We start from the raw sequence: 47,225 nt of genomic DNA on the forward strand, positions 1-47,225 counted from the left end.
TCAGAATGCTTTGCTCTCCTAATCAGGTACTGCCGTTCCAATTCCGTATGGGGGCGTGCCCCTACTCACAAGTGTCCCCGTCTTCGCGCGCCAGGGCGCACGAAGACGGGGAATGCGGGCAGTGCCGGGCGCTCCAGCGAACCTCCACGACCGCGGCCCTTGTTTATCGTCCTGACGGCGGCGTTCCTCGTTTCCCGTCTCAGCGCGCCCCAGCGCGCTGAGACGGGGATCTCGCGTGGATACTGATTGGCGTGTCTCAGAAGCCGCGGATCATGAACGACTACCGGGATCTGTTCTGGTCTCTGATTCCTCTGGTGCTGATCTGCGTGGTGTTCGCCGCGCTCGCCAGTCAGTGCAGTCTGTCGACCAGCGGGCCGACGCAGGGCAAGATCCCGAACTTCGATCTCTCCGCGGCCCTGAAGGACGACGCGCGCACGCTGCCGTTCCCGATCCGGGAGCCCAGCCTGCCCGCGGACTGGAAACCCAACTCCGGCAGTCGCGACACCGTGACCGGACACGGCGGGGGAGCGGTCAGCACGGTCGGCTTCATCACCCCGCAGGGCACCTACATGCAGCTGACCCAGTCCAACGCCACCATGGACGCCCTGGCCAACCATGTGGAGAACACCCGCTCACCCAGCGGCACCCAGAAGGTCGGCGACCGCACCTGGACGGTCTTCCACGTCCAGGGCACCGAACCGGCCTGGATCACCGACTTCGGCCCGGTTCGCGTCCTGATCAAGGGCGCAGGCAACCAGGGCGCCTACACGACCCTCGCGGCCGCAGTAGCTACCGCCCCTCCCCTCCAGCCCTGATTCGGGCCGAAGGCAGCCGCCGGAACGACGAGGTCGCGATTCCGGCCAAAAGAGTGCCGGAACCGCGAGGCGGCACATACGGTTGATCGGTGGATCGCGCGGACTTCGGTTGGCTCGAGGAAACATTGGGACAACCCGTCAGCGGTGTGGCGCCCGCCGAGTGGGGGTCCCAGAACCGCACCGACACGGTGACCCTCCGCGACCGCACCCGGGTGGTGGTGCAGCGCTTCCGCCGTCGCGCCGATGCCGAGCGCGGCGTGCGAGTACTGCAGGCACTGCGAGAACCCGCCGCCCACAAGCGGATCCCTATACCGCAGATCCGCCGCTTCGACCTCGACGCCGACCCGCCCTGGATCGTGTTCGAGGCACTCCCCGGCGTCCCCGTTCCCGCGAGCACCGAGGTGGGCCCGACCACCTCTCGCTTTCCCGCCCTGGCCCGTGCCGCGGGCCGACTGCTCGCCTCATTCTCCGAACTGCACTGCCCCGACCTGGAACTCGACGATGTCTGGGCCCGGCCGCGCTACCTGGCCGCGCGCGCCGACGCCTGGGCCGAATGCCTCGCACCCGGATTGACCGCCGCGCAGAGCGCCGCCCTCGAGGCCGTCCTGGACGATCTGCCCGACCTGTTCGAGGGGCGCCCGGTCGTACTCGCGCACGGCGATTTCGCGCCGGTGAACCTCCTCGTGGACGGCGGCATCATCACCGGCCTGGTCGATGTCGAATCGGTGCGCCTGGCCGACCCGCTCTTCGACGCCGCCTGGTGGGAGTGGTCGGTGAGTTTCGCCGGTCCCGAGGTGCCGCCCGCCGCCTGGCCGCAGTTCCTCACCGGCGCGGGTATGGACCCGTCGGATCCGGTTCTCATCCGGCGCATTCGATACCTGCAAGTGGTGCGCATGCTCGAAATGCTCGCCGAACACGAGCTGGCCCCGGACATCTGGCGCGCCGTGCACGATCGGCTGGTGCGCACCATCGCGTGACGGACGTGCCGGGCGGCGGATCTATGTCGCGAGTGCGTGCATGCGCAGGAATCCGTCGACGACATTGCGGACGTAGTCGGCCGTGACTTCCCGGTCGCCCAGCAGCCGCCGATAGAACAGCGGCCCCGCGAGCTGCCCGACGGCCAGATCCTCGTCGATATCGGTGTCCAGCTCGCCACGATCGGTCGCGGCGGTCAATATCTCGCGCAGGCGGGCCGACCCGGCGATGTACAGATGCTCCTTGGCCCTCGTGAACGCCGGATCGACACCGGATCGCTCGATGAACGTGCGCATCGCGCGTTCGCTGGCGGGCTGATGCAGCAGCGTCCGCAGGCTCTCGAGCAGGGCGATGAGGTCTGCTCGCAGTTCCCCGGTGGGCTCCGGCGCGGCGTTCACGACCAGTTCGCTGACGGCGTCCTGCAGCATCGCGGTGGTATCGGGCCAGTGCCGGTACAGCGTCGTGCGCCCGACACCGCTGCGGGCGGCCACCGCGGCGTGGGTCACGCCGGGCAGGCCCTGTTCGACGAGCAGTTCGCGCACGGCTCTCAGCGCGGCGGCGCGGCTGCGCACCGTTCGCGGGTCGGGACCGCGTTCGGTGAGCCCGCGGGCGCTCGGGCGGGGCATGAATCTCCGTTTCGGCTCGGATACTCGCGTGGCGGTTCGGTCTCCACCCGTCAGTGTGCCATCGGGTTTCGGAGCATCTTGCACCACAGTCTCATTATGGTGCAGTATGTTCCATAGATACGGAACAGTTTGTTCCGAACTTCTGTCCCGAAGCGGATTCGACCGGACCCGAAAGGCCTTCCCGTGGCGACAACCACCCAGCCGACCCTCGACCTGACGATGATGTACGCCGCGCACGACGCCTTCCGCCGTGACGTGCGCCGGATGTCGTCGACCACCGATCCGGCCGTCCTGTGCGATCGGTGGCGCACGTTCAGCGAGTACCTGACCGTCCATCACACCGCCGAGGACGAGGTGCTGTGGCCGGTGTTGCGAGCGAAGGTCATCGACGGCGCCGAGCTGGAACTGCTCGATGCCATGGAAGAAGAGCACGCCGCACTCGACCCGATCATGACCGCGATCACCGAAGCCGTCGGTGCGCAACGGCTCTCGGAGGCGCATGCGCTGCTGAAGGATCTCGAGCCGGTGCTGTGCGCACACCTCGACCACGAGGAACGCGCCGCGCTGCCGCTCATCGAACAGGTGCTGACACCGGACGAATGGGCCACCTTCGGGAAGGCGCAGCGCCGGCAGGTCGGTGCCGCGACATTCCTGCCCTGGCTGCTCGATGCGGCCGCCGAACCCCGGCGGCACGCGGTTCTCGGTGTCCTGCCACCGCCGGTCCGGCTGCTGTACCGCCTGGTCTGGAATCCCCGCTACCAGCGGCGCACCGCCCGCCGCTGAGCGCCCTCGCCTCGCCCTCTCGGATTCAGCAAGGAGTTGTGCAATGACCCTCGGCCCCACGACGGCCCCGCCGGACGGGACGGAAATCCGGTCGCATGTTTCGGCCTGGGCGATCCTGGCCTTCCTCTGTATCGGCCAGTTCATGGTCTTCACCGACGTATCGATCGTGAACCTCGCGCTGCCGTCGATCCAGCGCGATCTCGGCATGTCCGAGGTCAGCCTGAACTACATCGTCACCGCCTACGGCACCGTGCTCGGCGGATTCCTGCTGCTGAGCGAGCGTATCGCCGATCGGTACGGTCGCCGCCGGGTGCTGCGGGCCGGATTCGTCGTCTTCGCCCTGGCGTCGCTGACATCGGGGCTCGCGGTGAACGCGGCCATGCTCATCGTGTCGCGCGGATTCCAGGGCCTCGGGGCATCGCTCATCGCTCCGGCCGCCCTGTCGCTGCTGACCGACACCTTTCCCGAAGGGCCGCAACACAATAAGGCGCTCGGCATGTGGGGATCGCTGGCCGGCATCGCCTCGATCGCCGGGGTGATCCTCGGCGGCCTGCTCTCCGACGGGCCGGGCTGGGAGTGGATCTTCTGGATCAACGTGCCGCACGGGTCCTGATCGGTCGGCTGCTGGTCAGCGATGGCTCACGACGTTGACGATCGTGCCGTCCGGATCGCGAACGAAGAAGCGCCGCACGCCCCACGGCTCGTCCCGCAGGGTGTAGACGATCTCGGCGCCCGACTCGGCCATGGTCGCGTGCACGGCATCGACGTCGTCGACCTCGACACTCATATCCGGTTGCGGCTCATCGGCATTCGCGTCGAAGAGGATTACCTGGGCGGTCGGATTCGACGGCGAGGCCAGGGTGACCACCCAGCCGAGATCCATGACCTCCTCGAAACCCAGCCGCCGATAGAAGTCGCGGGCCCGCTCCATATCGGCGGTCCGATGGTCGGGCACCACGCGGCGAATGGTCACTGCTGCTCCCCGGCGTCGCGGCGAGACAGCGCGTCCTCCACGCGCTTGCGAGCCCCGGCGAGATGTTCCTCGCAGCGGTTGGCCAGGGCCTCGCCGCGCTCCCACAGCGCCAGCGAATCATCGAGATCCATACCGCCCTGCTCCAGCATCTTCACGACGTTGACCAGTTCGTCGCGGGCGCGTTCGTAGCCGAAGGTCGCGATCTCGGCGAGGTCATCGTCGGTCATCGTGGGACTCCTTCCCCGAAGCTCGCTCGGTGGGTGTGGTCGAGGATTCGCTGCCGAGGGCGGCGGCGGTGACCGCGCCGTCGGCGACCCGGATGCGCAGCTGGCTGCCGGGCGGTGCATCGGCCACGGTGCGGATCACGTGCCGCTCCTTGCCCGAAACCCGTTGCACCACCGCATAACCGCGGGCAAGGGTGGCGGCCGGGCCGACGGCGGTCAGCTTCTCGCGCAGGTGACGGGTGGCGGTGGACTGGGTGGTGAGGCAGTGGTCGACGGCACGACGGGCGGCGATTCGCAGCCGTTCCACCTCCTCGTGCCGCTGCTCCAGCCCGCGCAGCGGGTCGGCCAGCACGGGTCGGGAGCGCAGCTGCTCCAGGGCGCGCGCCTCGCGATCGACCCAACCCCGCAGCGCCGCGGCCGACCGATCCCGCAACTCGCCGATCAGCGCCAGTTCGGCGGCGGCGTCGGGGACGATGCGCTTGGCGGCGTCGGTGGGTGTGGCCGCGCGCAGGTCGGCGACGTAATCGGAGATCGGGTTGTCCGGCTCGTGCCCGATCGCGCTGACGATCGGGGTCGTCGCGGTCACGATCGCCCGGCACAGCGTCTCGTCGGAGAACGGCAGCAGGTCCTCGACGCTGCCGCCGCCACGGGCCAGCACGATGACCTCCACATCCGGATGCCGGTCCAGTTCGGCCAGCGCGTCCAGAATCTGCGGCACCGCCGTCGGGCCCTGCACCGCGGTGTTGCGGACCTCGAACCGGACCGCGGGCCAGCGCTGCCGGGCGACGGTCAGCACGTCATGTTCGGCCGCGCTCGCCCGGCCGGTGATCAGCCCGATCGTCTTGGGCAGGAACGGAATTGGGCGCTTGAGCCGGGGATCGAACAAGCCCTCGGCGGCCAGCAGGGCCTTCAACCGCTCGATCCGGGCCAGCAGTTCGCCGATGCCGACGGGACGGATCTCGGTGACTCGCAAGGAAATCGTTCCGCGGCCGGTGAAATAGGAGAGTTTGCCGAACACCACGACCCGGCTGCCCTCCTGCAGGGGCACCGCGGAGTTGCGGATCAGTTCCGATTCACACGTCACCGACAGCGACATGTCGGCGGCCGGATCGCGCAGCACCAGAAAGGCCGTCCGCGCACCCGGCCGCACATTGATCTGGGTGATCTGACCCTCCACCCAGATGCTGCCCAGCCGGTCGATCCACTGCGCCACCTTGATGGCGATGCTGCGCACCGGCCACGGATGCTCGGCCGAATTGGCGGGTCTGCCGCCGGTGTTTCCCGCAGCTCCACCTGCCGTATTTCCCGCAGCGCTACCTCCCGTATTTCCCGCCGCATCTGCGGTCGGGACGGCCGCCGCGCCGGGCGCATCGGCCCGGCCGGCCGGTGTCTGCGAACGGGGGTCGGTCACTTCGCCTGCACGGTGGCGATCCGGTTGGTCAACATCGTCACGAACGGGGCGCGGTCGCGGGTCTGCAGCTCGTACTCGAGCAGGGCGGCGAGATCGTCGAGGCTGAGCACGCGCAGGCGGGCACGCAGCTGGGCCAGCGTCATATTCGCGTAGTCGTAACGCTTGGCCACCTCGGGCACGACGACGGTCCCGGCACTGCGGCCGTTGGTGGAAGCTTTTGCGGCGGCCGGGGTTTCGGTGCCGGGTTCCGGCTCGGCGATCGCCTCGGTTTCGGCGGCGGGCTTCGGCTCCGGTGCGGTTTCGGCGACGGGCTCGGGTTCGATGATCGGTTCGGGTTCGGAATACAGATCGAAGCGGCTCGCCCGAACCGGTTCCGGGCCTATGCCGACGGTTTGCTCGGGGGCGATATCCTCATCGAAAGTCGCCCACTCCGGCTGCTCGACGGGGCGGTTGGCCAGGCGGTCGAAAACGGCGTCGCCCTTGAGCGCCAGGCTGGTCACGAACTGCTGTGCATGCATCGTCGTTTGCAACAGCTGGCTGATGGCGGTGATCGGGAAATTCATTGCGGCCGTGGGTAGCCGACGAGTTTCCTCAATGACATAGACGGCGGCCCCGGCGGCGACGCGGGCAATAAAAGGCGGTCGAAACATGGTCATAGGCTAGGCTCATCCGCCTCTCCGCGTCTTCAGGCCGTACAAGCCGAGTGCCAGTCGGCTTGGTCACAGGTCCTGCGTTGGGTGCATGGCTGGGTTCTGGGCGTACCCGGCGAGTTACCCATGTACTCGCGATATCAGTCGTTGCGGCCCCGACCGAGAATGGTTGCCGCTCCCGCGAGGATATCGAAGATGTCTCGGGAGGGTCGCACGCTCCCGGTGGTGGGTCTGCCCCGCGCACGTAAGCTGGGGGCCATGTCGTCGGCTATCCCCTTGAACGTCGGAATCGCGCGGTCGGCCGGGTCGGATGTGACCGGGGCCACCAAGCGGGTGCTGCTTGCCGAGCCGCGGGGCTACTGCGCCGGTGTCGATCGGGCGGTGGAGACCGTGGAGCGGACGCTGGACAAGCACGGTGCGCCGGTCTATGTCCGCAAGGAGATCGTGCACAACCGGCATGTGGTGGAGACCCTGCGCGAGCGTGGCGTGGTGTTCGTCGACGATACCGACGAGGTTCCGGAGGGTGCCGTCGTGGTCTTCTCCGCCCACGGGGTGTCTCCGGCGGTGCACGAGGCGGCCGCGGCCCGCAACCTGCACGCCATCGACGCCACCTGTCCGCTGGTGACCAAGGTGCACCAGGAGGCCAAGCGGTTCGCCCGCGACGATTACGACATCCTGCTCATCGGCCACGAGGGCCACGAGGAGGTGGAGGGCACCGCCGGCGAGGCGCCCGAGCACGTACAGCTGGTCGACGGTCCGGACGCGGTGGACGGTGTGTCCGTGCGCGACGAGAACAAGGTCATCTGGCTGTCGCAGACCACCCTGTCGGTCGACGAGACCATGGAGACCGTGCAGCGGCTGCGCCAGAAGTTCCCGAACCTGCAGGATCCGCCGAGCGACGACATCTGCTACGCCACCCAGAACCGCCAGACCGCGGTCAAGGCGATGGCCCCCGAATGCGATCTGGTGATCGTGGTCGGCTCCCGCAACTCCTCGAACTCCAAGCGCCTGGTCGAGGTCGCCCTCGGTGCCGGGGCCCGCGCCTCCTACCTGGTCGACTTCGCCCGCGAGGTGGATCCCGCCTGGTTCTCCGGCGTCCGGACCATCGGCGTCACCTCCGGCGCCTCGGTCCCCGAAATCCTCGTCCGCGGCGTCCTGGACCTCCTCGCCGACCACGGCTACGCCGACGTCCAGCCGGTCACCACAGCCAACGAAACCCTCGTCTTCGCCCTCCCCCGCGAACTCCGCCCCGCCCGCAGCTGACCCCCGCATACCCCGTCTTCGCACGCCTGGGGGCGTGCGAAGACGGGGATGTGTGCGTCGGCGGCTCGGAAGGGTGTGTGGCGTCGGCGACTCGGAAGGTTGTGTGGCGTCGGCGGCCCGGAAGGTTGTGTGGCCTCGGCGGCCCGGAAGGTTGTGTGCCCTCGGCGGCGCGAAAGGCTGTCTGCCTCGGCGGCCCGAAGGAATGTGCGGGCCTGACGACGTGAAGCGACGCGGGCCCGACGACGTGAAGCGACGCGCGGGCGCTGTAGCGCGAGTGTGGTAGCGCACGGGCAAAGCGTAAGTCCGGTAGTGCTGGCTGCCGCAGGGGTCGTTCGGGATGTGGTGCTGGGCGACTTCGTTGTGGGCGGGGTGAATTCGTGGGGCGTAACGGGGTTCGGGGGTGGGGCGATGGTCGGGTGTGGGACAAGGCAGGGCGTCGGTGGGGTGAGCCGGCGTCGAGATGCGCCGTCGCGTGGGGTGGGTGAGCGTGGCGGTGAGTCCGGGTGTGGGAGTGAGGGGTTCACCCGGCGCGGCGTACCGCCCGGCGGGCAGTGCCGGTGCGGTGCGTCAGCGCTCGATACGGCCCGCGTCGCGTTCGCGGTAGCGGACGTTCGGGCGCGGATGCGGGGGGACGTCGCCGCTGTATTGGGTCCGGCTGCGGCGCGGGGGCGGATCGCCCGCCGCGGCGCGTTCGGAGGCGCGGGGATATGCGGGGGAGACTCGCGGCGAGCGTTCGGCGGCCCGTCCGGTGGTGCGCCGCGTGGTCCGCGGCGTCGCGTCCGGGTCGGACTTGGATGATCCGGAAGCCTCGGAGCGGGGACGGCGACGCGGGGTATCGCCGGTGGCCGAGGAGCGGCTGCGGCGGGCACGGTTGGCCGCGGACGGCCGCGGCCCCCACGAATCACCCTTGCGGAAGCGTGCACCGGCCGGGCCCGAACCGGGCTCGCGGCGGTGCAGCACCACCCGGATGCCGCCGATGATCAGCACCAGCACGGTCGCGACGGCCATCGTCGGAAAGCGGTTCACCAGCGGGATGGCCAGATTCAGCAGGATGTCCTTCACCGAGGTCGAACTGCGGCCGATCAGTTGTTGATAGGCCAGGGGAACCGAGACGAACAGCAATAACGGCGGCGTCACCATGGCGGTGAACAGGCCGCGATAGCGCACCACGAGCGCCGCCAGCACACATCCCAGGATGTAGCACGCGGCGAACACATGGGTCAGCTCCTTGCCGCTGTTGCCGGCATCGATGAAGAACCCGATGAACGTGCACGCCACCGCGATCAGTACCGCCGCACCGGCCGGGACGCCGGGCACCGTCGGCATGATCGATCGGTGCGATGCGGGCACCTCGGATCGGTCGCGTTGGGTAGCTGCCACGTAAAGCACACTATCGGTCTCGGCCGAACCGTGTGTCGAGGCCGTGCGGAAGGGCAGGTCAGTCGCTGGTGTCGGTATCGGCGACGGCACGCGGCCACGCCTCCACGGGGCGGATCGTCGGCACCTCCCGATCCCCGATCTCGAGATCGTGCAGTCGGCGTGCGGTCACCATCACACGCGACTCCACCGCGGCCACGGTGTGGTTGAAGGCTTCGACGGCTTTGCCCAGCTGAGAGCCCAGCCGATCCAGATGGCGCCCGGTCGTACTCAGCCGCGCATACAACTCCCGACCCAATTGCTGAATCGTTGCCACATCGCGGGACAAGGCCTCCTGCCGCCAGCCGTAGGCGACCGTGCGCAGCAATGCGATCAGCGTCGTCGGCGTTGCGAGGATCACGTTGCGGCCGAATCCGTACTCCAGCAAACCGGTGTCCGCGGTCAGGGCGGCATCGAGGAACGGATCACCGGGGACGAACAGCACCACGAATTCCGGCGTCGGATCGAATGCCGTCCAGTACGCCTTGTCGGCCAGCTGGTCGATATGCGCGCGCAGATGTTTGGCGTGCCGGGTGAGGTGCTCGGAACGCAGCCGCGGATCGCTCTCGGCACTCGCGTCCAGGTAGGCAGTCAGCGGCACCTTCGCATCGACGACGATCTGCCGCCCACCGGCCAGCCGCACCACCAGATCCGGCCGGACCCCGCCGTCGCTTCCGGATCGGCTGACCTGGGTCGCGAAATCGCAGTGCCGCGACATACCGGCCAACTCCACCACGCGTTCCAACTGAATCTCGCCCCACCGGCCGCGCACCTGCGGGGCCCGCAGCGCCGAGACCAGCTGGCCGGTCTGGGTGGACAGCTGATGCGACACCCGCTGCATGCCCGCGACCTGTTCGCGCAATCCCGAATAGGCGTTGATCCGGCTGTGCTCGACCTGCTGGATGTGCTGATTCAGCGCACCCACCGCCTCCCGCAGCGGTTCCACCAGCGACCCGATCGCGTGCGAATTGCGCCGCGCCGCATCCTCGCTCGCCGCACTCAGCGACTGCCGCAGTAATCGTTCGTTATCCCGCAGCGCCGCCAGCCGCGCCTCCGCACTCGCCGCCCGCTGTCCCGCCCGCGCGGCATGGCCCAGCCACCCCAGCCCCACCCCGGCACAAAACACCAACAGCAGCGCAAACAGCATCGGTGCGGTCATGAAAGCAGATAGTGCCCCATCCCACCGACAAGTACCGGGAGGTCGCAATCACATAGCACGTGTTCGTCGCATCTGTCGGCGCCAACCGTCCCTGCGTACCTGTGGGCGCGAATCGTCCCGCGTACCTGTCGGCGCCAACCCCTCGCAAACCTGTCGGCGCATTTGCGACAGGTTCGGCCTGCCGGTTTCGGTTCTGTCGGTGCGATGGCCTACGGTTTCGCGGCATGCGGATGCTGCATACGTCGGACTGGCATATCGGGCGCACGTTCCACGGTGTCGATCTGCTTGCCGACCAGGCACGTTCGCTGGAATCCATTGCCGAGATCGTGGCCGCCGAGCGGGTCGACGCGGTGTTGCTGCCGGGAGACGTGTACGACCGCTCGATACCGAGTGCGGATGCGATCACGGTGTGCAACAGCGGGTTCGAGGCCATCCGCGCGGCCGGAGCCGTGATCGTCGCCACCTCCGGCAACCACGACTCGCCGACCCGACTCGGCGCGCTGGGGAGTTTCGCGGCCGCCGGTGGCCTCCATCTGCGCACAACGGTGGCCGAGGTGGATCGCCCGGTCCTGTTGTCCGACGAGCACGGCGAGATCGCCTGCTACGGCATCCCGTACCTGGAGCCCGAGATCACACGCGCCGAACTGGATGTACCGCAGGCCCGCTCGCATGCGGACATTCTCGACGCGGCCATGAGCCGCATCCGCACCGACCTCGAACGCCGCGGCGCCTCCCGGTCGGTGGTGCTGGCCCATGCCTTCGTGGTGGGCGGCGAGGCGACCGGCTCGGAGCGGTCGATTTCGGTGGGCGGGGTGGAGACGGTTCCGCTGCGCGCCTTCGACGGCATCGACTACGTGGCGCTCGGACATCTGCATTCACCCCAGACCCTGTCCGATTCGGTGCGCTATTCCGGCTCACCGCTACCGTATTCGTTCGCCGAACGCTCCCATCGCAAGGCGGTGTGGCTGCTCGATTTCGACGCCGACGGACTGGTCTCCGTCGAGCGCCGCGACCTGCCGCAGGTCCGTGGCCTGAGCCAGCTCACCGGAACGCTGGACCAGTTGCTGAGCGACCCGGCCCACGCCGACGCCGAGGGCCATTACGTGGCGGCCACGCTGACCGACCATGCCCGCCCCGTCGATGCCCTGCGCCGGCTGCGGGAGCGGTTCCCGCATGCCGTCCACGTGGAATGGGTTCGGCCGGAAGGCAATCCGGAGCTGCGCTACCGTGAGCGGGTGCACGGCCGCCGCGACACCGAAGTAGCGCACAGCTTCCTCAGCGACGTGCGTGGCGAACCCTCGCCGACAGAGATGCAGTGGGTCGAGCGCGCGCTGGCGGCGGCGGCCACCTCGGCTGCGGAGATACCCGCCACGACGCAGGTCGCCGAAGAGCTCACGGCATGAGGCTGCATCGGCTGGAGATGACCGCCTTCGGCCCGTTCGCCGAGACAGCGACCGTCGATTTCGACGAGCTGGGCGCCGATGGCCTGTTCCTGCTGCACGGCCAGACCGGCGCCGGGAAGACCACGGTGCTGGATGCGATCGCGTTCGCGCTGTACGGCCGGGTGCCCGGTGCGCGCGGCGAGAGCAAGCGGCTGCATTCCGATCACGCCGACCCGCAGACGCCGCCGCGGGTGGTATTGGAGGCGACGCTCGGCGGACGGCGACTGCGCTTGACCCGCTCGCCGGAGTTTCAGCGCCCGAAGAAGCGCGGCACCGGGTTCCGCATGGAGCAGGCCGCCGCCACCCTGGAATGGCTCGACGGGCGCGGCCGGAATCTGTCGCGCATCCCCGATATCGGCGACGAGGTGAACCGGCTGCTCGGGATGAGCGCCGATCAGTTCTTCCAGGTGGTGCTGCTGCCGCAGGGCGACTTCGCGCGATTCCTCCGCTCGGACAACGAGGATCGCGAAAAACTACTCGAAAAGCTTTTCGACACAGAGCGGTTCGGCACCGCCGAACAGTGGCTGGCCCAGCAGCGCCGCGACAGCGCCGCCGAGCTGGAGGTGCAGCGGCAGAGCATCGACCGGCTCGTCGCCCAGGTGGGCGTGGCCGCGGGCGTGGGCGCCACCGAAACCGTCGGCCCCCTGGAAGCGGTCGACTGGTCACAGCAGCTGCTCGCCACCGCCCGCACCCGCGCGACCGAGGCGGCGGCCGAACTGCAGCTGCGCCAACAGGATTCGACCCGCGCCCACGCCGCCGCCGAGGAACAGCGCCGACTGCACGACCTGCACCGCCGCTTGGCGGCGGCCCGCAGCCAACTCGCCGAATACGCCGCCACCGCAGACCGCCGCACCACCCTGCAATCCGAACTGGACCAGGCCCGCCGCGCCGAACCCGTGGCCGCGGCCCTGACCGAGGCCCGCGCCGCCGCGGTCACCCTCCGCCGCCGCACCGACCACACCCGCAGCCTCGCCGAACGGCTCGCCACCCGCCTGCTCGAGCCCGCCAGCACCGAGCTACCTGGAACTAGCTGGGCCGCAACCGATCTGGCCAATTCAGAGCTGGCCGACACCGACTGGTTCACAGACCTGCTGGCCATCCCGCGCACCGGATCCGGGGACCATCCCGATGCCGACGAGACGCAGCCCAGCGGACCGAAAACACCCGATGACGAGCCGCTGCACGGCACAACCGACTCGGCGGAAACCCGCACCGACGCAGCGGTAGACGAGCCCCTCGAACTCGAACTCTTCTCGATCGGTGCGTCGACCATTGCCGATCCGGGTTCGCGGCGGGCGGAGGATCGCCCAGTGCGGACCGGGGGCCCGGACTTCGGCAGCGGCCGCTCGCTCGATGTTGCAACGGCGAGTAGTAGTACCGAGTCCGGGCCGACGGAGGCGCTCGGAATCGAGGCGGCGGTGCAGCGGTGGACTGCGCAGATCGGGGCGTTGGATGAGGTGCGGGCAGATGCGGAGTCGGCGCGGCGGCTGACGGCCGATCTGGCCGGGATGCGGCGGGAGCAGGCCGAGTTGTCCGGGCGAGTGGAGAAGCTGTCCGCGCAGCGGGCGCGATTGCCGGAGTCGATCAGGGCGGCCGAGGTGCGGCTGCGCGAGGCGGCGAATGCGGTGGCCGAGTTGCCCGGATTGGCGGCCGAATGCGAGAGGTTGCGGGCGGCGGCGACCGCCGCGGTGGAATTGGTCCGGCACCGCACGGAATTGGCGCAGGCGACCACCGCCTACGAGACGGCCCGCGCTGCCCACACCGATGCCCGCGAACGCACGCTGGATGTGCGGGAGCGCCGATTGTCCGGTATGGCAGCGGAATTGGCGGGCGCGCTGGCCGAGGGACAGCCGTGCACCGTATGCGGCGCGACCGAGCATCCGGCTCCGGCTCGCCCGGTCGACGCCGCGGCCACCAAGGAGGACGAGGAGAAGGCGGTGGCGGCCGAACGCCTCGCCGAGGCCGCCCGCGATCGGGCGCTGACCCGCGTCAACGAACTGCAGCGCCGCATCGAGGTGCTCGTCGAACGCGGCGGCGACGGTGACAAGGCCGCACTGGCCGCCGCCCTGAACGCCGCCACCGCACGCTACGAAGCCGCCGACGCCGCCGCGACCCGCCACGACGACCTCACCGTCGAACTCGCCCGCCTGCGCACCGAGGAGACCGCCCTGCAGGAGGAACTGCGGGATCTGGACAGCCGGTGCAGCGCGGTCGCCGAACGCATCGTCGCCGCCGACCGCCGCCTGGCCGAACTCACCGAGCGGTTGCGGGCCGCCGCCGGTGCCGACGGTACGGTCGAACGCCGCCGTGCCCGGCTGGAGGCGCTGGTCGCCGACGCCACCGCAGTGCGCGACGCCCGAGCCGAAACCGCCTCGGCCCGGGCGCAAGTCACCGCCGCGGCCCGCCGCGTCGAACAGTCGGCGCTGTCGGCGGGCCTCGTCTCGGGCACGGATGTGGTCGTCGCCGAGGACGCCCGAGAACCCGACTACGCCGTGCTGGCGGCCTACGCGAAGGTGGTGGACGCCGCCGCCCGGACGCCACAGCAGCAGGCGGGGATCGAAGCCGAACTGGTATCCGCCGATCGGGCGCGCGCCCATGCCGAGGCCGTCCTCGCCGAACCGGAGATCCAGGCCGCGGCCGACGCCGAGCCCGGTAACCTCACCGAACTGGAAACCCTTGTCGCACAGGCGCGCTCTCGCCTGGACGCGGCCGTCGCCGGACATGCCGAGGCGATCCGCCGGGTGGGTCAGCTCGAGGAATTGACCGGCCAGCTGTGGGCCGCGGTCGACCGCATCGCTCCGATGCAGCGCGCCCACGAGGAACTGTCCGAACTGGCCGATGTGGTGGCGGGCCGCGGCGCGAACAACCGCAAGATGTCGCTACGCTCCTATGTGCTGGCGGCCCGGCTGGAGGAGGTCGCGGTCGCCGGTTCGGCGCGGCTGCGCCGAATGTCGGGTGGCCGTTACGAATTCGTGCACAGCGATGCGGCGGGCCCGCGCGGCCGCCGCGGTGGTCTCGGGCTGGACATCCGCGACGACTACACCGGCGCGGTTCGCCCGTCGAAAACCCTCTCCGGCGGTGAAACCTTCATGGCCTCACTGGCTTTGGCGCTCGGCCTGGCCGATGTGGTCTCCGCCGAATCCGGTGGCCGGGTGCTCGACACCCTGTTCATCGATGAGGGATTCGGCAGCCTGGACGCCGATACCCTGGACGCGGTCATGAGCGTGCTGGACGAATTGCGTTCCGGCGGCCGGGTGGTCGGCGTCGTCTCCCACGTCGACGAAATGCGCCAGCGCATCCCGAGCCGCCTGCACGTCATCCGCGAACCCACCGGCTCCCGCCTGCAAACCATCGTCGCCTGAGCGGGCCGAACCGGGCTCAGCCCACGACGATGAACCCCTGATACGAGCCACCGACACAGATGCCCCCATCGACGACCCCGCCGCCCTGAACACACAGCTCCACGGAAACCGTACTCTCCCAGGGAATATCGTCCGGATACTCGTCGGCCGCCGCCACGCCGATTCCGAGTCCTGCCACCGCTGCCACACCGGACAGCACGAGCATCAGCCTGGCGGTCCTGCGCATCATCGGCTCCTGGTTCCGTGCGTCGTCACTTACCGAATACGTCCGCGGCACAGCCTAATTGGCCGAGGCCCCGTGCGCGTGCCACCAAAACTATGGTGAGGCGGCGCGTAGTCATCGGTCGCGGTCAGGTCGGCGGCGAGGGCGGCATTTGAGAGCTGTGCCCTGAGGATCGGCGGCGGGACCCGACCCCGTTGTGTCCCTTCGCGTCGAGGCCATCGAAGATCAGGCGGTTGCCGCGGGCCGTGTCCACATATTCGCGGACTCGGTGGATGCGGCCGTCCCGGAGTTCGATGACGAAACAGTAGTCGTTGTCGTAGTGATTGCCGTTGGAGAGCGTGGCGGCCACGGTCGCCTCCACGGTCGCCCACTCGGCGTCGGCCCGGAGACTGTGGACGGTGACGGCGACGTCACGCACGAACAAACGGGGGAAGTCCTCGGCGAAGAAGCGCACGATCGCCTCGCGTCCGACCATGTGGTTGGTCCTCTCGAGCGCGACGGCGGTGGCGTTCCCGGGAGGCGACAGCCATTCGGCGTCCTCGGCGAGGACCGCTGAGATCTTGTCAGGGTCGTTGCTTACGAACGCCTGGAAGGCGTTCTCGACGATACTGCGGCTCATGAAACCACTGTCGCCGCCCGTGCACGCCGGTGTCTTGGACAAATATTCCGATCGATCCGTTCATGCCTCGACCTTGCTGTGCGCCCCTTAGTGGGCGAGCAGCCAGCTCTCGATCTCCAGCCCCAGCGGAGGCCGCCGAGGGTGCCAGCCGATGCCTACCGTCATGGTTGAGAGCGTGTCGCCAGAGCCTTGCGGATCAGCGCTCGTGCTGCTTCTCCGGGAACGGACTGTTTCGCCAGCACATCGAACGCCCGGCCGTACAGAGCTATCTCTCGAGGCTGGGTAATCGTCAGCTTGGCCGTGCTGCCCTCTTCTGCGACCAGCCGATTGTCGTACATGACGAAATTGTTGAACAACACACGAGCGTCAGCGGTCATCGGAATAATCCCGAATGCAACTCGGGGCAGGCTCCCAGCCGACAGCAGTCGATCGAGTTGTCCGATCATGACCTGGTCATCTCCCACGGTGGTATAAAGCGCTTGTTCTCCGATCAGGAAGTGGAAACGGTGATCCCTCCGATACAAGACTTGTTGCCGCTCCATCCGTACGGCTACGGCTTGTTCTACGTCGTCGGGTACCTTGTAGAACTCGGCCACCCATCTGATCATTGCTTCGGCGTATTCCGGAGTCTGAAGTAGTCCGGTCACGATGGCCGGCTGATAGTTGCGAATCAGCTTGGCCTCAGCCTCTAGTCTCAGCGTCTTTTGCTGTCCCGACTTGATGCCCGCCCCGAGGTGCCTACGCCATTCGACATACGCGGAGTCGATGTTATGGACAGTAGCCAGGAGGTCTTCTAGCTGATCTTCCGCGCGGCAATGCTTGCAGTACGCACGAACATCCGCGTCCGATGCCCGGAGTTTCCCGTATTCGATCTTGGAAACCTTGGACTCGTGCCAGCCTTCGCGGCGGGAGAGCTCTCGGCCCGTGATCCCGACGCGTCGGCGGATCTCGCGCAAGCGCTTGCCGAGAGCTTCCCGCGCCTCCTGAATCGAGCTGCTCACGAGCGGGATATTACCTGTGCGTACTCAGCGTATGGTGTTGCCAACCGCCAAAGTCTTTCTCTGACTTCTCGACAATAGGAGACGATATGGGAGTCGGCGGTCACTCCTACACCGCCGACCGCCCTACCCTGTTCGTCAGAGAGCGGATACGCAACTCGTTCGTTGTCGAGCAACCACCAATCGTCCGTAGGAATCTCCCCGGCATCGCGCCGGGGAAGATATCGGATATCTTCGCCCGCCTCAACGTTCAGCGCCGCAAGAGAGAACAGCCAACGCTGATAGTCAGTGTGAGGCACACTGACCACCCGCACGCGGCTCACAACGACGCCGCGTGCCACGAGTTCCTGTACGAAGTCGTACCAGTCTTGAAACCATGCCCGAAGGTCGAACGGCTCCTTGTTCAAGAACCGCTGTAGTGGCTCATTTTCGGAAGGCACACCGTAGGAGTCCCGAGTTTCCAGACGGAACGCCTCATCTCGACAATGTCGCAAGACCTCGCGAGTCTGCCGGAACTCCACCGAAGTACGTCCTCTCCGCTTTCGGCACCAGGATGGCCTCCTCGTAGTCTTCCATCTTTAGTTGCGCCAGGGTCTCAGGGGCGGTGACGGCACGACCGGACAGGGTGAAGGTGCCCCGGCCCGTGTCTGTCATTGGTGACCCGATGAACGTTCGAGACTCCACGAAGCCCAGCAAGAGATGCGGAATTTCGATCGTGCCGACATAGCCCGTCTGCCAGCCGATGATCAGATAACTCCCGTCGTCGGTGGCGTAGAGCGCTGGACAGTCATCTTTACCGGACCCACCTTTGCCGAGAAAACGCAAGCACATGGCTCTGCCTCCTGTACGCGCGTGTGCAACTGTTTGCCGCACTTCAACAATGGTGGCCCACCGCGTGACAGGCCACACCAGAACCGACCAATGTTGGCAAGTTCTTCCAAACTCCTCGACCGGCTCGTTCGTCGCTTCTTAGCGTTGGATGTGGCGCTCGGGGCTGGTTGAAGCTCCCGTAGGGACCGGGTTGCAGACGGCCCCTACGGTTCCGACCTGATCGGCTCCCGGCCCCGGGCCGCCTCACCAACGACCGAGTAGGGGCCGAACATGAATTGGTGTACAAGGCTTTTCGAGTTTCCCGGGGGCGTGTTGGAAATTTGGGACTACGGGGATCACTCCGACCCGGAGAGCGGTCCGGGCGTGTACCTGGAGCTTTTCAGGCGCGTCGGCAGTGCCTCCCCGATGCCTGATGCCCGTGACGACGAGACCGGTGCGGAGGCGTCGTGAACTTGCTCGGGTGGCCTGTCGGCCTGTTCATCGTGATCGGTATCCCGCTGGGAGCGTTAGTCGTGGCGACGTTCTGGCCTCAGCGCATCCCCAAGACAGGTCTATGCAAGCCATTCGGGAACGGATCGACCGGGAGGATGCCGAGGGTGACTGAGGGGATCCTGCGATCAGTACCGGGCAGAAGCCCGATCGTTCTCGTGTGCGAGCAGCCAGCTCTTGACCTCCAGCCCCCAGCGGAAGCCACCCAACGTCCCGTCGGTGCGCAGCACGCGGTGGCAGGGAACGAACAGGGCGGCGGCATTGCGGGCGCAGGCATTGGCGGCGGCGCGGATGGCTTCGGGGCGGCCGGACAGTTCGGCGTAGGCGGTGTAGGTGACGGGTTGTCCGGCCGGGATCTTGCGCAGGACCTCCCAGGCGTGGACGAGGAAGGGGCCCGATATCTGGCGGACGGCGATGTGGTCGATGGCGAGAAGATCACCGGCGTGGTAGGCCTCGATCGCCCGGGTGACCGGCCCGAGGGAAGCTCGCTCGCGCAGCTCGGTCGGGCGCAGACTCGGGTGGACCAAAAGGCGCAGACCCTCGGCGTCGGTGGTCCAGCCGGAGGCGAGGACCGCGCCGTCGGCGTCGACGAGTGCGGTGAACGGGCCGATCGGGGTGGCCACGGTGGCGTGGTCGGCGATGCTCATTGGGGCAGACCTACTTTCGCGTTCGACTTCGCCGAGCCATTGACCGAGCCGTTCACCGAGGCCCGTTCGGAGAGGGCCCGCTTCCACATATGCATCGACAGATAGGACCGCCACGGTGCCCACCGCGCGGTCTCGGCCAGATCGATGCCGAACAGGGCCGCGCCCTGTCGTACCACCAGATCGGTGTGCAGCAGGATGTCCGGGTCGGCGAGCAGCCGCATGGTCACGTAGTCGGCGGTCCACGGCCCGACGCCGTCTAGGGCCAGCAGATCGCGCCGCACATCGGCGGCGGTGCGCCCGGCGTGCAGCGACAATTCCCCGGAGGCCAGCGCCCGCGCGGCCGACAGGATCGAGGTGGTGCGCCGCGCCGGGCCGGTCAACACCTCGGCGCCGCGCTCGGCGATGACCTCCGCGGTCGGAAACAGCCGGGGCACCGGACCGTTGACGGTATCACCGAGCGCCTCGACCAACCGTGCGGTGTGGGTGGCCGCCGCCGAGACCGAGATCTGCTGTCCGATCATGGTGCGCAACAACAACTCCGGGCCGTCCAGGCAGCCGGGCACGCGGATGCCGGGGCTGAATGTCGGCTCGGCACTGCGGAAACCGGCCGCCAGCGATTCGTCGATGCCGACCGGATCGGCGTCCAGATCGAGTAGATGCCGCAGACGCGCCACCGTGGGCGCCAGATCGCGCATGTCGTGCAGCGCCAAACTTGCTCGCACATGGCCGATCTGGATGCTCAGGCGCACTGTCGCGTGTCCGTGCGGGGTGCGCAGGCTGCGGGTGTAGGTGCCGTCCTCCCACTGCTCGATGCCGGGCACGGCGTGCGACGACAGGAACCACTCCAGCCAGGACCTGTCCAGCGGTTCGCGGTAGGGCAGCCGCAGGGTGAGCATGCCGTTGGTGGCGGGCAGCGTGTCCCCGCGCAGGCGGCGGGCCTCCTCGCGCAGGACCGTCGGACTCACCGCGAACACCTCGCGCACGGTGTCGTTGAACTGTCGAATGCTGGCGAACCCGGCGGCGAACGCGATATCGGACATCGGCATCCGGGTGGTCTGGATGAGCAGCCGGGCGGTGTGTGCGCGATGGGCCCGGGCCAATGCGAGCGGGCCTGCGCCGAGTTCGGCGGTCAGCACCCGGGTCAGCTGGCGCTGCGAATATCCCAGGGAACCGGCGAGCGCCGGAACCCCGCCGCGCTCGATCACCCCGTCCGCGATCAGCCGCATCGCGCGTGCCGCCAGATCCGCCCGGGTGTTCCACAGCGGCGAGCCGGGCGCCGCATCGGGCAGACAGCGCCGGCAGGCGCGGAATCCGCTCTGCTGCGCGGCCGCGGCGGTCGGCAGGAACGTCACATTGGAGCGCTTCGGAGTGATAGCCGGACAGGATGGGCGGCAATAGATTCCGGTGGTGCGCACCGCGGTGACGAACTGCCCGTCGAAGCGGGAGTCGCGGGTCGCCACGGCACGGTAACAACGCTCGAAATCCAGACCGTTCGCACTCACGCAGTCCACCATGTCAGCCCGAGCGCTTCCGCGCTAGCGGAAATCAGACAGCTACCCCGCAGCATGAACGTTCGTTTGTGATGCATGAGGGCTATCGCCTGAATTGCTGTTGATGTGCTGCTTTGCGGAGCGCGAGGGTCTCGCATGGTCAGCAGCACCGGTTGGCGGGGTTGCGGTCGGCCGCCGCGTGCCGCTCCCGCCAGTACTCCCGCTCGGTCGGGATCGGCCGCTCCGGATGGTTGCGGCGCAGATGCTCGACATAGCGAGCGTAATCCTGGCCCCCCAGAATCGAATTCATATACCAGACCACCCCGCGCAGGGCGCGCAGAGCCGCCCGCAGGGGACGGCTCTGCGTAACAGCTGCGGAACTCACTCTCTGGCCATCGCGTGGGCGGCGCCGGGAATCCTGACCTTGCCCGCCTTCACCAGCTCGTCCCATTCCCGTTGCACCTCCTTTTCGGCCTTGGTGGCGAAGAAGCTCCTGGGACCGAAGATCTTCGAGGGCACCTCCGGTGATTCGGTGGTGGCACTACCGCCCTTGCGGATCGCCTGAATACACACGATCAGCCCGACCAGCGCCACGATCAGCACCAGCAGCGCGAAGATGATCGACAGCGTGCCCTGGATGAAGGTGTTGCGGACGACCTTGTCCATATCTTCCATGGTCCTCGCCGGTGCCAGTATCCGTCCGGCATCGCGGGCGTCACTGTAGAGGCTGTGCTGGGTCCAGTAGCCGATCTTGCTGTCGCCGGAGAAGATCTTCTGCCAGGACGCGGTCATCGTCACTATCAGATCCCAGACCAGCGGCACCGCGGGTATCCACGCCCATTTGACCAGGCCCTTCTTGACCACGATCACCAGCACCACGGTCAGCGCCACCGCGGCCAGCAGCTGGTTGGCGATCCCGAACAGCGGATACAGCGTGTAGATGCCGCCCAGCGGATCGGTCACACCCATCAGCAGCACCGAGCCCCACGCGGCCACCACCACGAACGAGCACAGCCAGGCGCCCGGCCGCCACGACGGATCCTTGAACTTGCGGGCGGGTCCGCCCAGATTGCCGAGGGTGTCCGACAGCATGAACCGCGCCACGCGGGTGCCCGCGTCGATCGTGGTGAGGATGAACAGCGCTTCGAACATGATCGCGAAGTGGTACCAGAACGATTTGAGTGCGGCGCCGCCGATGAACTGATGCATCACCTCGGCCATGCCGACCGCGAGGGTCGGCGCGCCACCGGTTCTCGACACGATGCTGGTCTCACCCACATCCCTGGCGGCCTGATCCAGGTCGGCCCCGGTGATCGGCGGGCCGCTCAGACCGAGGCTGTTGGTGTAGGCGGCGGCCCCCTCCGCGGTGCCTTTGGTGACGCCCGCACCCGCATTCATCGCGAAGTACAGATGCTGGTCGAGGATGCTCGCCGCGATGATCGCCATGACCGCCACGAACGACTCCATCAGCATGCCCCCGTAGCCGATCATCCGCGCCTGCGCCTGCTTCTCCAGCAGCTTCGGCGTGGTGCCCGAGGAGACCAGCGAGTGGAAGCCCGACAGCGCACCGCAGGCGATGGTGATGAACAGGAACGGGAACAGGCTGCCCGCGAACGACGGACCGCTGCTGTTACCGGCGAACTGCGAGATCGCCGGTGCCTTCAGCACCGGCATGGTGACCATGACACCGATGGCCAGCAGCACGATGGTGCCGATCTTCATGAACGTCGACAGATAGTCGCGCGGCGCCAGCAGCAGCCACACCGGCAGCACCGAGGCGATGAAGCCGTAGACGATCAGCATCCAGGCGATGGTGGTGCCCGACAGCGTGAACATGTCGTGGCCCCAACCGGATTCGGCGACCCAGCGGCCGGAGACGATGGCCAGCAGCAACAGCGCGAAACCGATCAGCGAGACCTCACCGACCTTGCCCGGCCGCACGTAGCGCAGATACAGGCCCATCAGGACCGCGATCGGGATGGTCAGCGAGATCGAGAACACACCCCACGGGCTGCCGCCGTGCAGCTGTCCGTCGGCGCCTCTGGTCGCGGCCAGCGCGTTGACCACCACGATGCCCAGCACCGCCAGCAGGATCACCATGATCACCAGCACGGCCAGCAGCGCCGCGACACCACCGACGACGCCCAGTTCCTCGCGCGCCATCTGCCCGAGGCTGCGCCCGCGTCGTTTCGTCGACGCCCACAGCACCAGATAGTCCTGCACCGCACCGGCGAGCACCACGCCGATCACGATCCAGATGGTGCCGGGCAGATACCCCATTTGCGCGGCCAGCACGGGACCGACCAGCGGACCGGCACCGGCGATGGCGGCGAAGTGGTGGCCGAACAGGACCCGCCGGTCCATCGGCATGTAGTCCTTGCCGTTCTCCAGTTCCTCGGCGGGCGTGGCGACGTCGTCGCGCGGCTTGGTGATCTTGTATTCGATCAGCCGGGCGTAGAACTGGAAGGCGATCACGTAGGTGCACACCGCCGCGACCACGATCCACACCGCATTGACGCTTTCGCCGCGCGCAATGGCCAGGATCGCCCAGGCGATGGCACCGAGCACCGCGATGACGAGGAAGATCCCCTTCTTCGCGGGGCTCGGGCGAGAACGGTCCACGACTCCCACGGGAGGTAGGTCGGGGTCTGTTCGGAGGTATTCGATGGTCGCCATGCGAGCTACTCTCCCGTGTGTCTAGCTGGGTCTTGCGGAAACGGACACAACGTAGCTGAACCGGGGCGCGGATGTGCCCGACTTGACCAAGTCTGAACATTCCCCACCCGGTTGGGGGTGTCCGACCGCATGGTCGCATGTCGATCCCACATAGTGCACATCGCATTCTCACCAATTGGGATCTGGGCGGAGCGGACATTCGTCCGTTGCCCGCGTGTTGCCCTCGCCGATCCTCCCTCGTGCGTATGCTGCGGTGCTGGTCCGCGGTAATGCTGCCGCGCCTCCACAGCTTCTGCCGTTGTCCTGGTTGCCGTGCGGAGGGAGGGTTGTTGTGTCACCGCTTCCCCGTCGCGCCGTGCTCGCTTCGATGCTGGCCGCTCCATTGCTGGGCGGCTGCGGGGACGCCCACGACGACGCGGTGACGTTCTTCTTCCAGGCGCGACCGGAGGAGGCACGCGCCCGGCTGCGCATCATCGACGAATTCCACCGGCGCCGTCCGGACATCAGGATTCGGGGCATCCTGTCGGGGCCGGATCCGTTGCAGCAGATGCTGACCTACTGCGCGGGCGGCAAATGCCCGGACGTGCTGATGGCCTGGGAACTGCTGTATGCGGGATTGGCCGAACGCGGTGTGCTGCTGGATCTGCGCACGCTGCTGGACCGGGAGCCGAACCGGGCGGCGGCGCTGCGGGAGGACGGCTATCGCCCGCTGTACGACACCTTCACCTACGGCGGCGGACAGTACGCGCTGCCCGAGCAGTGGTCCGGCATCTTCCTCTACTACAACCGAAAGCTTCTCGACCGGACCGGGATTCACCCGCCCACCCGCTGGGATCGGCCGTGGTCCTACGCCGAATTCCTGGCGGCCGCGCAGGCGCTGACCCATCGCGACGGCGGCGGGCGGGTGCGGCAGTGGGGGTTCGTGGACGGCTGGGTGCCGGCGTATTCGGCAGCCTGTTTCGCGATGAACAACGGGGCGGCATGGTTCAGCCCGCCGATGGCGCCCACCCGCACCAATATCGGTGATCCACGGTTCGCGGCGGGCGTGCAGTTCTATGCCGATCTCGCCGTGCGGCACCGGGTGGCGCCGAATACCGCCGACCGCCAGGCGGTCTCGGCCTACGATCTGTTCGCGGGTGGGCGGGCGGCCATGCTGCTGGGCGGGCACTGGCTGTATTCGGAGTTCATCGGCCGTGACGAACTGGACTTCGATGTCACCGTGTTGCCGGTGGGCCCCCAGGGCGGTCCGGCGGCGGTCACCGATGTCGGCTGCACCGGGCTGGCGATCGCGGCCGCGAGTCCGCGACGCGAACAGGCCTGGGAATTCGTGAAATTCGCGACGGGGCCCGTCGGGCAGGCGATCATCGCCGAATCCGGGCTGTTCGTGCCGGTGCTCCGCTCCGCTATGCACTCGCCCGGATTTGCCGCCGCCCACCGGCACATTCGCAATCTGGAGGTGTTTACCGGCGGTCCGGACCACTCGCGACAGCTGGCGACCACTCCGGCGTGGGGCAAGGTGGATGCGCTGCTCATGCGCAGTATGAATCGGGTGCTGCGCGGGGCGGCGACGGCGGATTCGTTGGCGGACAAGGCCGCCGATATCGACGCGCTGCTGGGGGCGCCGGTATGAGCCTCGAATCCGTGCGGAACCGCGTCCCGGCGTTCGCGGGTGGGCGTGCCGACCGTATAACGGCGGCACCGCGGCCCGCGGACGATCGCACAATCCGGGCGGTGCCGAAGACGACGCGCGAGCGAAGGCGGTCGGAGCTCGCGCGGCGGCGGGCTCGCGCCGGGATGGGGTTCGTGGCACCCAATCTGGCGGCGGTGGCGGTGTTCATGCTGTTTCCGCTGGGGTTTTCGCTGTATCTGAGCTTCCACTCGTGGGATCTGTTCCGGCCGATGCGGTTTACCGGATGGGGGAACTACCGCCAGTTGCTCGGCGATCCGCTGTTCTATATCGCCCTGCGCAATACGGCGGTGTTCACCGTTCTCACCCTGGTGCCGACGGTCGCCATCAGCCTCGCGGTCGCCGCGGCCTTGAATCGGAAGCTGCGGGGAATCGGGCTGTTTCGGACGGTGGCCTTCCTGCCGCTCGTCGCCTCGACCGTGGCGATGGCCGTGGTGTGGCGGTTCCTGTTCACCACCGACGGGGGATTGGTGAATCTCGTCCTGGGGTGGGTCGGGCTGCGGCCGGTGCCGTGGCTCAGCGAGCCGCAGTGGGCGCTGATCTCGCTGAGCATCGTGACGGTGTGGAAGAGCGTGCCGTTCGCGACGGTCGTGCTGCTCGCCGCCATGCAGGGCATTCCACAGCACCTGTACGAGGCGGCGATGATCGACGGTGCGGGCCCCTGGCGGCGTTTCCGCTCGATCACCGTGCCGTTGATCCGCGGCGCCCTGTCGTTCGTCTTCGTCATCACCGTCATCAACACCGTGCAGGCCTTCGATCAGGCCTACGCGCTCACCGACGGCAACGGCGGCCCGGAGACGGGCACCTTCGTGCTGGGAATCATGCTGTTCCAGAACGCCTTCCGGTTCTACGAGGTCGGCTATGCCGCCGCGCTGGCCTGGGTGATGTTCGCGCTGCTGCTGGTTCTCACACTGGTGCAGCTGTGGCTGTCGCGGCGGGAGACACAGCCGTGGTGACCGTGCGGGCGCGGCGCGCGATCGTGCGCGGGGCGCTGATCTATGCCGCGCTGGTGGTGATCGCCTGGTGTGCCATCGGGCCGATCCTCTGGGCGCTGTCGGCCTCGCTGAAAGGCGATGGCGCGCTGAGCGACCCGAATCCGATCCCCTCCGACCCGCAGTGGTCGAATTACGGCCGGGTCTTCGGGCTGTTGCCGCTGGGGCGCATGCTGCTGAATACGGCGATCTATGCCGGATGCGTCACCGCCGGGCAGGTGTTCTTCTGCTCGCTGGCCGGATATGCCTTCGCGCGCTTGCGTTTTCCCGGGCGAGATCTGTTGTTCGTGGCGTACCTGGCGACGCTGATGGTGCCGCTGACGGTGACGGTCATTCCGCAATTCCTGCTCATGCGCGCCTTCGGCTGGGTCGATACGCCGTGGGCGATGATCGTGCCCGGCCTGTTCGGCTCGGCCTTCGGCACCTATCTGATGCGGCAGTTCTTCCGCACGCTGCCGGTGGAGCTGGAGGAGGCCGCCGTTCTCGACGGCTGCAGCACCTGGCAGGTGTACTGGCGCGTGCTGCTCCCGCACGCCCGTCCCGCGGTCATGGTGCTGGCCGTGCTCACCTGGATCACGGTGTGGAACGACTTCCTGTGGCCGCTGGTGATGATTCAACGCAACGAGATAGCCACGGCCACTTTGGGATTGGTGCGCCTGCAGGGGCAGTACCACACGCAGTGGCCGATCCTCATGGCCGCCGCGCTGATCGTGCTGGCTCCGCTGCTGATCGTGTACGCCTTCGCCCAGAAGGCATTCGTCCGCGGCATCGCCCAATCCGGGCTCGGCGGGCGTTGATTCGATCCGACTTCGCCACCTCCGGGAATGTCTTGTCGGTGGATGTCGCTATGTTCGACAGCGAAACGAGTTGAAAGGCACCACCGATGAGCATCACCCCGCAGACCGCCGACGATCCGGCCACCGCCCTCGCTCCGGTATGGCGGGATGTGCTCATCGCCTCCCACCGCGCCCTGGTCGACGTGGTCGCCGGAATCGGCCACGAGCAGTGGCGGCTGCCGACTCCGTGCTCGCAATGGACGGTTACGCAGGTGATTCAGCACGCCGCCGCCGATCAGCGCGCCTATGCCAGGGCACTCGGCGTCGGATCCGGTCCCGAATACGACCCGTTCGCCCCCTCCGGCACCATCACCGGCCTGCCCGCCGCCTTGGTTGCCACGGCCGTCGACGAGGCGGCCGCGGCCTGGGCGACCGTCACCGACCCCACCGCACCCGTGCCCACCCCGCTGCCGCACGGCGCCCTGCCCGCCTCGGTCGCGGCGGTCCTGTGCGCCCTGGATGCGGCCGTCCACGCCTGGGACATCGCCGCCGCCACCGGCCAGCGTTCACCGCTGACCGACGACCTCGCCGCGGCCTTGCTCCTCGGCGCCGGCGGGCTGATCGAACCGTTGCGGCAGTACGGCGTCTACGACCCGGCCGTGGCGGGCGATCCCACCGACACCCCGGTCGACCAGCTCCTGCGCTACCTGGGCCGCGACCCCCGGGGCTGACGGGGCCGCGTAGACTCTTGCTCTCGTGAGTCTCACCCTCGGAATCGTCGGCCTACCGAATGTCGGCAAGTCGACGCTGTTCAATGCGCTGACCAAGAACGACGTGCTGGCGGCGAACTACCCGTTCGCCACCATCGAGCCGAACGTCGGCGTGGTGCCGCTGCCCGATCCGAGGCTGAACAGGCTGGCCGAGATCTTCGGCTCCGAGCGCGTCGTTCCGGCGACCGTGTCGTTCGTCGACATCGCCGGCATCGTGAAGGGCGCCTCCGAGGGGGCGGGGCTGGGTAACAAGTTCCTGGCCAACATCCGCGAGGCCGACGCCATCTGCCAGGTGGTGCGGGTCTTCGCCGATGACGATGTGGTGCACGTCGACGGCCGTGTCGACCCGCTCGCCGATATCGAGGTCATCGAGACCGAGCTGATCCTCGCCGACCTGCAGACCTTGGAGAAGGCCGTGCCGCGGCTCGAGAAGGAGGCCAAAGTCAAGAAGGAGCGCAAGCCCGCCTTCGAGGCCGCCAAGGCCGCCCAGGACATCCTCAACGGCGGCAAGACCCTGTTCGCCGTCCGCGACCAGCTCGACACCGACCTGCTGCGCGAACTGTCGCTGCTGACCATCAAGCCGTTCCTGTACGTATTCAACGCCGACGAGTCGGTGCTGACCGACGAGGCCCGCGTTGCGGAGCTGAAAGCCGCTGTTGCCCCTGCGGATTCGGTATTCCTGGACGCCAAGGTCGAGGCCGAATTGCTGGAGCTGGACGAGGAGTCCGCCCGCGAACTGCTCGAATCCATCGGCCAATCCGAGCCCGGCCTACACGCCCTGGCCCGCGCCGGCTTCCACACCCTGGGCCTGCAGACCTACCTCACCGCCGGCCCCAAAGAGGCCCGCGCCTGGACCATCCACCGCGGCGACACCGCCCCCAAGGCCGCCGGCGTCATCCACACCGACTTCGAACGAGGCTTCATCAAGGCCGAGGTCGTCGCCTACAACGACCTGATCGAAGCCGGCTCCATGTCCGCAGCCAAGGCAGCAGGCAAGGTCCGGATGGAGGGCAAGGATTACGTGATGGCAGACGGGGACGTCGTGGAGTTCCGTTTCAACGTGTAGCTGTTGAGAAGTAGCGCCAGGGTTCGTACGGACGGAGTCTCATTCGAACGGAGGGCGGGTATGGCGACCGGAATCGTGACGCAGGACGACAGCGTTTTCATCGCGATGACAGACGGCTTGTCCCCGGATATTCGCCGCCTGGCCCTCGCCTGCCGCAGCCTGATCTATGACGTGCTGCCCGTGACTGTGGAGGTGGTCTGGCCGCAGCAGCGCACCGCCGGATACGGTACGGGGCCGAAGAAGATGACCGAGCACTTCTGCTGGATCGCCCCCCACACCAAACATGTAGTGCTCGGCTTCTACTACGGTGCCGAGCTCCCCGATCCCGAAAAGATTCTCGAAGGGACCGGAAAGTCCATGCGCCACGCGAAGATCCGCACGCCAGAAGATGTCCAGAGCCCAGCCCTGCGGCGTCTCATCGAGATCGCCACCACGCACCGCGTGCCACCCCCGCAACCGCGGCCGTGAGATCTCAGGCCCGGACTGTGCGGCCCGCGGCAGGAAAGGTGTTCCGGGCGTGGGCTTCTCGTTGCGTGAGAGAAGTCCTACGGGTTGTAGTATTGGTTGGGTAGCATCGTGGGCATGCCCGTCAAACAACGCACAGCGATTGTGGTTCTGGTCGGCGCGGTGATGGTGTTGCTCGTAGTCGGGTGGCGGGCATGGGATCACGGGCCGAGGACCGTCGCGGTCGACAACAACATCGGGTACGTCCTGCTGTGGCCGCTGTTCGCCGCGTTCCTCGTCTGGGGATGGCTCCGATTCCGGGCGTTGGAACGACAACGCCCGGCAGACACGGCGTCTCGCGCGAAGGAACACCTGTCGCGCGAAGTTCCCGCCGAACTGCTCCCGACACGGCCGATGCGCCCGCACCATGCGGACCCGGCGCTGGATGCCTACAACACCTATCTCGCCGAACTCAATGCACGGGAACTGCAACAACATCTGCGCGCGGCCGGATTGGATATCGGCGAGCCTCCCTCGCGACGGCACTGACCTCCACCGATGCTCTCGGCATGTCCCGGAGTGCCGTCGTCACGAGGACGGCGCGCTGGGTTGGACCGCGAAGCTGGTTCGACCGCCACAGAAGTCCCGGATCTTCGATAGGTCTGGGGCGTAGATGACTAACATGTGATGATGCCTCGGCTGGGGAGCCGAGCTACCCCTGTTCGCCCGCGATATCCCGGCCGATGCTGATTTCGCGGTTCGAAGCGACTGCTCGCGAAAGGGGCGGGCGGACGGCTGGTGGTGGAGCGAGGTCGGATGTGCCGACGAGATCGGGTGGGCCGCATGATCGATCGTGAATGGAACCGCGGGTGGCGTGAGAGCGTCGAATCAGGTGAGAGCGCCGCGCGGTGAGCCGCATCGGGCGGCGGTGACGGGAGGGGTGCGGATGGAAGACGACAAACGGGGCGCATGGCAGATCGCGGTGGGGCTGGGGTGGCCCGATCCCAGTGGGCCCGGGTCTCTCGACAACGACGAGATTCACCCGATCGCACTGTTGCTCGAAGAGAGTGCGCATCGGGTTCGTGGAGTGAACCGTATTCCGTGCTACACGGGGTTCGGGCCGGTGGGGGAAATCCTCGATTTCGCTGTGCGGCTTTGCGGTAACGCGTACGACCCGGCGGCGGTGCCGGTCGAATGCACCCTCACCGTTTACGCGACCCAGGATGAGCTCGACGAGCTACTGCAGGCCGTCGTGGAGGATCTCGGCGTGAGTAAGGACGGATATTCCGTGGCTGCCGGGCGCAAAGTCACTCTCGGACTGCGCGATGTTTCGCCGGGATCGCAGGAGGACGCTCTCTACCAGCACCTGGTCGACCGGTATCGCAACCGGGCAGACTAGGCGCTCCCGTCAAACCGCCCGATCGACGGATGTGTCGATAGGGCGGTTTCGTTCCCGGGCACGTGGCTCAGTGGTGCCCGTGCAGGGCGTGGACGACCGCGTGGCCCTTGCCCCGGCCGATCAGCCACTTGTTCACCGGTGTGGTCACGACGAAGGCGATGGCGAAGGCGAAGGCCAGTGTGGCCCAGAACAATACGGAGTCCAGGTGAGCGTCCATGGCGCCGGGGACGGCGAGGATCACGGCGTTGTCGACGATCTCCATCACGCTGATCGACACGGTGTCGGCGGCCAGGGCGGTGGTGACGGCGGCGCCGAGGGTGAGCCCGGCCTTCAGCACGCCGCGCATGGTGAAGGCGTAGCCGAAGACGAAGGCCAGCACGATCGCCAGCACCATCGTCGGAGCATTGCCCCACCCGAGCGCCGTACCGATCACCATGCCGAGCACCTCGCCGATGGCGCACCCGGTGAGGCAGTGCAGGGTCGCCAGCGCCGCCATCTTCCAGCTGGTGGGGACGTGGCTCGAGTGAGTGGTCATGGCAGTGCCCCCGTGTGTGTGATCGTGTCCGCTGTGCGCCGAGTGGTCGTTCCGCATGGCTCGAATAATACCCCTGGGGGGTATTTAGTCAATACCATTAGGGGGTAGGTGTATGGGCTCTACCGCGGTGAGTACTACTTGCGTCAGGACTGCGACATTGTTGCTACGAGGCCATGCCCTCCGGATACACCCTGATATGGCACGGCATCGACGACGACTTCGGTGCCTCGAACGGATGGATCTATTCGCGCGACCCGATCGGCGACCGAGTCGTCGTCGGCCAATGCCGCGAATTCGACACGCGCACAGTGCATGTCAACACCGTCGCCCCCAACGTCTGGGCCCAGATGAGCAGCTGGAACAAGTCGGATGCCACCAGCTTCGAGGGCTTCAACCAGAACCTACCCTGCAGGTTCTTCACACCCCCGACAATCCGCTGGCCGGAACCGAAGGCCGCCTCCACGAGAAGTGAAGGCGGCCTTCGCGATCGTCATCGTCGATCGGCCCTCGACCCGGTATGTCTGTCCGTATGATCACGACATGGGGGAGGTCTGGCACCATCTCGTACGACTGCTGGAGCCCTTTGCCGGGCTGCTCGATTATCTGAGCCCCTGGGGGATTCCGTGGCCGCTGACATTCGCGCTCGTCTTCCCGATCGTCACCTGGGTGCTGGCCGGAATGGTGTAGTGGTCTCGTGGGACCGCCTGGCCCGTCCGATGCGACTACCCCCTCACGACTACCGGCCACCCGTGCAGGAACCGGGTACTGGGCGAATGGCAGCGGTGCCGCTATCACCGTCCGGGTACCCGGCGCCGCAGCGGCCGTGAAGTACGCGAGCTCCTCCGCTGGCAAACGGTTCGGCGCGGTGGCCGCCTCGTCGAACGAGACGACATCCACGGACGTGGGTTCCTGCGTGATCGCTCCCAGATCCGCGGCCTCCTGTACTACCGGGGCTTCGCACGACCGCCGCGGAATGTGCGCCGAATCTGGCGCACCTGGCTGACCGAACGTCGCGATGATTGGCGCAAACTCATCGCACAGTTCCGCGCCGGCGGAGTACTCGACTTTCGAGTCTTGTTCATGGGCGCGGCGAATGCCTCGGCGCGAATGGGGGTTTCGTCCCGGCTGACCCAGGTGATCCGGGCGACCCGGCTGATATTGCTGCTCACCACGGCCGGACTGGTACTGGTCGGCTTCACGGTATGGCGGAACTACGACCCCAAGAGTTGGCTCAGCTACGTCGCTGCTCTGATGTTCGTCGCCGCGTGGGCGGTTGCTCGCTGGGGAATCTGGGCCGAGGTTTCCACCGACTCGGAGTTTCGGTGGCGTGGTGGCTGGTTGCGGAATGCGACCATCCAAACCGCGAAATGGTTCGCCGCATTCATGCTCATCTCGGTTCTGGCCGGTGACCTGATCACTCGGATCGAAAAACTTCTGCGCGGCCCAGGCCAGCTGGATATCGGCGGCCTGTTGTAGTTGCGGTCGTATCGGACGAGCGGCGAACGACGAAGGCCGCTCGCATCCGAGGATGCGGGCGGCCTTCAGTGTTTCGGGCTGGGTCAGCGGGCGAAGAGCAAGGCGCGCTTGACTTCCTGGATGGCCTTGGTGACCTCGATGCCGCGAGGGCAGGCGTCGGTGCAGTTGAAGGTGGTGCGGCAGCGCCAGACGCCTTCGACGTCGTTGAGGATGTCGAGGCGTTCGCGGGCGCCTTCGTCGCGGCTGTCGAAGATGAAGCGGTGGGCGTTCACGATCGCGGCCGGGCCGAAGTAGCTGCCGTCGTTCCAGTACACCGGGCACGAGGTGGTGCAGCAGGCGCACAGGATGCACTTGGTGGTGTCGTCGAACCGGGCGCGGTCGGCCTGGCTCTGGATGCGCTCGCGGGTGGGTTCGTTGCCGTGGGTGATCAGGTACGGCTTGACCGCCTTGAACGCGTCGAAGAACGGCTCCATGTTCACCACGAGGTCCTTTTCCACGGGCAGGCCGCGGATGGGCTCGACGGTGACGGTGAGCGCCCTGCCACCTTTCGGCAGCATGTCGCGCATCAGCACCTTGCACGCCAGCCGGTTCACGCCGTTGATGCGCATGGCGTCGGAACCACAGACGCCGTGGGCGCAGGAGCGGCGGAAGGTGAGCGTGCCGTCCAGGTAGGACTTGATGTAGATGAGCACGTTCAGGAAGCGGTCGGTCGGCAGCACCGGCACCTGGAACGAATCCCAGTGCGCGCCTCGGCCGTCCTCCGGGTTGAACCGCGCCACCTTGACGGTGATCATGGTCGAGCCCTCTGGCACCGGGGCAGGCTTCGAAGGGGAAGTCCCAACTACCTCGTTGGCTACGGCGGTCATCAGTACTTACGCTCCATCGGCTCGTAACGGGTCTGCACCACCGGCTTGAAATCGAGCCGGATATCGGCGATCAGCTTGGCGTGCGCACCGGGCTCGACGTCCTTGTACGCCATGGTGTGGCGCATGAAGTTGACGTCGTCGCGGTCCGGATAGTCCTCGCGGGCGTGACCGCCGCGCGACTCCTTGCGGTTGAGCGCACCCACGACGGTGACCTCGGCCAGCTCCAGCAGGAAGCCCAGCTCGACGGCCTCGAGCAGATCGCTGTTGTAGCGCTTGCCCTTGTCCTGCACCGTGATGTGCTCGTAGCGCTCCTTGAGCGCGTGGATATCGGTGAGCGCCTGCTTGAGGGTCTCCTCGGTGCGGAACACCGCGGCATTGGCGTCCATGGTGGCCTGCAGCTCGGTGCGGATGTCGGCGACGCGCTCGTTGCCGTGATCCGACAGCAGCCGCGCCAGCCAGCCCTGCACGTATTCCGCAGGGGCCTCGGGCATCTCCACGAACTCGGTGCGCTGGGCGTACTCGGCGGCGGCGATACCGGCGCGGCGGCCGAACACGTTGATGTCCAGCAGCGAGTTGGTGCCCAGACGATTCGCGCCGTGCACCGACACGCACGCGCACTCACCCGCGGCGTACAGGCCCGGCACGATGTCGGTGTTGTTGCGCAGCACCTCACCGCGGATGCGGGTCGGGATGCCGCCCATCACGTAGTGGCAGGTCGGCATGACCGGCACCGGCTCCTTCACCGGGTCCACACCCAGGTAGGTGCGGGAGAACTCGGTGATGTCGGGCAGCTTCTCCTCGAGCACGTCCTCGCCGAGGTGGGTCACGTCGATGTAGACGTAGTCCTTGTTCGGGCCGGCGCCGCGGCCCTCGAGGACCTCCTTGACCATCGAGCGGGCGACGATGTCGCGCGGCGCGAGGTCCTTGATGGTGGGGGCGTAGCGCTCCATGAACCGCTCGCCCGACGCGTTGCGGAGGATGCCGCCCTCACCGCGCACGGCCTCGGAGATGAGGATGCCCAGACCGGCCAGGCCCGTCGGATGGAACTGGTGGAACTCCATATCCTCCAGCGGCAGGCCCTTGCGGAACACGATCGCCATGCCGTCGCCGGTCAGCGTGTGCGCGTTGGAGGTGGTCTTGTACATCCGGCCCGAGCCGCCGGTGGCGAACACGATGGCCTTGGCGTGGAACACGTGCAGTTCGCCGGTGGCCAGCTCGTAGGCGACCACACCGGTGGCGACCGGGCCGCGGTCGGTGTTGGTCATCACCAGGTCGAGCACGTAGAACTCGTTGAAGAACTCGACATCGTGCTTGACGCAGTTCTGATACAGCGTCTGCAGGATCATGTGGCCGGTGCGGTCGGCGGCGTAACACGCGCGGCGGACCGGGGCCTTGCCGTGGTCACGGGTGTGGCCGCCGAAACGGCGCTGGTCGATCTTGCCCTCGGGGGTCCGGTTGAACGGCAGGCCCATCTTCTCCAGGTCGAGCACCGCGTCGATGGCCTCCTTGGCCATGATCTCCGCAGCGTCCTGGTCGACGATGTAGTCGCCGCCCTTGACGGTGTCGAAGGTGTGCCACTCCCAGTTGTCCTCTTCGACATTGGCCAGCGCGGCACACATGCCGCCCTGCGCCGCGCCGGTGTGGCTGCGAGTCGGGTACAGCTTGGTCAGCACGGCGGTGCGGACTCGGGGACCGGCCTCGATGGCCGCGCGCATCCCCGCGCCACCCGCACCGACGATGACGACGTCGTAGCGGTGCTCCTGAATCGGTCGCGATTCACTCATCGAGGTGGCGTTCCTAACTGATGTTGGGGTCGAAGGTGAAGATGACGTAGGTGCCCACGCCCATGATCAGGATCATCGAGATCACCAGCAGGGTCTTCAGCCAGAACCGGGTGGAGTCCTTGCGGGAGTAGTCGTCGATGACGGTGCGCAGACCGTTGCCGCCGTGCAGCTGAGCCAGCCACAGCATGGTCAGATCCCAGAGCTGCCAGAACGGGCTCGCCCAGCGGCCGGCGACGAAGCCGAAGTTCAGCCGCTTCACGCCGCCGTCGAGCATCAGCATGATCGTCATGTGGCCGATGACCAGCACGACCAGCAGCAGGCCGGAGAAGCGCATGAACAGCCACGCGTACTTCTCGAAGTTGTTGCCCGCGGTGCGCCGCGGGGCGCGCGGGGCGTCGAGGCTGGCGGGGCGGTCGTAGGACTTGCCGAGAACAGGTGCAGTCATATCAGTGCTCCGTCAGCAGGTAGAAGAACTGGCGTCCGACACCGGCGGCCGCGACGAGGATCCAGACCGCGAGCACGATCCACAGCATCAGGCGCTGGTACTTGGGGCCCTTGGACCAGAAGTCGACGAGGATGACCCGGATGCCGTTGAGGGCGTGGAACAGCACGCACACGGCCAGGCCCATCTCCATGAGGGCGACGACCGGATTCTTGTACGTCTCGATCGCCCGGTTGTAGGTGTCCGGGCTGACCCGCACCAGCGCGGTGTCGAGCACGTGGACGAACAGGAAGAAGAAGATCGTGACGCCGGTGATCCGGTGCAGGGCCCAGGACCACATGCCCGGGTCGCCGCGGTACAGGGTCTTCCGCTTCGGCTGTGCCGGAGCTTCGAGGGTGGTCGTCATAGAGTGCGGTGCCTCCAACGTCGTTGATGGACCCGGTCGCGGTCTCGGCGCGCGGGCGGGAGCCGTTGGATCTGGAAAACACCAGCTCGTGCCCGGAGCCAACGCCCCGGAGGCTGCGGTCGGCCCGCCGCCGGGAACCTGAACCGATCTGTCTGGAACTCTAATCCCCGGCGATTCGCGGAACTAATTCGGCGTGCCGCGCGTTGAAGCCGAATTCGCATTAGTTAGGTTTGCCTAGCCTTTGGCATTGACGGGGTTGTGATGGCTTCTCTACGGTCGTGGTCGAGTCGTTCGAGCGGAGGTCCGATATGCCGGAAGTCGATTGGAATGCATTGCGCCGCAAGGCATTCGAAGTAATGCAGAATGCGTATGCACCCTACTCGCGGTTTCCGGTCGGCGCGGCGGCTCTCACCGTCGACGGCCGAATTGTGAGCGGGTGCAATGTGGAAAATGTCTCATATGGTCTCGGCCTCTGCGCCGAATGTGTACTCGTCGGTAACTTGATCGCGACCGGCGGCGGGCGTTTGCTGGCGGTTGTCGCATGCGACTCGCGGGGCACGACACTGATGCCCTGCGGTCGCTGCCGCCAGGTGCTATACGAGCATGGAGGTGCGGATTTGCTCGTCGACCACCAGGACGGGCCACGGCCTCTCGGGAGTTTGCTGCCCAGTGCCTTCGGGCCCGATGATCTGGCCGCGGGGCAACAATAGGTGTGAATTTCGGCACCTGAATTCGGATATGCGGGTGTTTCGGAGCGTCCGCGGCGGGTCGGGGTCGTGGTTCCCCGACCCGCCGAGTGTTGACTGGACGCCGAAAAACACAGTGGCGCAAAGGTTTACGGACGGTTTGGGCTCGCCGTCACGACTCCTCCTCGAAGGAGACGTCGATCTCCTCCTCGGTGGGCATGGTGACCTCCGGTATCTCGATTGGGGGAAGCCCCATATGCGCCATAATCATCGCCACGCCCCGGCTGAGTCCGTTGACACTATCGGCAAGCCGCCGAGTGATCAGCTCATGCCTGCGGACATCTCTTGTGAGCTTGTAGATCGACGCCCCGTGGATTTCCTCGATATCGGTGACCCGCCCCTCGAGCTTGGTCACGCGCCGGTCGAGCTCCGCATACGACATGACTTCCCCCTGTTCGCTTCGATGTGGCAGCGAGGCTACCGCAGGTCATCGGGGGTTGCCGCGTGTCGCGGTCCAGCCGCACCCCTTCCCGGAAGACGCACCCTTTTCCGGGGTTGAGGGTCGCCCAATCGCTCCGGGAGGGGCGGTCGTCTGAGAGGCTGAGGGGATGGTGAGTGTGCATTCGGCAGTGTCGGTGATCACGACCAAGCGGGACGGGGGAGAGCTCGACGACGACCAGATCGACTGGGTGATCGATGCTTTCACGCGCGGTGAGGTGGCCGACTATCAGATGGCGGCGCTGGCGATGGCCATCGTGTGGCGGGGGATGACGCGGCGCGAGATCGCGCGCTGGACGAAGGCGATGATCGAATCCGGGCAGCGCATGAACTTCACCGATCTGCCGCGGCCCACGGTGGACAAGCATTCCACCGGTGGGGTGGGGGACAAGATCACGCTGCCGTTGGCGCCGCTGGTGGCCGCCTGCGGCGCATCCGTTCCGCAACTGTCCGGCCGCGGCCTCGGCCACACCGGCGGCACCCTGGACAAGCTGGAGTCCATCCCCGGGTGGAAGGCCGATGTCTCGGTGCCGCGGATGCGGGAGATGCTGGCGGATCCGGCGATCGGTGCGGTCGTGTGCGCGGCGGGAGCGGATCTCGCGCCGGCCGACAAGCGGATCTACGCCCTGCGCGATGTGACCGGGACCGTGGAATCCATTCCGCTGATCGCCAGTTCGATCATGAGCAAGAAGATCGCGGAGGGCACCGCGGCGCTGGTCCTCGATGTGAAAGTGGGCGCGGGCGCGTTCATGAAGAATATCGACGCGGCCCGCGAGTTGGCCACGGCCATGGTCGAACTGGGCACCGACGCCGGTGTGCGCACGGTCGCCCTGCTGACCACCATGGACACCCCGCTCGGCCGCACCGCCGGTAATGCCCTCGAGGTCGCCGAATCGGTGGAGGTGCTGGCGGGCGGCGGTCCCGCCGACGTCGTCGAACTCACGGTCGCGCTGGCCCGGGAAATGGTGGCCCAGGCCGGAATTCACGATGTGGACCCCGCCGACGCGCTGGCCGACGGGCGGGCGATGGACCATTGGCGCGCCATGATCAGCGCCCAGGGCGGTGATCCGGATGCACCGCTGCCGCGCGCCAAGCATGTGGAGGTCGTGAAGGCCGAGCGCACGGGGACACTCACCCGGCTCGACGCCATGGGTGTCGGGCTGGCGGCTTGGCGGTTGGGGGCGGGCCGGGCCCGTCAAGGCGATCCGGTCCAGTTCGGCGCCGGTGTCGAAATGCACGCCAAGCCCGGCGATTCCGTGACGGCCGGGCAACCGCTGTTGACTCTGCACACCAATACCCCCGATGCGATCCCGGCCGCGCTGGAGGCCCTGCGCGGCGCCTACGCGATCGGGCCCGAAACGGTGACGCCCGCGCCGATCGTCTTGGAGCGCATCGCAATATGAGATGAGGCCTGCCCGATAGGACGATTCGTCCGAATTGTCGTCAATAAACCGGAAAATCGGGACTCGGTGTTAAGTCGGACCTTAAGCCCCCGTTGTGGTTTCGTGACCTTTGACCTACCGTTCCAAACGCGAAACCTGATGAAGGAGATATTCCACATGGATTGGTTGAACAACCTGAGCACCGGTTCGTCCATCTTCAACAACGCGACCTCCGGGCTGAAGAACCTGCTGGACATCTTCAGCGCGCTCGGCTCGGCCTAGTTCGGCTCGCGTTCGTGAAAGAGGGCGGCTCCGCTACGGAGCCGCCCTCTTTCGTCTCCGCTCGACCCCGGCGACACATGGGCGATCTCCCAGCGACATGCTGGCGAGAGGATGCCCACAGTCGAAGTTTGCTGCGGAACCCGGCGGATACGGATAGCGTCGGTACATGACTGGACCGATGCCTTTGACCCTCGCCTCGATCCGCCAAGCCCCGAAGGCCGTGTTGCACGACCATCTCGACGGTGGTCTGCGACCTTCGACCGTCCTCGAGCTGGCCGCCGAGTGCGGATACGACCAGCTGCCGGCGCACGACGCCGAATCGTTGGGGACCTGGTTTCGCGATGCCGCCGACAGCGGTTCGCTCGAGCGCTATCTGGAAACCTTCGACCACACCGTCGCGGTGATGCAGACCCCCGAGGGGCTGCGGCGAGTTGCCCGCGAATGTGCGGAGGATTTGGCCGCCGACGGCGTGGTGTATGCCGAAGTGCGCTTTGCGCCCGAACAACACCTCGAACGCGGGCTCACCCTGGACGAGGTGGTCGACAACACCCTGGCCGGATTCCGCGAGGGCGAGGAGCTCGCCGCCGCGGCCGGCAACCCGATTCGGGTGACCTGCTTGCTCACTGCCATGCGGCATGCGGCGCGGTCGCTGGAGATCGCCGAACTGGCCGTCCGTTTCCGCGACCGGGGGGTCGCCGGATTCGACATCGCCGGTGCGGAGGCCGGATTCCCTCCCACCCGGCACCTCGATGCCTTCGAATACATGCGAGCCAACCACGGGTTCTTCACCATCCACGCGGGAGAGGCCTTCGGCCTGCCCTCGATTCACGAGGCGCTGGCCTTCTGCGGCTGTGACCGGCTCGGCCATGGTGTGCGGATCACCGACGACATCTTCGACTCCGACACCGAGCCGCGCCTCGGGCTGGTGGCCAATTACGTTCGGGACAAGCGCATTCCGCTGGAGTTGTGTCCGTCCTCGAATGTGCAGACCGGTGCGGTGCCCGCCCTGGACAAGCATCCCTTCGACCTGCTGGCCCGGCTGCGGTTCCGCGTCACGGTGAACACCGACAACCGCCTGATGAGCGACACGACCATGAGCCAGGAAATGCTGAAACTGGTCGAGACCTTCGGCTACAGCTGGAGCGATCTGGAACGCTTCACCATCAATGCGATGAAGTCGGCATTCATCCCGTTCCCGGATCGATTGCGTTTGATCGACGAGGTGATCAAGCCGGGGTATGCGGTTCTGATCGGGTGATCGGTGAGAGACCCTGTCATTGCGGCCCTAGGGGCCGCAATGACAGGGAATGAAAGGGGCCCGCTCCGCTGGGGGTTCGGGGATGGAGGGCGCTCGCCGGGTGTCGGGGATGGAGGGCACTCGCCGGGTGTCGGGGACGGAGGGTGCCCGCCGGGTGTCGGGGAGGCGGACCTGCTCAGCCCTTTTCGAGGCGGTTTTCGAAGGCGTGTTCCAGGGTGCGCCAGGTTTCGGCCTCGGCGGTGAAGGGAGGGCTGGGGGCCAGGCGGCTGGGGTCGGGCTCGAGGAGGTAGGAGACGTACCAGCCGAGGGGGGTGGACTTTGCCAAGGCCTGTTCTGCCGTGTCGTCGTCGGCGTAATCGGCTGCGTCGGTGAGCAATTCGACCGCCAGGTCGAGCTGTTCGACGTCGACGGCCTTCGGGCCCTCGGCGAGATCGTCGGCGAGGCCGGGGAGGACGTAGACGTTCTCGTCTTCGACCTCGATCTCGAGCGAGCCGTCCACGGCCGCGGTCTGCACCTCGCCGTAGGTGCTCACCCGGGCCAGGTCGTGGTCGTGGTCGTCGGCCAGGTACCGGGCCAGCGCGCGTTCGGAGGTGAAGACCGTGATCGTGCCGTTGCTGCCGAGGAATACCGGCTCGTCGTCGAGGTAACAGCGCAACGTGTAGAAGGTCTCCGACGAGGTGACGATCTTGATCGGGTCGATGCCGACCTCGTGCCAGAACGTCTCCTCCTCGTCCTCTTCCTCCTCGTCGTCGGCATCGAGGTCGACCGGCTCGATCTCGTCGTCGGTATCGGCCGCGTCCTCGGCGTCGACGATGTTCTCCTCGGCGGCAAGCAGTTCCGCCTCGGCGACCGCGACCGCGTCGGCATCCACCTCGGGTGTCTGCACCACGGAGTCGATCGCGTCGACCACCCGGTCCCAGTCCTTGGCGATGGCGGCGCCGATCTGGTTCCACAGCTCCTCGCCCTCACGCCCGTAGAAGGCGCTCACCCCCGCGGGCAGGGCGCCCAGCACCGGATGCGAGCCGAAGAACTTCGTCACCACGTCGAGTTCGCACACCTCGCCGATGGTGCGGACCATGTCGAGGGTCTCCTCGAGCTCGGCCACGATCTCCGGATCGGGATCACCCGCCGCCAGCTCGGGCACCCCGACGAGATCGAAGACGTGCTGCTCCTCCGGCTCGAGTTGATCCGCCGACAACCCGACCACGACCTTCCAGGACGGATGGTCCACCAGATCGTTGTCGTCGTTGGTGCGGATGAACGCGGCCAGCTCCGCGACCGACTCGAAGCCGTACAGCGCGTCCTCGTGCCCGAGGAATGCCTCCCACTCGTCGTCACCGTCCCGCCAACGCGGTGCCCACAGTGTGACGAGGTCGCCGTCGGTCAGGCCGAGCTCGATCGGGACGATGTCTCCAGAAGCCATGACGGGAAGCCTATCGAGCCTCGGCGTTCCGCACTATTCGGCCCGCCCCGCAACGTTTCCCGGCGGCGCTGCCACGAACGTGGAGTTCAGCTCGGCAACCACCTTGGACCGTTGCTCACCGGCGTTCTGGGCCGCCTGCTGGCAGGCCCAGATGATCGCCTGCCCCACTTCCGCAGGTGAACGGGAGGTGACCGTCTCCGCCAGTGTCAGGGCGACCAGGGCACCGTCGCTGTCGACCTCCACGCTCACCGAGCCGTCCTCGGTGGTGTAGCGGCCCCGCACCTGCTTGAGGCCGTACAGCGCCGCCTCGAGCGCCTCCAGCTTCTGGGTCGCCTGCGCGACCAAGGCATCCATCTCCGCGCTCATGACTGCGCCTCGCTAGCGCTCGGCTCCGTCATGACCGCGGTAGCGGCTGTGTTCATGGCTCGCTCGCTTCGCTCCCTCACACCGGCCTCATCCAGGTAGTCGGTCCCGTGTCCTCGTCGTCCATGCGGTCCAGCTCGTCGACCGCGCGCTGGCGGGTGGGCAGCCCGAGCTTGTCCAGGATCTCCGCCGGCATACCGGACTCTGCCAGCAGCTCGCGTCGGCGCGCCTTGGCCACGATCGTCGAGCGCTTGGTCAGCCGCAGGATCTCGGTGGCCAAAGCCTGTGCTCCATAACGGTATTCGCTGCGTTCGAATTTGATCTCGACCGGCATGCCCTGATCGGTGGCCCGCACGCTGATGGTGCCGGCGCGGTTGGTGCTGGCGGCGACGGTGACGTTCGGCAGCTGCGGTGTCTGCTGTTGGTTCATGCTCATGTTGTGGGCCTGTAGAAGCCGTGGAACGCCATACCCAAGTTCTCCGTTCGAATCGGATTGGTCTGTACCGGATCACCGGCCTCGACCATCTGTCCGTTACCGATCACCATCGCGACGTGGCCGTCCCAGATGGCCAGATCGCCCGGCATGAGGTCGCCGGGGCTGACCGGGGTGGCTCCGGCGCTCTGGTCGGCGGCCAGCCGGGGAATGTCGACGCCGGCCTCGCCGTAGGCCCATTTGGTGAGGCCGCTGCAGTCCAGGCCGGCGCCCGGGGTGTTGCCGCCCCACACGTACGGCGTCCCGACGGCGCTGATCGCCGACTTCACCGCGGTGGCCGCCTTCTCGTTGGGGGCCTCGACCTCGCTGCCGTCGGGCAGTTTGATCATGACGCCGCCGTGGCGGCCCGGCTTGTCGCCGGTGGCCGACTGCGGCGACGGAGAGGTCGTGCCGCCCGGACGCGTCCGCGACGGCGCGGTCGCGGCGGCCGGGGTGAAGCCGCCGAGCATCGAGCCGCCGCTGGACAGCGCACTGCCGACCAGCGAACTCGCCTGCTGGATGCCGCCGGACACGGGCGCGGCCACCGCGGCCGGTGCCACCGCGGCCGCCGGTGGGGGAGTCGGCGGTGGCGGGGTGAGTTCGGTCATCGAGGCGGTGTGGGTCTCGAGTTCGGAGCGGACCCGGCCGACCACGTTCAATGCCTGTCCGAGGTGGTCGATCGCGGAACTCACCACCATGGCAAGTCCGGGCGGGGTGCCGACGGCAGGGCCGAGCGCGGTGACCGAATCGACGAACGACTGCAGGATCGCGTCGAGTTCCTTCTGGCCGGTCTGCACCGAGGCCGCCGCCTGACTGACCACGTCGGCGATGTCATTGCCGCGGTCGGACAGGCTCGCCGCCGAGGTCTGCACCTTCAGCGCCTTATTCATCGCGGCGTCGCCGCCCTCACCGTTCCAGGCACTGGTGAGCTGATTGATACTCGTGCTGCCCGCTTGGTGGATGTTGTCGAGAGTGGTGGAGGTCAGCCGCAGCGCATCCGCGGGACCGCCGCTCGGCAGCGCGCCCGAGCCGAAGCTGGCGAGCAGGTCGATCAGCGGCTGCGCCAGCGCGCTGAGATCGATCACCGGGGCGGTCATGCCAAATCCCCTTCGACGGAGCGCAGGGCCGCCGCGCCGCCGGCGTCGGTTCCGGAATACGCGGTCGCGGAACCTGTCGCTGCGGTGCCGACGGTGCCCAGCACCGCCGACAGCTGTCCGATCGCGGCGACATGACCGGCGTGGGCCGCGGCATAGGCGGCCACGAAATCACCGCCGACCAGACCGAAGATCGGACCCAGCAGCACCGGATCGGCTCCTGCCGCGCCGGCCGCGGCGGCGGCCATCTCCCCGGCGAGGCCATCGGCTGTCGCACCGTAGGCGGCGACGCCCTCGGTGTCGACCGAGATCTTGTGCATCAACATCCCCCATCGTGCTGGTCTCTCGGCAGATTACGTCATTCGAGTACTTCGACGCAGGTGCCGTGGGCAGGGTTCCGTCCCGGACGGGACAAATGTGCCGTGGGTTCGGAACCGAACCGGTACAGACCTTATCGTTCCCTCATGCGCACGCACATCGTGGATCATCCGCTGGCCGCAACCCTGCTGACCACCTTGCGGGATGCCCGGACACCGAATCCGGCGTTCCGGGCGGCACTGCGCGACCTCACCGGCATCCTGATCTACGAGGCCCTGCGCGACGCTCCGCTCGCCTCTTTCGAGGTGGCCACGCCGGTCGCAACCGCCAAGGGGGCTCGACTGGCGCACCCGCCGCTGCTGGTTCCCGTGCTGCGCGCGGGGCTGGGCATGGTGGATGCGGCCAGCGAGCTGATCCCCGAATCGCGGGTCGGCTTCGTCGGCATCGCCCGCAACGAGGACACCCATCAGCCGGTGCCGTATCTGGAGTCGCTGCCGGAGGATCTGTCCGCGCTGCCGGTCTTCGTACTCGACCCGATGCTCGCCACCGGCGGGTCCATGCGGCACACCTTGGAACTGCTGGTCGCCCGCAAGGCCACCGATATCACCGCCATCTGCGTGGTGGCGGCTCCGGAGGGGGTGGCGACGCTGGAGCAGTCCGGACTTCCGGTGCGGCTGCTCACCGCCGCCGTGGATTCGGGGCTCAATGCCGACGCCTACATCGTTCCGGGCCTCGGCGATGCGGGCGATCGTCAGTTCGGGCCCCGCTGAATCGTCCGATCAGAGTTTCTGGCAGTAGGCGCGCAGTTCGGCCAGCCGTTGCGCGGCCGACAGTTTCGCATCCTCGAGGGCGTCGCGGGACGGCACCTGTTCCACCACCTCCAGATAGCACTTGAGTTTGGGCTCGGTGCCGGAGGGGCGGATCACGATGCGCTGCGAGGCGCCCTCGAAAATCAGTGCGTCGGTATGCATGCGGCCGCGTGCCTGCAACAGGTCGGTGCAGGTGACCGGCTCGCCGGCGATGGTGTCGGGCGGGGTCTCGCGCAGCCGCGCGACGACCTCGGCCGCGGCGGCCTGATCGGCCAGCCGCAGCGAGACCTGATCACCGGCGTGCAGACCGAATTCGAGCGCGAGATCGTCGAGAACGGCACCGACGGTGCGGCCCTCGGCGCGCAGCCGGGCGATCATGTCGCAGGCGGCGACGGCCGCGGAGATGCCGTCCTTGTCGCGCACGGTCGCCGGGTCCACGCAGTGCCCGATGGCCTCCTCGTAGGCGTAGACCAGGCCCTCGCCCGCGCGGGCCAGCCATTTGAAGCCGGTGAGGGTTTCCGCGTAGCGGGCGTCGCGGGCGGGAGCGAGTTTGCTCAGCAGCCGCGACGACACGAGTGTGGTGGCCACCAGTGACTGCGGCGGGGCGGTGCGCAGCACGTAATCGGCGAGCAGCACCCCGGTTTCGTCGCCGCGCAGCATCCGCCAGCCGTCCGGGCCGGGCACCCCGATCGCGCAGCGGTCGGCATCGGGGTCCAGGGCGACGGCGACATCCGCGCGGACCTGTCGCGCCAGATTCAGCAGCCGATCCGCGGCGCCCGGCTCCTCCGGATTCGGGAATGCGACGGTCGGGAAATCCGGGTCTGGCGCGAACTGTTCGATCACGACGTGCACGTCGGTGAAGCCCGCCGCATGCAGGGCGGAGACGGCCGCCTCACCGCCGACGCCGTGCATGGGCGTCAAGGCGATGCGAAGTGGGTTGGCGGACAGGGGTTCTCGTCCGCCGATCACCTCGGGCAGCGAGGCGACGCGGGCGAGGTAGCGCCGGACGATCTCCTCGCCCATCTCGCTCACCGAGGTGCCCGCGGACAGCGAGAGGATCGCCGGATCGGGTGCGGTCGGTCGCGGATCGGCGCGCGAGATCGGTTCCGGCGCAGCCTCGATGCAGCGCTCGATCTCGGCGTCGGCGGGTGGGATCAGCTGGGAGCCGCCGTCCAGATACACCTTGTATCCGTTGTCGGTGGGCGGGTTGTGCGAGGCGGTGATCTGCACTCCGGCCACCGCGCCCAGCTCGCGCACGGCGAAGGCGACGACCGGGGTGGGCAGCGGCCTGGGCAGTGGTAGCACCGAAAAGCCTGCGGCGGCAAAGACTTCCGCGGTGGCCTCGGCGAATTCAGTGGAGCCGTGCCGGGCGTCACGGCCGACGATGACCAGGCCGCCGCCGAGGCAGCGTCCGCGCAGCCACTCGGCCAGCCCCGCCGTCGCCCGGGTCACGGTGGTGATATTCATCCCGTCCGGGCCGTCCTGCAGTGGACCACGCAGACCGGCGGTTCCGAAACGCAACATCAGCGGCACATCCCTTCCTGCGGATTCCGTCCGGGGCGGCCGGACGCGACCGAGCGATATCCCTTCCGGCATAACCGATTCGACGCGGATAATCCTCCTCGGCTCGAGGTGACCGGTCGCACGATCTAGAGGCGCTCCAGCACGCCGCGCAGCAGTTTGCCCAGCCGCGGCGCCGCGGCGTGGCCCTCGGCGAGCACCTCGGCGTGGGACAGGTGCGCGCCGGTGACTCCCGCGGCCGGGTTCGTGACCAGGGAGATGCCCAGCACGCGGGCACCCGCCGCGCGGCAGGCGATGGCCTCGAGCACGGTCGACATGCCGACCAGGTCGGCGCCCACGGTGGCGAGCATGCGGATCTCGGCGGGAGTTTCGTACTGGGGGCCGGTCAGGCCCGCGTACACGCCTTCGGTGAGGCTCGGGTCGATCTCCTTGGCCAGCTTGCGCAGCTCCGGATCCCAGGCGTCGACGAGGTCGACGAAGGTGGCTCCGGTGAGCGGGGTGCGGCCGGTGAGGTTGATGTGGTCGCTGATCAGCACCGGCTCGCCGACCCGCAGGCCCGACCGGATACCACCGGCCGCGTTGGTCAGCAGCACGACCTCGGCGCCGGCCGCGACAGCGGAGCGGACACCGTGCACCACCTGCGCCGGCTCGTACCCCTCATACAAATGCTGGCGCCCCATCATGAGCAGCACCGGCGAATCCCCGACCCGCACCGAATGCACCATCCCCTGATGCCCCTGCGCGGTCGGCGCCCCGAATCCGGGCAGCTCCGCCATCGGCACGGACGCTGTCGGATTGCCGATCTCGGCAGCCGCCTCCTGCCACCCCGATCCGAGCACCACCGCAACCCGATGACGCGCCACCCCCGTATGTCCCGCAATCGCCTCCGCGGCCTGTTCGGCAAGCATGTGGCTCACCATAGTCCCGCCCCACCGCCCCCGCGCGCCACAGGTATCCCCGGCAGGACAAAGCTCCCGGCCAAAAGCACGCCGGGATGCGCGAGAGGGTCTGCGTCGGGATGACGAGAGGGTCTGCGCCGGGACGACGAGAGAGGGCCTGCGCCACTTGCTTTCACAGCCGGGCGAGCCCTCTCGTTCCCCCGCCCGGCAGTGGCTTTGCTTTCACTGCTGGGCGGGTCCTCTCGGCTCGGACCGTGGGGCGGGTCCTCTCGGCTCGGACCGTGGGGCGGGTCCTCCCGGCTCGGACCGTGGGGCGGGTCCTCTCGGCTCGGACCGTGGGGCGGGTCCTCTCGGCTCGGACCGTGGGGCGGGTCCTCTCGGCTCGGACCGTGGGGCGGGTCCTCTCGGCTCGGACCGTGGGGCGGGTCCTCTCGGCTCGGACCGTGGGGCGGGTCCTCTCGGCTCGGACCGTGGGGCGGGTCCTCTCGGCTCGGACCGTGGGGCG

Annotated in this window: 51 protein-coding genes; 22 read left to right on the forward strand and 29 right to left on the reverse strand. The window is 67.6% G+C overall.

Going from position 1 to position 47,225, the window contains the following annotated elements; genetic code table 11:
- The first annotated feature begins 272 nt into the window (after window positions 1–272).
- Both IU452_RS20655 and IU452_RS20660 read left to right on the forward strand, forming a co-directional pair.
- A complete protein-coding gene (locus IU452_RS20655) occupies window positions 273–815 on the forward strand; it encodes a DUF4245 domain-containing protein (protein ID WP_195110808.1) in 543 nt (180 codons plus the stop codon).
- A gap of 89 nt (window positions 816–904) precedes the next feature.
- Window positions 905–1,792: a phosphotransferase family protein gene (locus tag IU452_RS20660; protein ID WP_195110723.1), complete on the forward strand. Its 888-nt coding sequence runs from the start codon at window positions 905–907 to the stop codon at window positions 1,790–1,792.
- Between the two features lie 21 nt (window positions 1,793–1,813).
- On the opposite strand, the gene IU452_RS20665 is transcribed toward IU452_RS20660, so the two are convergent.
- The gene (locus IU452_RS20665; protein ID WP_195110724.1) at window positions 1,814–2,416 is read right to left on the reverse strand and encodes a TetR/AcrR family transcriptional regulator; all 603 of its coding nucleotides are present in this window, start codon (window positions 2,414–2,416) and stop codon (window positions 1,814–1,816) included.
- A gap of 183 nt (window positions 2,417–2,599) precedes the next feature.
- On the opposite strand from IU452_RS20665, the gene IU452_RS20670 reads away from it, so the two are divergent.
- A complete protein-coding gene (locus tag IU452_RS20670) occupies window positions 2,600–3,199 on the forward strand; it encodes a hemerythrin domain-containing protein (protein ID WP_195110725.1) in 600 nt (199 codons plus the stop codon).
- Window positions 3,200–3,242: 43 nt separating this feature from the next.
- Window positions 3,243–3,812, forward strand: coding sequence for an MFS transporter (locus IU452_RS20675; protein WP_228818294.1), 570 nt, complete (start codon window positions 3,243–3,245; stop codon window positions 3,810–3,812).
- 15 nt (window positions 3,813–3,827) lie between these two features.
- On the opposite strand, the gene IU452_RS20680 is transcribed toward IU452_RS20675, so the two are convergent.
- The 4 genes from IU452_RS20680 to IU452_RS20695 all read right to left on the reverse strand — a co-directional run bounded on the left by IU452_RS20680 (window position 3,828) and on the right by IU452_RS20695 (window position 6,457).
- The gene (locus IU452_RS20680; RefSeq protein ID WP_195110726.1) at window positions 3,828–4,172 is read right to left on the reverse strand and encodes a VOC family protein; all 345 of its coding nucleotides are present in this window, start codon (window positions 4,170–4,172) and stop codon (window positions 3,828–3,830) included.
- Window positions 4,169–4,399, reverse strand: coding sequence for an exodeoxyribonuclease VII small subunit (locus IU452_RS20685; protein ID WP_195110727.1), 231 nt, complete (start codon window positions 4,397–4,399; stop codon window positions 4,169–4,171). Before IU452_RS20685 ends, IU452_RS20680 begins: the two co-directional genes overlap by 4 nt.
- Entirely contained in the window at window positions 4,386–5,630 is a 1,245-nt protein-coding gene (gene xseA / locus IU452_RS20690; protein ID WP_195110809.1) for an exodeoxyribonuclease VII large subunit, read from the reverse strand. Before xseA ends, IU452_RS20685 begins: the two co-directional genes overlap by 14 nt.
- 173 nt (window positions 5,631–5,803) lie before the next feature.
- Window positions 5,804–6,457 carry a lipid droplet-associated protein gene (locus IU452_RS20695; protein WP_195110810.1) on the reverse strand — a complete coding sequence of 218 codons (654 nt, stop codon included), beginning with the start codon at window positions 6,455–6,457 and terminating at the stop codon, window positions 5,804–5,806.
- Between the two features lie 258 nt (window positions 6,458–6,715).
- Between IU452_RS20695 and IU452_RS20700 the strand changes: the two genes are divergently transcribed.
- Entirely contained in the window at window positions 6,716–7,720 is a 1,005-nt protein-coding gene (locus IU452_RS20700) for a 4-hydroxy-3-methylbut-2-enyl diphosphate reductase (protein ID WP_195110728.1), read from the forward strand.
- Window positions 7,721–8,287: 567 nt separating this feature from the next.
- Here IU452_RS20700 and IU452_RS20705 read toward each other — a convergent pair.
- Window positions 8,288–9,100, reverse strand: coding sequence for a DUF6542 domain-containing protein (locus tag IU452_RS20705; RefSeq protein ID WP_195110729.1), 813 nt, complete (start codon window positions 9,098–9,100; stop codon window positions 8,288–8,290).
- A 58-nt stretch (window positions 9,101–9,158) separates the two neighbouring features.
- Window positions 9,159–10,295 (reverse strand): DNA recombination protein RmuC, encoded by a 1,137-nt coding sequence (locus tag IU452_RS20710; RefSeq protein ID WP_195110730.1) that lies wholly within the window; start codon window positions 10,293–10,295, stop codon window positions 9,159–9,161.
- 224 nt (window positions 10,296–10,519) lie between these two features.
- Between IU452_RS20710 and IU452_RS20715 the strand changes: the two genes are divergently transcribed.
- Window positions 10,520–11,698, forward strand: coding sequence for an exonuclease SbcCD subunit D (locus IU452_RS20715; protein ID WP_195110731.1), 1,179 nt, complete (start codon window positions 10,520–10,522; stop codon window positions 11,696–11,698).
- A complete protein-coding gene (locus IU452_RS20720) occupies window positions 11,695–15,099 on the forward strand; it encodes an AAA family ATPase (protein ID WP_195110732.1) in 3,405 nt (1,134 codons plus the stop codon). Before IU452_RS20715 ends, IU452_RS20720 begins: the two co-directional genes overlap by 4 nt.
- 16 nt (window positions 15,100–15,115) lie before the next feature.
- Here the strand turns inward: IU452_RS20720 and IU452_RS20725 are convergent, their stop codons facing one another.
- From IU452_RS20725 to IU452_RS20765, 9 genes are all read right to left on the reverse strand, one after another.
- Window positions 15,116–15,325 carry a hypothetical protein gene (locus tag IU452_RS20725; protein WP_195110733.1) on the reverse strand — a complete coding sequence of 70 codons (210 nt, stop codon included), beginning with the start codon at window positions 15,323–15,325 and terminating at the stop codon, window positions 15,116–15,118.
- Between the two features lie 124 nt (window positions 15,326–15,449).
- Window positions 15,450–15,941 carry a nuclear transport factor 2 family protein gene (locus IU452_RS20730; RefSeq protein ID WP_195110734.1) on the reverse strand — a complete coding sequence of 164 codons (492 nt, stop codon included), beginning with the start codon at window positions 15,939–15,941 and terminating at the stop codon, window positions 15,450–15,452.
- A 161-nt stretch (window positions 15,942–16,102) separates the two neighbouring features.
- The gene (locus IU452_RS20735; RefSeq protein WP_195110735.1) at window positions 16,103–16,942 is read right to left on the reverse strand and encodes a helix-turn-helix domain-containing protein; all 840 of its coding nucleotides are present in this window, start codon (window positions 16,940–16,942) and stop codon (window positions 16,103–16,105) included.
- Complete coding sequence (locus tag IU452_RS39205) at window positions 16,939–17,460, reverse strand: DUF6879 family protein (protein WP_324192722.1); 522 nt, start codon at window positions 17,458–17,460, stop codon at window positions 16,939–16,941. The genes IU452_RS20735 and IU452_RS39205 overlap by 4 nt, the downstream gene beginning before the upstream one ends.
- A complete protein-coding gene (locus IU452_RS20745) occupies window positions 17,414–17,770 on the reverse strand; it encodes a hypothetical protein (RefSeq protein ID WP_195110737.1) in 357 nt (118 codons plus the stop codon). Before IU452_RS20745 ends, IU452_RS39205 begins: the two co-directional genes overlap by 47 nt.
- Window positions 17,771–18,387: 617 nt before the next feature.
- Window positions 18,388–18,906, reverse strand: a complete 519-nt coding sequence (locus IU452_RS20750) for a methylated-DNA--[protein]-cysteine S-methyltransferase (protein ID WP_195110738.1) — start codon at window positions 18,904–18,906, stop codon at window positions 18,388–18,390.
- Window positions 18,903–20,420: an AlkA N-terminal domain-containing protein gene (locus tag IU452_RS20755; protein ID WP_195110739.1), complete on the reverse strand. Its 1,518-nt coding sequence runs from the start codon at window positions 20,418–20,420 to the stop codon at window positions 18,903–18,905. The genes IU452_RS20750 and IU452_RS20755 overlap by 4 nt, the downstream gene beginning before the upstream one ends.
- A 136-nt stretch (window positions 20,421–20,556) precedes the next feature.
- Window positions 20,557–20,781, reverse strand: coding sequence for a YbdD/YjiX family protein (locus tag IU452_RS20760; RefSeq protein ID WP_324192724.1), 225 nt, complete (start codon window positions 20,779–20,781; stop codon window positions 20,557–20,559).
- A complete protein-coding gene (locus IU452_RS20765; protein WP_195110741.1) occupies window positions 20,778–23,072 on the reverse strand; it encodes a carbon starvation CstA family protein in 2,295 nt (764 codons plus the stop codon). The genes IU452_RS20760 and IU452_RS20765 overlap by 4 nt, the downstream gene beginning before the upstream one ends.
- 367 nt (window positions 23,073–23,439) lie before the next feature.
- On the opposite strand from IU452_RS20765, the gene IU452_RS20770 reads away from it, so the two are divergent.
- The 8 genes from IU452_RS20770 to IU452_RS20805 all read left to right on the forward strand — a co-directional run bounded on the left by IU452_RS20770 (window position 23,440) and on the right by IU452_RS20805 (window position 30,206).
- Window positions 23,440–24,702: an ABC transporter substrate-binding protein gene (locus IU452_RS20770; protein WP_195110811.1), complete on the forward strand. Its 1,263-nt coding sequence runs from the start codon at window positions 23,440–23,442 to the stop codon at window positions 24,700–24,702.
- A 164-nt stretch (window positions 24,703–24,866) separates the two neighbouring features.
- Window positions 24,867–25,715, forward strand: a complete 849-nt coding sequence (locus IU452_RS20775; protein ID WP_228818485.1) for a carbohydrate ABC transporter permease — start codon at window positions 24,867–24,869, stop codon at window positions 25,713–25,715.
- A complete protein-coding gene (locus IU452_RS20780) occupies window positions 25,709–26,548 on the forward strand; it encodes a carbohydrate ABC transporter permease (protein ID WP_195110743.1) in 840 nt (279 codons plus the stop codon). Before IU452_RS20775 ends, IU452_RS20780 begins: the two co-directional genes overlap by 7 nt.
- A gap of 86 nt (window positions 26,549–26,634) precedes the next feature.
- Window positions 26,635–27,258: a TIGR03086 family metal-binding protein gene (locus IU452_RS20785; RefSeq protein WP_195110744.1), complete on the forward strand. Its 624-nt coding sequence runs from the start codon at window positions 26,635–26,637 to the stop codon at window positions 27,256–27,258.
- A 25-nt stretch (window positions 27,259–27,283) separates the two neighbouring features.
- The gene (gene ychF, locus IU452_RS20790) at window positions 27,284–28,363 is read left to right on the forward strand and encodes a redox-regulated ATPase YchF (RefSeq protein ID WP_195110745.1); all 1,080 of its coding nucleotides are present in this window, start codon (window positions 27,284–27,286) and stop codon (window positions 28,361–28,363) included.
- A gap of 60 nt (window positions 28,364–28,423) precedes the next feature.
- The gene (locus IU452_RS20795) at window positions 28,424–28,831 is read left to right on the forward strand and encodes a DUF1801 domain-containing protein (RefSeq protein WP_195110746.1); all 408 of its coding nucleotides are present in this window, start codon (window positions 28,424–28,426) and stop codon (window positions 28,829–28,831) included.
- Between the two features lie 114 nt (window positions 28,832–28,945).
- On the forward strand, window positions 28,946–29,356 hold the full coding sequence (locus tag IU452_RS20800; RefSeq protein WP_195110747.1) for a transcriptional regulator: 411 nt from the start codon (window positions 28,946–28,948) through the stop codon (window positions 29,354–29,356).
- A 397-nt stretch (window positions 29,357–29,753) separates the two neighbouring features.
- On the forward strand, window positions 29,754–30,206 hold the full coding sequence (locus IU452_RS20805) for a hypothetical protein (RefSeq protein WP_195110748.1): 453 nt from the start codon (window positions 29,754–29,756) through the stop codon (window positions 30,204–30,206).
- Between the two features lie 67 nt (window positions 30,207–30,273).
- Here IU452_RS20805 and IU452_RS20810 read toward each other — a convergent pair whose 3' ends face one another.
- On the reverse strand, window positions 30,274–30,741 hold the full coding sequence (locus IU452_RS20810) for a DUF4396 domain-containing protein (protein WP_228818296.1): 468 nt from the start codon (window positions 30,739–30,741) through the stop codon (window positions 30,274–30,276).
- A gap of 173 nt (window positions 30,742–30,914) precedes the next feature.
- On the opposite strand from IU452_RS20810, the gene IU452_RS20815 reads away from it, so the two are divergent.
- The 3 genes from IU452_RS20815 (at window position 30,915) to IU452_RS20825 (ending at window position 32,217) form a co-directional block, all read left to right on the forward strand.
- The gene (locus IU452_RS20815) at window positions 30,915–31,274 is read left to right on the forward strand and encodes a hypothetical protein (RefSeq protein WP_195110750.1); all 360 of its coding nucleotides are present in this window, start codon (window positions 30,915–30,917) and stop codon (window positions 31,272–31,274) included.
- Window positions 31,275–31,281: 7 nt separating this feature from the next.
- Window positions 31,282–31,428 carry a hypothetical protein gene (locus IU452_RS20820; RefSeq protein ID WP_195110751.1) on the forward strand — a complete coding sequence of 49 codons (147 nt, stop codon included), beginning with the start codon at window positions 31,282–31,284 and terminating at the stop codon, window positions 31,426–31,428.
- Between the two features lie 288 nt (window positions 31,429–31,716).
- A complete protein-coding gene (locus tag IU452_RS20825; RefSeq protein ID WP_195110752.1) occupies window positions 31,717–32,217 on the forward strand; it encodes a hypothetical protein in 501 nt (166 codons plus the stop codon).
- A gap of 83 nt (window positions 32,218–32,300) precedes the next feature.
- On the opposite strand, the gene IU452_RS20830 is transcribed toward IU452_RS20825, so the two are convergent.
- Genes IU452_RS20830 through sdhC form a run of 4 tightly spaced genes read right to left on the reverse strand, consistent with a single transcriptional unit; the run spans window position 32,301 to window position 35,715 of the window.
- The gene (locus IU452_RS20830) at window positions 32,301–33,083 is read right to left on the reverse strand and encodes a succinate dehydrogenase iron-sulfur subunit (protein ID WP_195110753.1); all 783 of its coding nucleotides are present in this window, start codon (window positions 33,081–33,083) and stop codon (window positions 32,301–32,303) included.
- Complete coding sequence (gene sdhA, locus IU452_RS20835; RefSeq protein ID WP_195110812.1) at window positions 33,083–34,849, reverse strand: succinate dehydrogenase flavoprotein subunit; 1,767 nt, start codon at window positions 34,847–34,849, stop codon at window positions 33,083–33,085. The genes IU452_RS20830 and sdhA overlap by 1 nt, the downstream gene beginning before the upstream one ends.
- Window positions 34,850–34,880: 31 nt before the next feature.
- A complete protein-coding gene (locus tag IU452_RS20840; RefSeq protein WP_195110754.1) occupies window positions 34,881–35,312 on the reverse strand; it encodes a succinate dehydrogenase hydrophobic membrane anchor subunit in 432 nt (143 codons plus the stop codon).
- A 1-nt stretch (window position 35,313) separates the two neighbouring features.
- Window positions 35,314–35,715, reverse strand: a complete 402-nt coding sequence (sdhC, locus tag IU452_RS20845) for a succinate dehydrogenase, cytochrome b556 subunit (RefSeq protein WP_195110755.1) — start codon at window positions 35,713–35,715, stop codon at window positions 35,314–35,316.
- 308 nt (window positions 35,716–36,023) lie between these two features.
- On the opposite strand from sdhC, the gene IU452_RS20850 reads away from it, so the two are divergent.
- Window positions 36,024–36,425 carry a cytidine deaminase gene (locus tag IU452_RS20850; protein WP_195110756.1) on the forward strand — a complete coding sequence of 134 codons (402 nt, stop codon included), beginning with the start codon at window positions 36,024–36,026 and terminating at the stop codon, window positions 36,423–36,425.
- A gap of 148 nt (window positions 36,426–36,573) precedes the next feature.
- On the opposite strand, the gene IU452_RS20855 is transcribed toward IU452_RS20850, so the two are convergent.
- Window positions 36,574–36,843 carry a hypothetical protein gene (locus IU452_RS20855; protein ID WP_195110757.1) on the reverse strand — a complete coding sequence of 90 codons (270 nt, stop codon included), beginning with the start codon at window positions 36,841–36,843 and terminating at the stop codon, window positions 36,574–36,576.
- 175 nt (window positions 36,844–37,018) lie between these two features.
- On the opposite strand from IU452_RS20855, the gene IU452_RS20860 reads away from it, so the two are divergent.
- Window positions 37,019–38,302 (forward strand): thymidine phosphorylase, encoded by a 1,284-nt coding sequence (locus tag IU452_RS20860; protein ID WP_324192730.1) that lies wholly within the window; start codon window positions 37,019–37,021, stop codon window positions 38,300–38,302.
- 427 nt (window positions 38,303–38,729) lie between these two features.
- Entirely contained in the window at window positions 38,730–39,821 is a 1,092-nt protein-coding gene (locus IU452_RS20865) for an adenosine deaminase (RefSeq protein WP_195110759.1), read from the forward strand.
- 175 nt (window positions 39,822–39,996) lie between these two features.
- Here the strand turns inward: IU452_RS20865 and IU452_RS20870 are convergent, their stop codons facing one another.
- From IU452_RS20870 to IU452_RS20890, 5 genes are all read right to left on the reverse strand, one after another.
- Window positions 39,997–41,244 carry a primosomal protein gene (locus IU452_RS20870; protein WP_195110760.1) on the reverse strand — a complete coding sequence of 416 codons (1,248 nt, stop codon included), beginning with the start codon at window positions 41,242–41,244 and terminating at the stop codon, window positions 39,997–39,999.
- 33 nt (window positions 41,245–41,277) lie between these two features.
- Complete coding sequence (locus IU452_RS20875; protein WP_195110761.1) at window positions 41,278–41,610, reverse strand: YbaB/EbfC family nucleoid-associated protein; 333 nt, start codon at window positions 41,608–41,610, stop codon at window positions 41,278–41,280.
- Window positions 41,611–41,686: 76 nt separating this feature from the next.
- Complete coding sequence (locus IU452_RS20880) at window positions 41,687–42,043, reverse strand: hypothetical protein (protein ID WP_416382339.1); 357 nt, start codon at window positions 42,041–42,043, stop codon at window positions 41,687–41,689.
- Entirely contained in the window at window positions 42,040–43,176 is a 1,137-nt protein-coding gene (locus IU452_RS20885; RefSeq protein ID WP_228818300.1) for an NlpC/P60 family protein, read from the reverse strand. Before IU452_RS20885 ends, IU452_RS20880 begins: the two co-directional genes overlap by 4 nt.
- Entirely contained in the window at window positions 43,173–43,493 is a 321-nt protein-coding gene (locus IU452_RS20890) for a type VII secretion target (protein ID WP_195110762.1), read from the reverse strand. Before IU452_RS20890 ends, IU452_RS20885 begins: the two co-directional genes overlap by 4 nt.
- Window positions 43,494–43,637: 144 nt before the next feature.
- On the opposite strand from IU452_RS20890, the gene upp reads away from it, so the two are divergent.
- On the forward strand, window positions 43,638–44,261 hold the full coding sequence (upp, locus tag IU452_RS20895; RefSeq protein WP_195110763.1) for a uracil phosphoribosyltransferase: 624 nt from the start codon (window positions 43,638–43,640) through the stop codon (window positions 44,259–44,261).
- A gap of 9 nt (window positions 44,262–44,270) precedes the next feature.
- Here upp and IU452_RS20900 read toward each other — a convergent pair whose 3' ends face one another.
- Both IU452_RS20900 and IU452_RS20905 read right to left on the reverse strand, forming a co-directional pair.
- Window positions 44,271–45,824, reverse strand: a complete 1,554-nt coding sequence (locus tag IU452_RS20900) for a phospho-sugar mutase (protein WP_195110764.1) — start codon at window positions 45,822–45,824, stop codon at window positions 44,271–44,273.
- Between the two features lie 125 nt (window positions 45,825–45,949).
- A complete protein-coding gene (locus IU452_RS20905; protein WP_195110765.1) occupies window positions 45,950–46,729 on the reverse strand; it encodes a purine-nucleoside phosphorylase in 780 nt (259 codons plus the stop codon).
- Window positions 46,730–47,225: the final 496 nt, after the last annotated feature.

The sequence above is a fragment of the Nocardia transvalensis genome (genome assembly GCF_015477765.1).
Lineage (GTDB): Bacteria > Actinomycetota > Actinomycetes > Mycobacteriales > Mycobacteriaceae > Nocardia > Nocardia transvalensis_A.

Excerpts from the sequence above, each read along its gene's own strand:
- IU452_RS20655 (WP_195110808.1), top strand. The coding sequence starts at position 273 with ATGAACGACTACCGGGATCTGTTCTGGTCTCTGATTCCTCTGGTGCTG.
- IU452_RS20665 (WP_195110724.1), bottom strand. The coding sequence starts at position 2,416 with ATGCCCCGCCCGAGCGCCCGCGGGCTCACCGAACGCGGTCCCGACCCG.
- IU452_RS20675 (WP_228818294.1), top strand. The coding sequence starts at position 3,243 with ATGACCCTCGGCCCCACGACGGCCCCGCCGGACGGGACGGAAATCCGG.
- IU452_RS20685 (WP_195110727.1), bottom strand. The coding sequence starts at position 4,399 with ATGACCGACGATGACCTCGCCGAGATCGCGACCTTCGGCTACGAACGC.
- IU452_RS20695 (WP_195110810.1), bottom strand. The coding sequence starts at position 6,457 with ATGTTTCGACCGCCTTTTATTGCCCGCGTCGCCGCCGGGGCCGCCGTC.
- IU452_RS20700 (WP_195110728.1), top strand. The coding sequence starts at position 6,716 with ATGTCGTCGGCTATCCCCTTGAACGTCGGAATCGCGCGGTCGGCCGGG.
- IU452_RS20710 (WP_195110730.1), bottom strand. The coding sequence starts at position 10,295 with ATGACCGCACCGATGCTGTTTGCGCTGCTGTTGGTGTTTTGTGCCGGG.
- IU452_RS20715 (WP_195110731.1), top strand. The coding sequence starts at position 10,520 with ATGCGGATGCTGCATACGTCGGACTGGCATATCGGGCGCACGTTCCAC.
- IU452_RS20720 (WP_195110732.1), top strand. The coding sequence starts at position 11,695 with ATGAGGCTGCATCGGCTGGAGATGACCGCCTTCGGCCCGTTCGCCGAG.
- IU452_RS20725 (WP_195110733.1), bottom strand. The coding sequence starts at position 15,325 with ATGCGCAGGACCGCCAGGCTGATGCTCGTGCTGTCCGGTGTGGCAGCG.
- IU452_RS20730 (WP_195110734.1), bottom strand. The coding sequence starts at position 15,941 with ATGAGCCGCAGTATCGTCGAGAACGCCTTCCAGGCGTTCGTAAGCAAC.
- IU452_RS20745 (WP_195110737.1), bottom strand. The coding sequence starts at position 17,770 with ATGTGCTTGCGTTTTCTCGGCAAAGGTGGGTCCGGTAAAGATGACTGT.
- IU452_RS20750 (WP_195110738.1), bottom strand. The coding sequence starts at position 18,906 with ATGAGCATCGCCGACCACGCCACCGTGGCCACCCCGATCGGCCCGTTC.
- IU452_RS20755 (WP_195110739.1), bottom strand. The coding sequence starts at position 20,420 with ATGGTGGACTGCGTGAGTGCGAACGGTCTGGATTTCGAGCGTTGTTAC.
- IU452_RS20765 (WP_195110741.1), bottom strand. The coding sequence starts at position 23,072 with ATGGCGACCATCGAATACCTCCGAACAGACCCCGACCTACCTCCCGTG.
- IU452_RS20770 (WP_195110811.1), top strand. The coding sequence starts at position 23,440 with ATGCTGGCCGCTCCATTGCTGGGCGGCTGCGGGGACGCCCACGACGAC.
- IU452_RS20775 (WP_228818485.1), top strand. The coding sequence starts at position 24,867 with ATGGGGTTCGTGGCACCCAATCTGGCGGCGGTGGCGGTGTTCATGCTG.
- IU452_RS20785 (WP_195110744.1), top strand. The coding sequence starts at position 26,635 with ATGAGCATCACCCCGCAGACCGCCGACGATCCGGCCACCGCCCTCGCT.
- IU452_RS20795 (WP_195110746.1), top strand. The coding sequence starts at position 28,424 with ATGGCGACCGGAATCGTGACGCAGGACGACAGCGTTTTCATCGCGATG.
- IU452_RS20800 (WP_195110747.1), top strand. The coding sequence starts at position 28,946 with ATGCCCGTCAAACAACGCACAGCGATTGTGGTTCTGGTCGGCGCGGTG.
- IU452_RS20805 (WP_195110748.1), top strand. The coding sequence starts at position 29,754 with ATGGAAGACGACAAACGGGGCGCATGGCAGATCGCGGTGGGGCTGGGG.
- IU452_RS20810 (WP_228818296.1), bottom strand. The coding sequence starts at position 30,741 with ATGACCACTCACTCGAGCCACGTCCCCACCAGCTGGAAGATGGCGGCG.
- IU452_RS20815 (WP_195110750.1), top strand. The coding sequence starts at position 30,915 with ATGCCCTCCGGATACACCCTGATATGGCACGGCATCGACGACGACTTC.
- IU452_RS20820 (WP_195110751.1), top strand. The coding sequence starts at position 31,282 with ATGGGGGAGGTCTGGCACCATCTCGTACGACTGCTGGAGCCCTTTGCC.
- IU452_RS20830 (WP_195110753.1), bottom strand. The coding sequence starts at position 33,083 with ATGACCGCCGTAGCCAACGAGGTAGTTGGGACTTCCCCTTCGAAGCCT.
- IU452_RS20840 (WP_195110754.1), bottom strand. The coding sequence starts at position 35,312 with ATGACTGCACCTGTTCTCGGCAAGTCCTACGACCGCCCCGCCAGCCTC.
- sdhC (WP_195110755.1), bottom strand. The coding sequence starts at position 35,715 with ATGACGACCACCCTCGAAGCTCCGGCACAGCCGAAGCGGAAGACCCTG.
- IU452_RS20850 (WP_195110756.1), top strand. The coding sequence starts at position 36,024 with ATGCCGGAAGTCGATTGGAATGCATTGCGCCGCAAGGCATTCGAAGTA.
- IU452_RS20855 (WP_195110757.1), bottom strand. The coding sequence starts at position 36,843 with ATGTCGTATGCGGAGCTCGACCGGCGCGTGACCAAGCTCGAGGGGCGG.
- IU452_RS20865 (WP_195110759.1), top strand. The coding sequence starts at position 38,730 with ATGACTGGACCGATGCCTTTGACCCTCGCCTCGATCCGCCAAGCCCCG.
- IU452_RS20870 (WP_195110760.1), bottom strand. The coding sequence starts at position 41,244 with ATGGCTTCTGGAGACATCGTCCCGATCGAGCTCGGCCTGACCGACGGC.
- IU452_RS20875 (WP_195110761.1), bottom strand. The coding sequence starts at position 41,610 with ATGAGCGCGGAGATGGATGCCTTGGTCGCGCAGGCGACCCAGAAGCTG.
- IU452_RS20880 (WP_416382339.1), bottom strand. The coding sequence starts at position 42,043 with ATGAGCATGAACCAACAGCAGACACCGCAGCTGCCGAACGTCACCGTC.
- IU452_RS20885 (WP_228818300.1), bottom strand. The coding sequence starts at position 43,176 with ATGACCGCCCCGGTGATCGATCTCAGCGCGCTGGCGCAGCCGCTGATC.
- IU452_RS20890 (WP_195110762.1), bottom strand. The coding sequence starts at position 43,493 with ATGCACAAGATCTCGGTCGACACCGAGGGCGTCGCCGCCTACGGTGCG.
- upp (WP_195110763.1), top strand. The coding sequence starts at position 43,638 with ATGCGCACGCACATCGTGGATCATCCGCTGGCCGCAACCCTGCTGACC.
- IU452_RS20900 (WP_195110764.1), bottom strand. The coding sequence starts at position 45,824 with ATGTTGCGTTTCGGAACCGCCGGTCTGCGTGGTCCACTGCAGGACGGC.
- IU452_RS20905 (WP_195110765.1), bottom strand. The coding sequence starts at position 46,729 with ATGCTTGCCGAACAGGCCGCGGAGGCGATTGCGGGACATACGGGGGTG.